Raw genomic sequence first — 56,158 nt, forward strand, 5'->3', positions numbered from 1 at the left:
AGCGGTTTTCGTTGGCATCGCTTAACGAAAAGGCCAAAAACTGGCCATCCGGCGAAAAGCTGTAGTCCTGCACCCGGGAACGCTCATCCTGGGCGATGAGCTCGTAGGTTTTCTTGGCCACATCCAGGAGGTAAACCTTGCCGTCCTTGTCAGCGAAGGCCAGGTGTGTGCCGGTGGGGGACCATTCGGGAGCGTAAAGCATGGCGGTCAAGCCCTTGGTGAGCTGTACCGGTTTTTCCGAGCCGTCCTGGGCCACCAGGTAAATGTTTTCCTCGCCATCGGCATCGGACACAAACGCCACGTACTTCCCGTCGGGAGACCAGCGCGCCCACTTGTCGTGGGCCCCCGAGCTTTGGGTGAGGTTGCGGGTGGGCCCTTTTTCCACGGGAACCGTAAAGATGTCGCCCCGCGCCACAAAAAGCGCCCGTTCGCCAGCGGGGCTCAAGGCGAAGTCCTCCACGTTCTTGTCGGCCCGATACCAGGAAGGACGGGCCGCCAGGCCATCATCAGGAACGGTGATGGGGATGGCGCGGTCTTCCTTGGTTTGCGTGTCGAAAAGCCGCAGCTCGCCACCGAACTCGTAAACGATGAAGCGCCGGTTGTCCGAGGAGGCCCAGCGCACATCCCAGGTTTTAGAGTGCGTGAGTTGCTCGGTGTTTTGGTTCCTGGGGTCAAAGCTGTAAAGGTTTAAGGTGCCATCCCGATCGGAAACGAAGTAAACCTTGTCCCCAATCCACATGGGGTCCCGCTCGGTGCGCTTGGTGGGGGAAACAGGGGTTAAAGCCAGAGAAGCCAGATCCACGATGTACAGATCCTGAGCCCAGCCCCCTTCGTAGCGCTTCCAGGTGCGGAAGTCGCGGAAGAGCGGCGAGTACACCATCTTCTTGGCGTCGGGAGAAAAATCCCCAGCGCCGGCGGTAGGCATCGGCAGCTTCTCCGGCAAACCTCCGGTGAGCTTCACCGTGTACAGCGCGGTTTCCGTGCGCCCCCCGTCGGCGTCCATGAAGCTTCTAAACAGCACCGCGCTGCCGTCGGGGGTCCAGCCGTAAACCTGGTTGTCGTAGCCGTGCCGGGGCGCTAAAGGTCCTTTGGCCGGGTAATAGGTGAGCTGTTTGGGTTCCCCGCCCTGGGAGGGGATCACGTACACCTGCTCGTCCCCGTCGTATTGCCCGGTAAAGGCAATCCACTTTCCATCGGGGGAAAACTTGGGGAAAAGCTCCTGACCGGGATGAGCGGTGAGGCGCACCGCCAGGCCGCCACCCGCTGGGGCCTTCCACAGGTCACCCGCATAGCAAAAGACCACCTCCCCGCCGTACACATCGGGGAAGCGCAAGAGCTTGGTTTGGGCCAGCAAAAGGTGCGGCAAAAGCCAAAGCGCAAAAAACAAAGCCCAACGACGCATGGTCACCTCCCGTGGCTTGTACGTTCCCGCCCCCCGGAGGTTGCGGGTGGCTGCCACTGCTAAAAGGTCGTGCCGATGGAAAACTGAAAATCGCTGCGCTTTTCGTCCGGGAACGGCTTGAGGTTGACCCCGTAAATGAACCGCAGCGGCGCCTGGAAGATGGGCAGGGTAATCCGCAGCTCCGCCCCCGCGGAGTAGCGCAAAAGCCCCAACTGCCAGCCCTGCTGCTCGTGCCAGGTGTTTCCCACGTCGGCAAACAAGATGAACTTTAACGGACCCCCAAGCTTGATTTGGTACTCCAGGTTGAGCTGCAGGTAGCGGTCGCCGCCCATGCGGGAGCCGTTGGGGGTAAGGAAGAAGTCACCGTTGTCTTTACGGGGTACTACCGAGTAGTAAGAAAAGCCCCGGAGCGACCGCTCGCCACCGAGAAAGTAGCGGTCGTAAAGGGGGATTTGCGAACCGTTGAAGGGCCGGATCCAGCCCGCCTCCACGTTGGCCGCCAAAATGTAGCGGCGGGTAAGGGGGTGGAAAATGGAAAAGCCAACCTCCGGCCGCACGTAGTTGAAGTCCCCACCCAGAACACCACCGGCGGTTCGAATCCTGGCAAAGTAGCTCAGGCCCTGGTTGGGGTCAAAGGGGTCGTCCCTAGAGTCATAGCCAAAGGCCGGGGTAATGGCCGAGGTCACACCGCTGGCTTCTTCGAAATAAAGGTTAGGAGCCGGCATGCCCGGATAAGGAGGTGGCAACGGACGCCGGTGGGGGGCACGGGGCTCACCACCAGCGGGAACCGTGCGCACCACCGCAAACTTGGCAAAGACGTCCTCAAAACCGTAGCTCAAGGAAAAGGTGCCAAAATCCCCCACGCTCACGCCCCAAACCGCCGACAGACCCTTGGCATCGCGGTTTTGCGTGAGCAAATCGTAGCTGGTTTTGTAAATGGAGCCACCGATGAACATCCGTTTGTCCAAGAAGTAAGGCTCGGAAAAGGAAAGGGAATAGGTATCGGCCCTGGTGCCGCTCTGCACCGCCACCCCCAGGGTCTCGCCGCGGCCCATGAAGTTTCGGGTGTTAAACATGAACTGCAGGAAAAAGCGGTCCAGTTCGGAATAGCCAGCACCAAACTGAATGTCGGTGCGCCCCACCTCCTGGCCCTTAATGGTGACGTTAACCAGGCGGTTTTCCTGGTCGAAATCAAAGGACACTGGATCTTCGGTGAGCTTGAAGTACCCCAGCTGGTTGACCTTGAACAGCGATCGCTTGAAGGCAGTCATGTTCATAAAATCGCCTTCAAAAAGCCGAAACTCCCGCCGCAGGACCTTATCCTGGGTTTTGGTGTTGCCGGAAAACTCCAGCCTTCCCAGCCGCCAGCGGTCCCCCTCAAACACCTGAATGACCACGTCGAGCTCGTCCTCACTGCCCTCCCGGGTGCGGAGGATTTGGCTGGTGTACGCGTAAATGTAGCCTTTGGACTGGTAAAGGGTGCGCACCGCTTCGTTGCCCGCTTCCACCTGGGAGTAGTTGTAAATGGAGCCCAGCTTCACCTCGTAAAGCTTGCGCAGCTTTTCCTCCTCAAAAACCGTGGCCCCCTCAATTTTCAGAGAAGCCATGCGGTACTGGCGGCCTTCCTGCACCGGAATGGTCACCACCGTGGTGAACTTCTTCTTGGCTTGCGTGGGAGCGTCGGGGTTTTTGGCCACCAATTCCACCCGTGGCTCGCCAATCACCACGTCCTTGTAGCCGTGGTTGAGGTAAAGCTTTTTGAGGTTTTCCGAATCCTCACCCCAGTTTTCCTGGTTCCAAATGATCTTCTTACCCCACGGGCGCAGGAAGCTGCGCTCCTTGATCTTCTTCATGGCCCGGCGCAAGCGGGCATCGGAAAACACCTGATTGCCCTCAAAGCGGATCTCGCTAATGCGGACCTTGGCCCCTTCGTCAATGACAAACGTCACCTTGACCTGGTTGGGACCCACGTTTTCCTGCACCGGCTCCACGCTGGCCGACAGGTAGCCTTCTTTGGCGTACTCGTCCAGGATCGTGCGGCGAATGCGGTTAATTTCCGACTGCCGCAGCGGCACGTTGCGACGGAGCGAAATGCCTGCGGTATCCAGCTTTTCCTTAAGCGTGGAGGTGGCAATTTTCTTGTTGCCCTTAAATTCGTACTCGGTGACTTTTGCCCTCTCTTTGACCGTTACCACCAGCCGCACATTGCCGTCGGGGAGGTCTTCCACCTCCACCTTCAGGTCCTCCAAAAGCCCGGATTCCCAAAAGCGGTGGAAGTTTTTGGCAATGGCCGCTTCGTCCAAGCTGTCGCCGACGCCCACGCCAAGGTAGTACTCCACGGTTTCGTCGGTGACGGTGGCGCCGCCTTCCACGCGGATTTCCTTAATCACCGGCCCCCCGGCCAATAGGCCCGAGGGCAACAAGACCAGCAAGAGAGCAAGCGCCCACCTCATGCTCTGCACAGTTCCTCCTTGGCTGCCTCAACCTTGACTTGCCCGTCCTCCACCCGAACCACCAGGGGGCCTTCGGGGAGCGGGCGGTGGGTCACCAGGTAATCGGAAACCGCATCCTCCACAAAGCGTTGGACGGCCCGGCGCAGCGGCCGCGCTCCCAAGGAAGGCTGCACCCCCACCTGCTCCACCAACCACTGGGCCACGTTGGCTTCCACCTGCAAGGAAATGCCCTGGCTTGCCAAGTGCTCCACCAAATCGGCAAGCAAGAGCGCCGCCACTTGCTCCAAATGCTCCCGGGTGAGCGGGTGGAACACCACCACGTCGTCCAGCCGGTTGAGAAACTCGGGCGGGAAAAAGCGCCGCAGCTCGCGGAGCACGGTTTCCTTAAGCTGCTCGTAGGAGGCTGCGTGAGCGCCGTTGCCAAAACCTACCGTGCCGGTGCTCACCAGCTCCCGGCTGCCCAAGTTGGAGGTCATGATGATGAGGGTGTTCTTGAAGTTCACCTGGTCGCCAAAGGCATCGGTGAGCACCCCGTCGTCTAAAACCTGCAGGAGCAAATGCACCACGTCCGGGTGCGCCTTTTCGATTTCATCAAAAAGCACCACCGAGTAGGGCTTTTGCCGGACGCGCTCGGTGAGCTGCCCCCCCTCTTCGTAGCCCACATAGCCAGGTGGGGAGCCAATGAGGCGGGAAACCGTGTGCTTTTCCATGTACTCGGACATGTCGAAGCGCACCAGGGCCTTTTCCGAATGAAACAAGAAGCGGGCCAGCTGTCTCGCCACTTCCGTTTTGCCCACCCCCGAAGGCCCGAGGAAAAAGAAGGAACCGATGGGCCGCTGGCCGCGGGTGACCCCCAAACGGGCCCGGCGGATGGCCCGGGCAATGGCCGCCAGCGCTTCCCCCTGGCCCACGATGCGCTCGGCCAAAATTTCCTCCATTTTTGCCAAGCGCTCGGCTTCCTCCTGGCGCAGCTCTGTGACCGGCACACCGCTCCAGGAAGCCACCACCTCCTCCACATCGGCCACGGTTACCGGAAAGGCCGGCACATCCTGGGGCATGGCCTGGGTCAGTCGCTTGATGGTGGCCCGCACCTCCGCTTCCCGTTCCCGGAGCGTGACCGCCTGCTCGAAGTTCTTGCTGGAAACCGCACGCTTGAGCTCCCGGGAAAGGCGGGCCGCTTCCGCCTGAAGCGCCCGCACCTGCTCGGAGGTGGCGGCCTGCCGCAGCTTCACCCGGGCTCCAGCTTCGTCCAGCACGTCAATGGCTTTGTCGGGGAAAAACCGGTCGGTGATGAACCTGCCGGAAAGCCGCACAGCGGCCTTCACCACCTCCGGCGGGTAAACCACGTGATGGTACCGCTCGTAGCGCTCCTTCACCCCCATCAGGATGGTTTCGGTGGTTTCCTCGTCAGGTGGTTGCACCACTACCGGTTGAAAGCGCCGCGACAGCGAACGGTCCTTTTCGATGTACTTGCGGTACTCCTTGAGGGTGGTGGCGCCAATGCAGGTGATTTCTCCGCGGGAGAGGGCGGGTTTGAGGATGTTGGCGGCATCCAGCGAGCCCTCCGCCGAGCCGGCACCAATGAGCACGTGCAGCTCATCAATGAAGATGATGATCTCCGGGTTTTCCTTAAGCTCCTTCAGGATGGCCTTGAGCCTTTCTTCGAACTGGCCCCGGTACTTGGTGCCCGCCACCACCAGCGTGAGGTCGAGGGCAAAGATGCGGCGATCGGAAAGCTGCACCGGCACGCGGCCCGAGACGATGCGCTGGGCCAGCCCCTCCACGATGGCGGTTTTCCCGACCCCCGGCTCGCCCAGCAGCACCGGGTTGTTCTTGGTGCGCCGGAGCAAGATTTGCACCACCCGGTCCACCTCTTGTTCGCGGCCCACCAGCGGATCGAAGCTGCCGGAAGCTGCGTACTCGGTGAGGTCGCGGGCAAACTCGGCCAGGGCTGTGAGCTCTTTCTTTCCGCGCCGGGCTTCCCGTTCCTGCGAAATTTCCGCCAGCTCCTCCCGGGCCGCAAACAGCGTGATGCCGTGGGCGTGCAGCATGCGCGCCGCAAGGCAGGTCTCCAGGCGCAGGATCCCCAGGAAGATGTGCTCGTTGCCCACCCCCAGTTGCCCCGCCACTTCCGCTTCGTGCGCGGCTAAAAGCAGAATGCGGCGGCTTTCCTCAGCCAGCGGCAGGTCCCCCGCCACCACCCCTTCCCGGCGGTCAGCTCCTCCCAGCTCGTGTTGCAGGGTGCGGGCATCCACGCCAAAGCGGTGCAGGAGCTGCTCCACCACCTCGTCGGCTTCCCGCAAAAGCCCCAACAGCAAATGCTCCGACTCAATGGCGGCAGCTCCCGCCCTGGCCGCTTCGTAGCGGGCAAAGAACAGCGTGCGACGGGCGCGGTCGGTAAAGTTCTCCAGCATGGGTCAGGCTTCCGGAAGGAGGTGCACCACCCGGTGGCACCCCCTCGCCAAAACCTCGTTATGGGTGACGATAACACTGGTGAGGCCGTCCCTCAAATGGAGCTCCTGCAAAAGCTCGAAAAACCTGCGGGCCGCCACGGCGTCCAGGTTACCGGTGGGTTCGTCGGCCAGCAAAAGCTCGGGACCGCAAGCCAGGGCCCGGGCTACCGCCCCCCGCTGCTGCTCCCCCCCGGAAAGCTCATCGGGGAAGTGCTTGCCCCGGGAGGCCAAACCCACTTCCGCCAAAAGCTCCCTGGCCCGCTTGAGGGCTTCTTCCCTCCCTACCCCTGCCAGAAGCAGGGGCATGGCCACGTTTTCCTCCAACGTGAAGTCGGAAAGCAGCAGGTGGAACTGAAAGACAAAGCCCAGCTTGCGGTTGCGCAGCTGCGCCCGCTGCTCTTCAGATAAAGCGCTGGCACGCTGGCCGAAGATCACGATCTCGCCGGCGTCGGGTTTGTCCAAAAGGCCCAGGAGGTACAAAAGCGTGCTCTTGCCCACCCCCGACGGGCCCACCACCGCCACCATTTCGCCCTTTTCCACGGTGAGCGAAAAGCCGCGCAGCACCTCCACCCGGCGCTCCCCTTCCCCGTAGCCCTTCCACAGCCCCTCGGCCACCAGGATCGGCTCACTCACGGCGCAACCCCTCCAGCACCGACCGGCGGGCCGCCGCCCGGGCCGGGAACTGCGAAGCAAAAAACGAGGCAAGGAAGGTCACCGCCAACACCACCCCCAAATGCTCCGGCCGCACGGCAAAAGGCACGTGGCTTACCGCAAAAACCCCCCGGGGAAGGGGGATGGCCTGGGTCCGGTGCAAGACCTCAGCCAAAAGGGCGCCCCCCAAGCTCCCCACCACCCCCGCACCCACGCCAATGGCCAGCCCCAGCCCCTGGAAGAGCCGGGCTACCCCTTGGGGAGAAAGCCCCATGGCTTGCAGGATGGCAGCATCAGCCCGCTTTTCCGCCGCCAGCATGGTGAGGTTGCACAGCAAGTTAAGGCTGGCCACCAAAACGATCAGCGAAACCCCCAGGCCAATGAGCAGCTTTTCCAGGGAAAGCGCCGCCAGAAGCGGACGGTTGAGCTCCCGGAAGGGGCGAAGCACCACCCCCGGAGGAACCGGCGCCAGCTGCTGGGAGGCCACCAGCGGGTCCTGGCCTGCCGGCACCGTCACCTGTACCTCCTCCCGGCCCCCCTGCGGGAAGAGCTGCCGCCCCAGATCCCGGGGCACCCGCACGGTGCCCCTTTCCGCCCGGGCCGGGCTGGCCACCACCCGGGCCACCCGCACCCGGAACTGCCGGGGCACAGGGCCCAGCGGGGTGAGCACCGGGGCCGGCGAAAGCAGGTCCACCTCCGCCCCCGGGCCAATGGCCCCCTTGGCGGCCAGCACCCGGTCCACCTCCACCTGGGAGAGCCCATCCACAACCTCCACCTGCACGGGAATGGCTTCCCCCAGCGCCAGAAGCCACCCCACGCCCCGCTCCAGCTTGCGAAAGGAAAAACCCGGGTGGCGGGCGGCAAGCTGGGAAAGCCAGTCCCCGGAGGGGAGCTTGTCACCAAAAACCGGCACCAGAAGCGCGTGGGGCCCGGATTTTCTCAGCTCCTCGCGGACCGTGCCCTGAAAGCCCTCCAAAAGCCCCAGGGTCAGCACCAGAGCCGCTGCCCCAAGAGCTAAGGAAACAAAAGAAATGGCGCTGACCACGGCCACATGGGTCCGTCGGGAAAGCCCCAGAAGGTAGCGGAACACCACAAAGGCAAGAGCGCGCACCGCCTAAAGGCTAACACGCTCCCGGAGCGCTGGGCTTCCTTTCGGCAAGAACCAGAAGCCCCCGCCACGCTTTCAGGCTTTCTCGTCTTTGGGTCGCAACAGCGGGAACAGGATCACATCGCGAATGGAGCGGGAGTTGGTGAACAGCATGACCAAGCGGTCAATGCCGATGCCTTCGCCGGCGGTGGGGGGCATGCCGTGCTCCAACGCCAACAGGTAGTCCTCGTCCACCACCCCGCCGCCCCTCTTCACCTGCTCCTCAAAGCGGGCCCGCTGGTCGTCGGGATCGTTGAGCTCGGAAAAGGCGTTGGCCACCTCCATGCCGCCCAGGTACAGCTCGAAGCGCTCGGTAAGCTCGGGATCATCGGGCTTGCGCTTGGCGAGAGGCGAGATGTCCGCCGGAAAATCAGTTATGAACGTGGGGTTTTGCAGCTGGTCTTCGGCCACCCGTTCGAAGATTTCCGCCAAAAGCTTTCCCGAGCTTAAGTTTTCCACCCCTTCCACCCCAAAACGCCGGGCGTGAGCTTCCAAACGCGCCCGGTCGTTGAGGTCCTCGGCGGCAATATTTGAAAAGGCCAGCACCGCCTGGCGCATGGATAGCCGCCGCCAGGGGCGGGAAAGGTCCAGGGTGCTTTCCCCCCAGGGGAGCTTGAGGGTCCCCAGCACCTCTTCCGCCACCTCCGTGAGCATTTGCTCGGTGAGCTCCATGAGGTCCTCGTAGCAGGCGTAAGCCCAGTAAAACTCCAGCATGGTGAACTCGGGGTTGTGCTGGGTGGAGATCCCCTCGTTGCGGAAGTTGCGGTTGATCTCGTAAACCCGCTCAAAGCCCCCCACCACCAGCCGCTTCAGGTAAAGCTCCGGGGCAATGCGCAGGTAAAGCTTCATGTCCAAAGCGTTGTGATGGGTGACGAAGGGACGGGCGGTGGCACCCCCGGGGATGGGGTGCATCATGGGCGTTTCCACCTCCAAAAACCCCCGCTCGTCCAGGAACTGCCGGATTTTCTTGATGATCCTGCTGCGGGTGAGGAACACCTGACGGGAATCGGGGTTGGTGTAAAGGTCCAGGTAGCGCTGGCGGGCCCGCAGCTCCACGTCGGTGATGCCGTGCCACTTTTCCGGCCAAGGGGCCAGGGCCTTGGCCAGCACCGTGACCTTCGCCACGCGGACCGTAAGCTCGCCCGTGCGGGTGCGGAAAAGCTCCCCCTCCACGCCCCAAAAATCCCCCAGGTCCAGCGTTTCCAAAAGCGCAAAGGTGCTTTCACCCACCACATCCTGGCGGAGGTAGGCTTGCAAGCGGCCGTCCCCGTCCGAAAGATCGAAAAACGCCGCCTTCCCGTGGCGCCGCACTGCCGTCACCCGGCCCCCTACCCGCACCCGCGGCTTTTGCTGCTCCAGCTGCTCCGAATCTAAATGGGAAAAGCGCGCGGCCACCTCGCTCACCCGCCCATCCACGGGGAACCTGGCGGGGAACGGGTCCACACCCCAACGGCGGAGCTGCTCCAGTTTGGCCCGCCGGTTTGCTCGCAGGATCTCGATGGGTTCCACCGCACCCTCCTCTTCGCGTAAGCCGCGAAGCGGGCCATTTTAGCAGGGTTAAACCTCTGCCAAGTTGGAGTATGCTTAGCGTCCTATGGAGTTCACACCTCGTGCTCTGGAAGAACGTGCAAGGGTCCTCAAAGAGCAGCTGCCTTCGCTGCCGGTGAGCCTCGCGGTGGTGGCCGGCTCAGGGATTGAGCTGGTACTGCCGGAAGCGCGCAAGCTCTTGGAGCTTGCCTACCATCAGGTTTTCCCCTTCCCGGTGCACGGCTTGATTGGCCACACCCCCACCCTTTCCTTTTGGGAGGTGCAGGGTCGTGGAGTGCTGATGTTCCACGGCCGCTTTCACCTGTACCAGGGGTATTCCGCCGCGGAAGTGGCGGCCATCCCCCGCTTGGCCGGCTTGCTGGGCGTTTCCACCTACATCCTCACCAACGCCGCCGGGGCTCTGGTCCCGACGTTGGAACCGGGTTCTCTGGTGGTCTTGGCCGACCACCTCAACCTGCAGGGGGCCAACCCCCTGGTGGGGGAGTGGGGGCGGTGGCGGGAGCCGGTTTTCCCGGACATGACCCACGCTTACGATCCCGATTTGCGGAAGCTGGCGCTGGAGCTGGCCCGGCAAGCAGGCTTTGCCGTGCAGGAAGGGGTTTACGCCGGGGTTTTGGGTCCGTCCTACGAAACCCCTGCAGAGGTCCGCATGCTGGCGCAATTGGGCGGCACCGTGGTGGGGATGTCCACGGTACAGGAGGTGATTGCCGCCCGACACATGGGCCTTCGGGTTTTGGGCCTTTCGCTGGTGACCAACTACGCCGCCGGCATTGCCACCCGGCCGCTTTCCCATGAAGAGGTGCTGGAGGCGGGGGCGAAAGCTCAAGGGAAGCTGGTGAAGCTCCTCAGCGAGCTCACTACCAAGCTTGTAGCGGCATGAAGGTCACCTCCTTTGCCCTGGGGCCCTTTGCCGCCAACTGCCTGGTGCTGGAAGCCGAGGGCTGCCAGGATGTTTTTCTGGTTGACCCCGGCTTTGACGTGGAACAGGTGATCCTCTGGCTTAAAAGGCGAAACAAAAAGCCCTGCGCCGTGTTGCTCACCCACGCCCATCTGGATCACGCCTGGGGGTGCGGCGCGGTGAAGGAAAGCTTTCCCGAAGTTCCGGTGTGGCTGCACGAAAAAGACCTCCCGCTTTTGGAAAACCTTGCCACCCAGGCGCACATGTTTGGCTTTCCCACTCCTCCTGCGGTGACCGGCGAACCCGTCCTCAAGGACGGCCTGGAGCTTTCCCTTGCCGGGGAAAGGTTTTTGGTGCGCCACTGCCCCGGCCACTCCCCCGGTCACGTGGTTTTCTTGGGTGAGGACAACGGCCAACCCTGGGCGGTGGTGGGGGATGTGATCTTTGCCGGCTCGGTAGGGCGCACCGACCTCTGGGGGGGCTCCTGGGACGAGCTGGAGGCCTCCATTCGCCAGGTGATTTACCGGCTCCCGGGGGACACCGTGCTCTACCCCGGCCACGGCCCCACCACCACCGTGGGCGAGGAACGCCTTTCCAACCCCTTCGTTTCGGACACTTAAGCCCGGGAGCAGAGCCTTTCCACGGTTTCCAAAAGCACCCGAGCGGTGTAAGGCTTTTGCAAGAAGACCACGGAATCGCGGCTCACCAGCCCCGGCGGTAGCGCTTCCGGAGTATGGCCCGAGGAAAACACCACCGCCAAATCCGGTTTCTTTTCAAGGAGGTGCTGGGCCAACTGAATGCCGTTAACCCCGGGGAGGAGCACGTCCACCACCGCCACATGAATTTCGGAGGGCTGAAAGGAACGAAGCGCTTCTTCCGCCGATTTGGCGCACACCACCCGGTAGCCTTCCAGCTCCAGCACCTGCCGCAAGCCCTCGAGAATGGCAGGCTCATCGTCCACCAAAAGAACGCCGCAACCTGCCGGACGCGAAGCTTTCAAGGTGGATGGTGCCGCGCTGGGCTTGGTGGTTTGTGGCGGCGGGATACGGGGCAAGGTCAGGGTCACCTTGGTCCCCACCCCCAGCCTGGAGTCAATCGCCACCGTACCCCCGTGGGCTTCCACCGTGCGGTACACCGTGGTAAGGCCTAAGCCCGTGCCCTGGCCTCGGGGTTTGGTGGTGAAAAAGGGATCGAAAACCCGGGGCAAGTGGACGGGGTCAATTCCGGTCCCCTGGTCTTCCACTTCCAGCACCACCTCTCCGTTCCTGGGATAGGCCCGAATGGCCACCGAACCCCCTTCGGGCATGGCGTCCCGGGCGTTGGTGAGGAGGTTCAGCAGCGCCTGCTGCAGCAAAGCCTCCTCACCCAACACAAACAGCTCCCCTTCCACCTGAAGGTCAAAGTGGAACTGCGGCCCGAAGGTGTGGTGCGCAAGCTCTACCGTGTCCTGAACAAGCTCCGCCACCGCAATTGGTTCGGGCTTCGTCACGGAAGGCCGGGCAAAGGACAAGATGCGCCGCACCACCTCGCCGCCCCGCTGGGCGAGGCTCACCAAATGCTCCACCTTCTCGTGCGCTTCTGGCGGGACCAAGCGTCGAAGGACTTCCGCTTCCGCCACGATGCCCGCCAAGACGTTGTTGAAATCGTGAGCGATGCCGCCGGCCAAAACCCCCAGCGCGGCTAGCTTTTCGTGGGCCGCCAGTCGGCTTTCCAGTTCCTTTTGCTGGCGAAGCAAATGCAATCGTTCCAATTCGCGTCCCAGACGTACCGCGTAAATCTCCAGGATCTGTCGCTCAAGAACTGAAAGCTGCCGGGGTTTGCTATCCAAAACCGCCAAAATCCCCAGGGCCTGCCCGGCGCTGCCCACCAGCGGCATCCCAAAGTAGCACTCGGGAACCACTTGAATCCACCCGGGCGTTCCGAATTGGGCAGCAAAACCCGACGCTAGCTCCAAAGGCCTCTTCTCACGAATGGCCACCTCACAGGGTGTTCCTGCCAAGGGGATAAGTTCCTTTTGTACTGCCCCGTGGGCCCCCAGGAGGGAAAGCTGACCGTCGATTTCCTCGGCCACAAAAACCACCGGCACATGGAGCAGCGCCGCCACCGATTCAGCGGCGGCTTGAAACACGTTTTCCCCCGGAAGCGCCACCACTGCCCTGTAGGCCGCTTCCACCACCTGTCGAGCCGCTTCTTGCTCGGAGTTATCCACAATGGTCCCCAGTACCGCGGGGCCCGAGGGCAGCACCACCCTGGCGCCAAACACCTCCACTGGAAAGCGAGTACCGTTGGCCTTCATGGCCGAAAAAGTATAACGGACAAACTGCACCTCGCCGGTAAAGCGCTTGCGCAGGTTTTCGGCCACCCGCTCGCGATCCTCGGGCGCCACCAAATCGGCAACCAGCTTTTGCTGAATTACCTCGTCCTGGGAATAGCCAAACATCTCTGCCATTCGCGGGTTGCAGTACAAAAACCTGTCCCCCTGAATGAGGTAAACGCCCACCAAACTATGGTCGACCAAGGTTCGGTACAGTTGCTCCGAGGCGGCCAACTGCCGTTCCGCCTCTTCCCGCTCCTTCTCGGCTTGCCGCTCACGCTTGAGGGCCACGCCGGTCATCAACCAAACTGCGGCAGACGTTAACAGCAACAAGCTTCCAATCAAAGTTATCAGGCTGAGCTTCCGGGCATATAAAATTCGGCTCAGAAATGGCGTTTCCACGCGAAAGGAGAGCCCCCCGACCACCTCCCCCGGCACAAACTGCGGATGGCACTGCCGGCATCCCTCCTGGGCCTTCACCACTGAAAGACCCGAGAGACCCTGGCCAAAGCCACCCGGCCACCAGAGCCAAAAGCCCTCGTCAACCCCGGGTAAAGGACGCATCTCCTTCACTGGGGGCGTCGCTTCCTTCACCAATGTGGCGGCATCAAGACTCGGAACCGGCATCAGGTGGGCAGCCTTGGGCTCCTGCGGCACCTCTTGGCCCTGCTGGTAAATCAACTCCAGCGTGCGTTGCCAGTGGTTTACCGCAACGGCCGCCGAATGCTCTACGCTGCGGCGCAAGTTGAGCTCAAGGTAGTTTGAGCCCTGGAGGTACCCCACCACCCCCGCCACCAGCAGCAACAGCTGCAGGGTGAGGGCTAGCCGCACCAGGGGCTTTGCCACCTGTCGGCGAGGGTCGGACATGATTTTATTGTACGCCTAGAACCCGAAACAACTTCCTTACGTTTCATAGGTTGGCGGAGGAAGCTATGCGGCGCTTTCTTGTTTCTCTGATAATGATCTCAGCAGCCCCGCTCCATGCGGCCGAGCGGACCCTGCATTTTTCCCAGCCGGTCGGTGACCTGGAGGCGGTAACCGTTGAAGTAGGCGCCGGCGACGTCACCGTGACCGGCTGCGACTGCAACGAAATCACCGCCCAAGTGACCGTCACCGGCAAGCGCTGGCAGCTGGAGGATCTGGACCTCGAGGCCCAAACCACTGGCAAAACCTTGAAGCTTTCGCTTTCGCCGCGCAAGTACTCGGGCAAGAAAGCCGGCGAAGATTGGACGCTTAAGCTTCCCCGTCAGCTAAACCTGTCCGTAGAAGCCGGGGTGGGCGATGTGCGGATCCGCGGCATGAACGGCGAGCTGGAGGTGCAGTTAGGGGTTGGGGATGTAGTGATCACCGAGCTGGTCTCCAACCTAGTGGCGGAAACCGGCGTGGGGGACGTGGAGGTCCGCGGGTCGTGGACCGCAGTAGGCCGCATGCGGCTTAACACCGGCGTGGGCTCCGTCACGGCGCACACCCCCCAAGGCAAACTCAGCGGCCACGGTATCGTTTCCGAATCCCTGGAGGACAAAGGCCACGGTAAAGCCAGCATCTCCATCGCCACCGGCGTGGGCGACATCACGCTGATCTTGAAGGAAGACCTCTAAGACCGCTTCCAAGAAGATGGCGTATCGAACTATCCAGGCCTCAACTTCTTTGCAAAAGATTTCTACGTTTGCAGCACGCCCCAGCGGTAGGGGGTGAGGGAGCCCTGGTGGGCGCAGGCCTCCAGGCACGCGGCCACCACCTCCCGGGTTTGCCGGGGGTCCAGGATGCCGTCCACCCATAAGCGGGCGGCCGCGTAACGGGGGTCTAAGGTGGCTTCGTAGCGGGCGCGAATATCCGAAAGCAAGCGCTCCTTTTCCTCCTCGCTTACTTCGCGCTTGCCCACCTGCAGTTGCAGCAGGGTCTGGGCCGCTTGATCGCCGCCCATCACCGCAATGCGCGCCGAAGGCCAGGCAAAGATAAACCGCGGGCCGTAGGCCTTGCCGCACATGGCGTAGTTGCCGGCGCCAAAGGAGTTGCCCACTATGATGGTGATTTTCGGCACGGTGCTGTTGGCCACCACGTGCACCATCTTGGCGCCGTCCTTGATGATGCCTTCCCGCTCCGCTCGCGTTCCCACCATGAAGCCGGTGACGTCCTGCAAAAACAAGAGAGGAATGCCCTTTTGGTTCATGAGCTCCACAAAGCGCGCGCCTTTGTCGGCAGCATCGGCGTAAATCACGCCGCCAATCTGCATTTCCTGCTCGGAAGGGTCAAGCCCCCGGCGCCGTGTCACCACCTGCCGCTGATTGGCCACGATCCCCACCGCCCAACCACCGATGCGCCCTTCCCCACACACCAGCGTGCGCCCGGAGGTGGCTTTGTACTCCTCAAACTCCGAGTCGTCCAGGAGGTGAGCCAAAAGCGCGTAGCTGTCGTAAGGCTTGGCGCGATCGGGTGGGATGATCCCGAGAATCCCCGCCGGGTCCACAGCCGGCGGCTTGGGCTCCTGGCGGTCAAAGGGGGCCAGGGGGGGCTTGGCCAGCTTGCTGATGCGGTGGCGAATGGCCTGAATGCAGCTGGCATCATCAGGGAAGCGGTCGTCCACCACCATGGAAATGTCGGTTTGCACTTGGGCACCGCCCAATGACTCAATATCCACGCTTTCGCCAATAGCCGCTTTCACCAGGGCAGGGCCGGCCAAAAAGATAGAACCGGTGCCTTCCACGATAAGTGCTTCGTCGGACATGATGGGCAGATAAGCACCCCCGGCCACGCAAGGCCCCATGATGGCGGCAATCTGGTAAATACCCGCGGCGGAAAGACGGGCGTTGTTGTAAAAAACCCGGCCGAAGTGCTCTTTATCCGGGAAAATCTCTTCCTGCAAAGGCAAAAACACCCCGGCGGAGTCCACCAGGTAAATCACCGGCAGGCGGTTTTCCAGGGCAATTTCCTGCGCCCGGAGGATCTTCTTGCAGGTGATGGGAAACCAAGCACCAGCTTTGACGGTGGCGTCGTTGGCCACGATCACGCAGAGCCTGCCGGAAACCCGGCCAATGCCGGTCACCACCCCGGCGCCGGGTGCTCCGCCCCACTCCTGGTACATCCCCCAGCCAGCCCAGGACCCCAGCTCCAGAAACTCGCAGCCCGGGTCCAGAAGCGCCTCCACCCGCTCCCGGGCCAGCATCTTGCCCTGCTCCTTTTGGCGGGCCGCCGCCTTGGGCCCGCCCCCTTCCCGCAGCTTGGCCGCTTGCGCCGAAAGCTCCGCAAGTACCTGCTCCCAATGCTTGCGAAACTCAGGTTTGCTGGCAGAAGCACTGACCTTGAGCTTCACCCTCGCCTCCCGCGCTCATGGTAACGCGCTTTCTTTGGGCCAGACAGCCTTCCATCGCAGCTTTGAACATTAGCCCAGGCGGTTGGAGCGCTTCCTGCGAGCGAGGAAAAGACGGGAGACCCAAACGTTGTTTTTCCTGTTCCTCAGATACCGCCCATTCCCCGAAGGACCGTCACCCACGGTGGCCGCCGGGCCTCATCGGGATTTGTTCTTAGCAACGCTTTCTACCGCGAGCGGCGGCTCGCTACCTGCAGGGCAGGCCGGGCGTTGGTACACTGCGCCAGATGCTGGCGGATAGCGTGCTCCTGGAAATGGGCGTTCTTCTGGCGCTGGCAGCGTTTCTGGGCGTGGTGGCGCAGCGCCTGCGGCAACACCCGGTCCTGGGTTATCTGCTGGCTGGAATGCTCTTAGGGCCCTCCGGCCTGCACACCGTTCGGCAGCCGGAAGTGGTGGCCATTGCCAGCGAAACCGGCACAGCGCTGCTTTTGTTCGTGCTCGGTTTGGAGTTTTCCTGGTCCAGGCTTCGTTCCTTCGGGGGACGGGTGTTGCGCCTTGGACTGGGGCAAATCCTCTTAACCTTCGCCGTTGTTTGGCTTGCAGTGTGGGCTGTAACCCAGCGTCCGGGATTGGCCTTGGTGTGGGCGGGAGCCATTGCCCTGTCCTCCACGGCAACGGTTGGCAAAATCCTGGAACAGGAAAGGCGGCTGGATTCCCCCATTGGCCGTGCCACCATAGGCACCTTACTGCTCCAGGATGTGGCTGTCATTCCTCTACTGCTGGCGATTTCCGCTTTGGGAAGCTCGCCCACCTCCCAAATCAGCCCGTCAGTGCTGGGCGTTTTGGGGCGCGCCGCGCTTTTTGCCATCACCACCTGGGCTTTGGGTAAGCACCTGCTGCCCTGGGGCCTCCACTGGCTTTCCGGTCGAGAGCGGCGGGAGCTCCAAGTAATTTTTGGTTTTGCTTTTTTGGGCCTGGCGTCCTGGGCTGCCCACGCCCTCGGCCTCTCCCCCGCTTTGGCCGCTTTTCTCCTTGGGGCGTTCCTGGGAGAAAGCGAGTACGCAGTGCAGCTTCGGGCTGATGTGGCGGGGGTCAAGGAGGTGTTCCTCTGCGTGTTTTTCGCCAGCGCCGGGATGTACGTGGACGTTACCTGGCTAGCAACCCACCTGCCTCTGGTGGCTTCCGTGGCGGTGCTGGCGGTTGGCACCAAGGTCCTGACCACCTGGGCGGCAGCGCGTCTGGCCGGGTGGCACCCGCACCTGGCGTTCCCCATTGCCATCAGCCTGGCCCAGCTGGGGGAGTTCTCCTTTGTGCTGGTACGGCAAGGCATAGCCTCGGGGGTCATGGATGCCTCCTCCGCCCAGGTGCTGGTCATTCTCACGGTTTTCACGTTGGCGCTGACACCCCTGGCCCTCCGGCTGGCCTGCAAAAGGGTAGATTTCCGGTCCGGTGAAAAAACCCCGAAGGTTTCGAAGAAGGGCCACGTGGTGGTGGTGGGCTTCGGGCCCGCAGGGCAAACCGTGGCAGCTCATGCCCAAAACGCTGGCCTGGAGGTCACGGTGGTAGACCTGAGCCCAAAACTGGCCAGGGAAGCCCGGGCCACCGGCGCTGCAACGTTGGTGGGCGACGCTACTCACTGGGAAATTTTGGAAAAGGCAGGCGTACCCGAAGCCGCGGCCGTGGTGGTGACCATCCCCGATGACCGGGATGCCCTGCGGGTGGCTCAGCTCGCCGCCCGCGCCATGAAAAACGCACCCATTCTCGTGCGTGCCAGACACCAGGCTACCGTTCCCAGCCTGGAAAAACTGGGGGTTGTGCCGGTGGGTGAAGAATCCCTGGTCGGGGAGGTGCTGGCGGCAAAGCTCCTGGATGCCCTGGGAACCGAGGTCCCCCAGGGCCTGCCCACGCCGCGCCCCACCTAACCTCAAGCCGTTCCCGGCCCAATTTCCCCGGTTTGACCGGCTTTCGTCGCGCAGAACTGCGGACCAGCCATGGAGTAACGTGCCGCGGTCCGATTAGGGGCTTCGCGATGCTCCCATTCATGACCCCAGGCTGGAGGGGTTGCAAAATTTGGAAATTTCTGTCAAGATTTCTCCGTTGGTGGAGACGGGGGGTGCATGCGGATTACCACCAGTGAGGAGTACGGGTTGCGGTTGGCCTTGCAGCTGGCCACCTGCTACCCCCAGGCGCTGACGCTGGGGGAGCTGGCCGAGCGGGAGGGCATTCCGCAGCCGTTGGTGGCCAAGGTGCTGGCCAAGCTGCGTCGGGCCGGGGTAGTTCGCGCCCAGCGTGGCCGGCGGGGAGGCTACGAGCTCACGTTAGAACCCGCGCACGTGATGCTGGACCGGGTGCTGGGGGCTCTGGGAGAGCCGCTCTTTCACCCGGAGTTTTGCCAGGATCACGGCGGGGAGCTGACCGCATGCGTCCATACCCAGGAGTGCTCGGTGAGGCCGCTTTTCTTTCACCTGGACCGCATGTTCCGGGAGTTTTTCGCCCGCACCAGCCTCGCCGATTTGTTAGCCGAAGAACGGGCCCTCCACCGCAAGTTTGCCGAAAGGGCAAGGCCAAGCTTGCCGGTGTGGGGTAGAACACAGCAAGGAGAACGAGCATGACCAAAAAAGTTCCGGTATTTGCCGTTGAGGACCTCCACGTTTGGGTTGGGGAAAAGGAAGTGGTGAGGGGTGTGTCCCTGGAGGTCTTTCCCGGGGAAGTGCACGCCATCATGGGCCCCAACGGCTCAGGGAAAACCACCCTGGTGCAGGCGGTGATGGGGCACCCCGCGTACACCGTGGAGGGCAAGATCTTCCTCAACGGCGAAGACGTCAGCGCCCTGGAGCCCGATGAAAAGGCCCGCAAGGGCATGTTTTTGGCGTTCCAGTACCCGGTGGCGGTTCCCGGCGTGACAGTGGCTTCCTTCCTGCGGGCAGCAGTGGCTGCCCGTCGCGGCCAGGACGTGCCGGTGAAGGAGTTCCGCAAGGAGCTGCTTTCCCGCATGGAACAGCTGGAAATGGACCCCGCCTTTGCCGGCCGCTACCTCAACGACGGCTTTTCCGGCGGCGAGAAGAAGCGCCTGGAAATCCTGCAGCTCTTGATGCTGCAACCGGTGTTTGCCATGCTGGACGAAACCGACTCCGGCCTGGACATTGACGCCCTCAAGGTGGTGGCCTCCGGCATTAACGCCGCCGCTACCCCCGAGCGCGGCTTGCTTTTGGTCACTCACTACCAGCGGCTTCTGAACTACGTGCAGCCCCACGTGGTGCACGTGTTCATGAACGGCAAGCTCGTGAAAACCGGGGGGCCGGAGCTGGCGCTGCAGCTGGAGGAAAAGGGCTACGACTGGCTGGAAGCCCAGGTGGGAGGTGGAGCATGAGCACCGCGGTTCATTTAGACATCAACAAGGACTACGCCGAGCGGTACGGGTTCTCCGACCCGGTGGAGTACTTTGCCCGGGCGCCCAAGGGCATCAACCACGAAGTGGTGGAGATGATCTCGCGCCTCAAGGGCGAACCGGAATGGATGCGGCAGCTCCGCCACAAAGCCCTGGACATCTTTTTCGAAAAACCCATGCCTTCCTGGGGCAACCAGGAGCTTTTAGGCCGCATTGACTTTGACGAAATCACCTACTACGCCCGGGCCACCGAGCGGCCGGAAAAGTCCTGGGACGATGTTCCCGAAAACATCAAGCGCACCTTTGACCGCTTGGGCATCCCCGAAGCGGAACGCAAGTTCCTGGCAGGGGTTTCTGCCCAGTACGAGTCGGAAGTGGTTTACCACTCGGTGAAGAAGGAGCTGGAGGAGCAGGGGGTTATCTTTCTGGACATGGACTCCGGCCTGCGGGAGCACGAGGACATCGTCCGCCAGTACTTTGGCACCGTGATCCCCCCCAACGACAACAAGTTTGCCGCCCTCAACACCGCCGTTTGGTCGGGAGGTTCGTTCATCTACGTGCCCCCGGGTGTGGAGGTGGCCATCCCGCTGCAAGCCTACTTCCGCATCAACGCCGAGCGCATGGGGCAGTTCGAGCGCACGCTGATCATTGCCGATGAGGGCGCCAAGGTGCACTACATCGAAGGGTGCACGGCACCGGTGTACTCCTCCAGCTCCCTGCATTCGGCGGTGGTGGAGCTCATTGCCAAAAAGGGTGCCCACATCCGTTACACCACCATCCAAAACTGGTCCCACAACGTGTACAACCTGGTGACCAAGCGGGCCATGGCCTTTGAAGATGCGGTGGTGGAGTGGGTGGACGGCAACCTGGGCTCGCTTTTGACCATGAAGTACCCCTGCGTGGTGCTGCGGGGGGAGCGGGCGCACGGGGAAATCCTCTCCATTGCCTTTGCCGGACCTGGCCAGCACCAGGACGCCGGGGCCAAGGTCATCCACCTGGCGCCCAACACCACCTCCAAGATCACCTCCAAGTCCATTTCCAAGGACGGCGGTCGCGCTTCCTACCGGGGCCTGGTGAAGATCCGCAAGGGAGCGCACGGCTGCAAGACCACCGTGGAGTGCGACGCCTTGCTCATTGGCGAAAAGGCCCGTACCGACACCTACCCCACCATGGAAATTGCCGAAGACGACGTGCGGGTGGAGCACGAAGCGCGGGTTTCCAAGCTTGGGGACGAGCAGCTCTTCTACTTGCGTTCCCGAGGCTTGAACGAAGAACAGGCCCGGCTCATGATCGTCAACGGCTTCATCGAGCCCTTCGTGAAGGAGCTGCCCATGGAGTACGCGGTGGAGCTCAACCGGCTTATCGCTTTAGAAATGGAGGGTTCCGTTGGCTAGCACCGCCTTACCTCTGACCACGCCCTTTGCCAGCCTCGCCGATCCGGGGCCCCTGAGCCGGGCGCTGGGCGAGCCTACCTGGCTTGCGGACTTCCGCCGGCAAGCTGCGGAAGCGGCGAGAAACGCGCCCCTCCCCAACCGTGCCCGGCACCTGTGGCGGTTTTCCAACCCCGAGCGGTTCCTGCCCAACCAGGACCCCATGATGCTTGGCCCCACTCCCGCACCACCCCCCTGGCGGTTGGACGAGGAGCTTTCGGCAGCGGTGCTGCTTTCCGGTGCCACGGCCCAGGTTGTGCACCTTTCCCAGGAGGCCCAGCGCGCCGGCGTGGTGGTGGCGCCCCTGGCGCAAGCGCCGGTGCAGGAGTTCCTGGGCAAGGCCGTGCCTTTCCAGCATGGTTTTCTGGAAGCCTTAAACGCCGCCGCCTTCCGCCCGGCGGTGGCGGTGCTGGTGCCGCCAGGGGTGAGGCTTGAAAAGGCCATCCGGCTGCGGTTAGTGGCCGATGGGCTTTCCCTCCCCCGCATTTTGGTGGTCCTGGGTGAAGGGGCCAGCGCCGAAATCGTGGAAGGCCACGTGGGTGGCAGCGAAGGCTCGCAGGTTCTAGGCGTGAGCGAGGCGTTCGTGGGGCCTGGAGGGGAGCTCCGCTACGACGTGGTGCAGCGCTGGGAGCTGCCGGTCACCGGCCACCTCACCAGCCGCATCGTTTTGGCAGAAGGAGCCAGAGCGCAGGTGGCCCTGGCGTCGTTTGGTGGTACCCTCACCAAGGTGGACACCGGAGTGATCCTGCAGGGCAAGGGGGCAGAGGTGGAAACCTACGGGGTGGCGCTGGGTGCCGGCAACCAGCACTTCGACCACCACACCGAGCACATCCACGCCGCTTCCCAAACCCACTCCAACCTGGACTTTAAGGTGGCGCTGGCCGGGCAAGCCCGCTCGGTGTACACCGGCCTCATCCGCATTGAAGAGCACGCCGCCACCTGCGAGGCGTACCAGGAAAACCGCAACCTGCTGCTTTCCGAGGAAGCCCGGGCCGAGTCCATCCCCGAGCTGGAAATCCTCAACGAGGACGTGCGCTGTACCCACGGGGCCACGGTGGCACCGCTGGACGAAGAGCAGGTGTTTTACCTGAAGAGCCGTGGTCTCCCCCACCATCAGGCTTTGCGCCTCATCGTTTACGGCTTTTTGGACCAGACCCTTTCGCGGTTGCCGGAAAAAACCCGGGAGCGGATCGAGGCGTTGGTGGCCGGCCGTCTCCACGGGGAGGTGCTATGAACGCCACCGCTACTCAGCCCGTCATCCGCCCGGTGCGGCTGGCGGAGCGCTTCCCGATCCTGCAGCGCACGGTGCGGGGCCGGCGGCTCGTGTACCTGGACAACGCCGCCACCACGCAAAAACCCCAGGAGGTGCTGGAGGCCCTTACCCGCTTTTACACCCACACCAACGCCAACGTCCATCGTGGCGTTCACACCCTGGCCGAGGAGGCTACCGCTGCCTACGAGCACTGCCGGGAGCGGGTGGCGCAGTTTCTGCGCGCTCCCGACCCGCGGGGGGTGGTGATCCTCCGCAACGCCACCGAGGCCATTAACCTGGTGGCCCGCTCCTGGGGGCGCAAGCTGCAGGCCGGTGACGAAATCATCACCTCGGAAATGGAGCACCACTCCAACCTGGTGCCCTGGATCATGCTGGCTCGCGAGCGCGGCCTCAGCTTAAAGCACATCCCCATCACCGACCAGGGCGAGCTGGACTTAGCCGCCTACCGCAAGCTCCTGTCCCGGCGCACCCGGGTGGTGGCGGTCACCGGCATGTCCAACGTGCTGGGCACCATCGTGCCGGTGGCGGAAATCGCCGAAGAAGCCCACAAGGTCGGCGCGGTGGTGGTGGTGGACGGCGCCCAGCTGGTGCCCCATGAGCCGGTGCGCTTTGATGAGCTGGGCTGCGATTTCCTTGCCTTTTCCGCCCACAAGATGTACGGGCCCACCGGTGTGGGTTTTTTGGTGGCCAAACCTGAGCTCTTAGAAGCCATGGAGCCCATCTTTGGCGGGGGGGAAATGATCCGCGAGGTCCACTTGGACCGCGCCAGCTGGAACGACATCCCCCACAAGTTTGAAGCCGGCACCCCAAACATTGCCGATGCCGCTGCCTTCCCCGCCGCTTTGAGCCTCGTGGAGGAGCTCACCCCCCAAGCCATCCGCGCCCACGAGCGCGACCTCACCGCCTACGCTTGGGAGAAGCTGCAGAGCCTGGGGGGCCTCACCCTCCACGGCCCGGCCGATCCCCAACGCCGGGGAGCACTCATTTCCTTTGTGGATGAGCACATCCACCCTCACGATTTGGCCACGGTGTTGGACACCTACGGGGTGGCCATCCGCGCCGGCCATCACTGCGCCCAGCCCCTCATGCGCCGGCTGGGCGTCGTAGCAACGGCCCGCGCCTCTTTTGCCGTATACAACTCTCGGGAAGACGTGGATGCCTTGATCTTTGGCTTGCTGGCTGCACGCAAGTACTTTGGGCTTGCTTAGGAGGTGGCACACCCATGAGTTCTCGCCCGGAAGTGCAACTGGACGAGCTGTACCGGGAAGTGGTCATGGATCACTACCGCCGTCCTCGGGGGCGACAGCCGCTGGGCCAGGTGGACGTTGCCGCCAAGGGCTTCAACCCGGTGTGCGGTGACGAGGTGGAAGTGTTTTTGCAGCTTTCCGGGGAAACCATTGCCCAAGCGCAAGTGAAAAGCCGCGGCTGTGCCATTTGCACCGCTTCCGCTTCCATGATGGCGGAAATCCTTCCCGGAAAGGCCATCACCCAAGCCGAAGCGGACGCCGAGGAGTTCCGCCAGGTCATGCACGGCAAGCCCTTCCCCCAGGATCGGGAGCTGGGGGACCTAGAAGCCCTGGAAGGGGTCAAGCACTTCCCGGTACGGGTGAAGTGCGCGCTTTTGCCGTGGATGACCCTCAAGGACGCCATTGCCGCCTTCCGTCGCGGCGAAAGCAAAGCCGAAACCACAACGGAGTAAAGCCATGGAACTCACGCCCGAAACAATCAAAAAAGCCCTGCAGCCGGTGGTGGACCCGGAAATTGGCATTTCCGTGGTGGACCTGGGGCTCATCCGCGATATTCAAATCACCCCCGAAGGGGTGGTCACCGTGCGCATGACCCTCACCTCCCCCTTTTGTCCCGAAGGCCCGGCCATTGTCCAGGAGGTGGAGCAAACCGTGCGCTTTTTGCCTGGTGTGAAAGAAGCAGCCGTGGAGCTGGTGTGGAACCCCCCCTGGGACCCCCGCACCGAAGCCTCCGACGAAGTCAAAGCCATGCTCGGGATTTGGGATTAAAGATCGGTCCTGTCCGGTGTTCGCTGCACAGAAAAAAGTGCGACCCGCGCTCCTGCGCGTTTTTTTCTGTTAGCCGCCGCAGGAGCGGCGGCCCCACAAAGAGAAAAAATGTGGGACCCGCGCTCCTGCGCGGGTCGTTTCTCCCATTAGCCGGCGCAGGAGCGCCGGCCCCACATTTCTTCCGGCGGGTCCACAAGGGAGGAAGCTTGCGAAAGCGCGACGTTAAAGCTTATCTGGGGGGAGGAGGACCTCGCGGTCTGGGGGGGAATCGGGGGTGATTACCGGGCCGGAGCGGGCGTCTTCGCGGATGATGAGGTCCAAAAAGAGCTCCCGCACCCCGGCTTTGCCCCGTTTCTTGTAAACCCGCGCCACGTCTTTGGGGGAAAGGTCAATGCCGGTCATGTGCTTGAGGTAGGAGGTGAAGATGCGCGGTCGCAACAGCATGATGGCCACCAGCACCACCGCCAGGGTTGCCGCAATCGCCAAAAGCTCAGTGGAAAAACGGTCAAGCTCCATCATCCTCGTCCTCCCGTTCCCCCGTTGAAGCGGGTTCCCCAAAGTAGTCCGGAGGCACCAGGACCTCCCGTCCACGGGAGCCTTGCGCCGGACCCACCAGCCCATCCTGTTCCATGGCGTCCAAAAGCCGCGCCGCCCGAGCGTAGCCCAGCCGGAGCTTGCGCTGGATGTAGGAAGCCGAAGCCTTGCGGGAGCGCACCACCAGGCGGGCGGCCTGCTCGTACATCGGGTCAGAAACCCCATCCTCCGCAAGCTCATTGACTTCGTCCTCGGCCAGCACCGAGGGGTCAAAGGCTGGCTTACCCAACCGGCTGTAGTGCTTGATGACCCGGAGTATTTCCTCCTCCCGCACCAAAGGACCGTGGAGGCGCACCGGCCGCGCCGAGCCCGGGGGCAGGTACAGCATGTCACCCTGGCCCAGGAGCCTTTCCGCCCCATCGGCGTCCAGGATGGTACGGGAATCCACCCGCGCCCGCACTTTGTACGCAATGCGGCAGGGGAAGTTGGCCTTGATGATGCCGGTGACCACATCCACGCTGGGCCTCTGGGTGGCAACAATGAGATGGATCCCCACCGCCCGGGCCATTTGCGCAAGCTGGGCAATGGAGTCCTCCACCTCCCGGGGGCAGGTCATCATGAGGTCAGCAAGCTCATCAATGACGATCACCACGTAAGGCAGCGGCGTGAGCTTTTCGCCCCGCTCCTGCTCTAAGGCTTCCCGCTCCTCCTTGCGGGCCAGGAGGTTGTTGAACTGCTCCAGGTTGCGCACCCGGCAGTGGGCCAAAAGCTGGTAGCGCTGGCGCATGGTGCGCACCGCCCAGGCCAGCACCTTCGCGGCAGTGCGGGGATCGGAAACGATGGGGGTCAGAAGGTGGGGGAGCTTTTCGTACATGCCCAGCTCCACCATCTTGGGGTCAATCATCACGAAACGCACGGTTTCCGGCGTGGCCTTGAAGAGGATGGACATGATCATGGCGTTGATGCCCACGCTCTTTCCCGAACCGGTAAAACCACCGATGAGCAAGTGGGGCATGCGCGCCAGATCGGCCACCACCGGCACCCCGCGGATGTCTTTGCCCAGAGCCAAGGTGAGGGGCGAGGGGGCGTTGATGAAGCGGGAGGATTCCAGGATCTCCCGCAAAACGATGGTTTGCCGCTCAGGGTTGGGGACCTCCACACCCACCGTGGCTTTGCCGGGAATGCGCTCCAGGCGCACCGCTTCCACCCCCAGCTTCAGCGCCAGGTCTTCCTCCAGGCGAACCACCTGGGCGTACTTCACCCCCGGCGCCGGCTGAAACTCGAAGGTGGTGATTACCGGACCGGGGGTGACCCCGTCCACCCGGCCCTCCACCTTGAACTCCAGGAACTTCTCCTCCAGCATCCGGCGCATGGCCTCCAGCTGAGCGGGGTTGGGCGGGTTGTGGGGTGGTGGCGGATCCAGGAGGTTAAGGTCGGGTAACGCTGCCGGTGGTGTTTCCACGATGAAATCAAACGCCTGCTGCTTCACCGGCTCGGGTTCTTCCACCACCACCTCGGGCAAAACCGGAGCCGGCGTCACCACCTCCGGCCCTGCGGGGCGCTTCGGAGCCGGTGGCCGCTCCGCTGGCGGCGGCCAGGAGGCCAGCCGGTGAAAGCGGAAACCTCCGGCTTCCAGGGGTTGCCACACAAAGGGGGGTTCCACCACCGGTTGGCGGGCCCTGTGTTGGCGCAGGAGCTTTTTTTCCAGCTTGCGGCGCTGCCGGGCCTGCCGCAGCCGCTGCCAGCGGGCCCGGGAGTCGGAAAGCTTGCGGTGCCAGGAATCCCGCACCGTGCGCGCCACCGCAAGCGGGGCCCGGCGCAGGCCGAAGATCACCCCTCCCAAAGCACCAAAAAAGCACACCACGAACGCTCCCACCTGGCCCAAACTGGCTTCAAGACCACGAAACACCAGGACGCCCAGCTCGCCCCCAAGCTTGAGCTCCCCACCGCGGTAGGGGACAGGACCCCAGAGCCCGGCCAAAAGCCCCCCGCCCAAAACCACCGTGGCCAAAAGACACACGAATGCCCCTCTGGCGCCTTCTACGGTTTCGCCGGAAAGCCAGCGCCAACCCACCCGCCCCAGGGCCCACACAAAAACCAGGGAAAAAAGCCCGAAAAGCCCCACGAGCACCCCGCCCACCCAGGCCCCAACCCGCCCCACCCAGTTGTGGATTTGGTCGGAGCCCGCAGAAAGCCAGGAGGGGTCCAGGGGGTGAAAGCTCACCAGCGCTAAAAACAGCAACAGGGCCAGCACCACCAAGAGGAAACCGGCCACGTACCGGGGCATTTCCGAAGGGGAAAGCCTCACGCCCACCATCCCAAAAAGTAACCAGCAACCACCAGAAGACAAAGCGGCAGCAGGTACCAGGCAAAGACCGCCAAGCGCCCGCTGCGAACCAGCTTGCGCACCGCCGTCAACGCGAAAAGCCCGGTCACCGCCGCCGCCAAACCGCCGGCCAAAGCCGGAGCCAGCCACTGGGAGCCGGAGGCCATAAGCGCATCCTTCTCCCGCATCACCTCCACCAAGGTTGCTCCCGCCACCGCCGGCAACGAAAGCAAAAACGAAAAATCGGCAGCCCAGGGTCGCGTCACCCCCACCGCCAGGCCCACGCTAATGGTGGTTCCCGAGCGGGACAAACCCGGGAAAACCGCCACCCCCTGCGCCAGCCCCACCGCCACCGCCTGCTCCCAGGTGGGAAGCCTCTCCCCTTGGGTTTTGCTCTTGGATGACAGCAAAAGCAGGATGGCCGTAAGGGCAAAGCCGCCGGCTACCCACAGCGGCTTTTCAAAAGCGGCTTCCGCCCGCGCCCGCAGGGGAAAAGCCACGGCGGCGGTGGCAGCGGTGCCCAAAAGCAGCAAGCCGGCAAGCCTCACCGCGTAGCCTTGCCGAAAGGCCTCGCGGATGCGCCCCCACTCCAAAACCAGGATCGAGACCATGGTGCCCACGTGCAGCACCACGTCGAAGAAAAGCCCCGGCTGGGAAAAGCCGGGGATCAGCATTTGCGCCAGCGCCAAATGACCGGAAGAGGAAACCGGCAAAAACTCGGTCAGTCCCTGCAAAACTCCCAGAAGGATCGCTGTGATCAGGCTCATTTCAGATCTCCACGGTGAGGGCCACCACCCGCGGTTTTTTCCCCAGGCGCTTGCGCAGCTCGGAACGTAGCCATGCCTGCATTTTAGCCCGCACGTTCTCGGGGTCTTTGGCCAAAGGAGAGCTTTCCTGGCGCAAAAAGCCCCCCAGCTCGGCAGCCAAGTGGGCGCGGTTGATGCCGGGAAGCCGCAAGCCAAAGCACTCGATGTGCGGGTTGGGCAGAGGGACCTTGGGGTCGCTGGGAATGGCGGCCACCGCCACCACCACCCCGCCTTTGGCCGCCGCCCTGCGCTCCCAAACCACGGCGGAGTCCAGGGTTTCCTGGTCGGCGTCCACCAAGAGGCGACCCACCGGCCGCAGCTCGCCGGTCTCCTCCAAAACGCCGGCCCCGTAGCGGAAGACCCGGCCGTTTTCCACCACCAGCGAGCGCGCCCCGTGCGCCCGGGCCAGCCGCTGAAGCTCAGAAAGCTGCCGCAGCCGGCCGTGGATGGGCACCACCCAGCGGGGGCGCAGCAGCTCCAATACGGTGGCAAGCTCGGGGGCTGGTGCGTGTCCCGAGGCATGGGTGGGGGCCTCGTGGGCGGTCACTACCCTGGCCCCCCGTCGCACGCAGTGGTCAAAGATGTGATCCAGGCGCTTTTCGTTGCCGGGAATGACCCGCGCGGCGTGGATCACCACGTCCCCCGGCGCCAACTTGAACACCGGCAACTCGTCCATAGCCAGGCGGGGAAACACCGAGGTGGGCTCCCCCTGGGAGCCGGTGACCACCAGCACCAGCTTTTCCCGGGGGAGTCTCGCCAGTTCCCGCGGCGAGCGGACCACCCCCGGGGGCAGCGCAAAAGTACCCTGGCCTAGCTGCACGCTGAGCATTTCCTCGATGCCGCGGCCAAGGGGGATCACCACCTTCCCGGCTGCTTTCGCGGCCTGTACCAGCTGGAAGAACCTCCCCGCATGGGAGGCAAAGCTCACCGCCACCACCGCTCCCGGCGCTTCCGCCACAAGTGCGGCCAGCGTGGCGGCCACCACTTCTTCGCTGGGGGGAGGCTCTGCCACCAGGGCGTTGGTGGCATCCAGGAACAACACGTCCACGCCTTCCTTCCCCCACCGCGCCAGCACCTCCCGGTCCGTGGTTTCCCCCAGGGCCGAGGGGGCAAGGCGAAAATCGGTGGCCACCATCACCGTGCCCCAGGCGGTTTGCAATCGCAAAAGCACGCTGCCGGGAATGGAGTGGGACACGGGGAGGGCATCCACCCGCAGGCCGTCCAGGTGGAGGGGTGCGCCCCCCAGCTTCAGGCCTTCCCGCGGTTCCTCCAGGAGCCGGCGGATCCACGGCCAGGTGCCGGGGGAAGCGGCCAGCGGAGTTTCAGGAAAAACTCCGGCAAAGAAAGGCAAGCCCTTGAGGTGATCGTCGTGGGCGTGGGTGAGCAGCGCGAGGGCGGGGTTTTGACCGGCAAGGGCCGCAAAATCCGGGACCTCGTAGCTGACCCCGTACTCCTCCAGCGTTCCCAGCGCAACGCCAGTATCTAAAACCACCCGAAGCCCGGAAGGCACATCCAGAACCAGGCAGTTGGCGCCGAACTCCCCCAACCCTCCCACCGGCCAAAAGGTCAGGCTCACCCCTGTCCCTCCCACGTGTTGGCTAAGGAAAGCCACTGCTCCAGCGTCAAATCCTGCGGACGCAAATCCCCGGAAACCCCCGCCCGCTCAAAGCAGCCGGCAAGGTCCCCAGCCACTCCACCCAAAGCGTTGGAGAGCTTCTTGCGCCGGTGGGAAAAGGCCCTGCGGGCAAGCTTGATGGCTTTCTCCACCGCTTCCTGCGGGGCTTTTCTGTGGCTTTTGAGCTTCACCACCGCCGACGTCACCTTTGGCGGCGGGGAAAAGCAGCGCGGGGACACGGTGAACAAAAGCTCCCCATCGGCCAAAAGCTGAACTTCCACCGACAAAGCCCCGCGCTCCCGATGCCCGGGAGGGGCCAGCATGCGCAGCGCCACCTCCTTTTGCACCATCACCACCAGCGTGGGAAACGTCTCGCCGGCCCACAAGAACCGGCGGATGATGGGCGTCGCCACGCTGTACGGCAGGTTGGCAGCCACGTTCCAGGGTCCTTCCTCAGCTAGCGCCGCAAGGTCTAGCTGCAGCGCGTCCCCCAGGGTCACCTCCAACCCCTCGGGATCCCCCAGGCGCTCCCGCAGGCTGGTGGCAAAGGCCGGATCCAGCTCCACCGTGTGCACCTTGGGAAAACGCGCCAAAAGCCTGGTGGTGAGCGCTCCCTTGCCGGGCCCTACCTCCAGCACCCGGGGCGGCTCCTCCGGCACGGCCGCAGCAATGGCTTCGGCAACCCGCCCATCGCGGAGAAAGTGCTGGCCCAGCCTCTGCCGTCGTCCTCTGCCCATACCCCTTCCTTGCTACAATAGCGCACCCGGGACACGGGGAGTGCAAGGAGGCTTTATGGCTGGCAACGCTATTCAGGTGACCGACCAAGATTTTGATGAAAAAATCCTCAACGGTGGCAAACCCGCCATGGTGGACTTTTGGGCCGTTTGGTGCGGCCCCTGCCGGATCATTGCCCCCCACGTGGAGGCCCTCGCCCAGGAGTACGCCGGGAAGGCCATCGTCGCCAAGCTGGATGTGGACCAGAACCGGCAAACCGCCATCCGCTTTGGCATCCAGTCCATCCCCACGCTGTTGTTCTTCAAAGATGGCAAGCTGGTGGACCGCGTGGTGGGAGCGGTGGACAAAAAGGTGCTGCAGAGCAAGCTGGAGGCGCTGCTCGCGTGAGCAAAGGCCAGCTTTCCCCCCAGCGTAAAACGCTGCGGGGGCCCAGAGGACAGGTGGGGTACGAAGTTTGGGGGGCGGGAAAACCGCCCCTTTTGCTGGTGGCCGGCTTGGGCTCCCGCACCACCCTTTGGGGCGAGCTCCCGCGCCTTTTGAGCGAGCACTTCACGGTGCTGGCCTACGACCACCGGGGCGTGGGCCGTTCCCCGGGGGGAGCCCCGTTTACCCTGGCGGGTTCTGCCGAAGACGGGGCAGCGGTGGTGGCCGCCGAAGGCATGGATAGCGCCGCGGTGGTTGGCGTTTCCATGGGTGGCTTGGTAGCTTGCCACCTGGCCTTCCGCTACCCCTCCCGGGTGCATCGTTTGGTGGTGGCTTCCTCCGCCGCCCGTCTCACCCCTCACGGTGAGCGGGTGCTTGCCTTTTTTGCCAGCATCTTCAAGCTTCCCCCGGAGGAGGCGGGCCAAGCGCTCATGGCCTTTGCCTTTTCCCCGCAGTTTACTGACCGCTTTCCAGGGTTTGTGGACACCGCCGCCCGCCTTTACAGCTTGCCGCCTGAAGACCTCCCCGGGGCCCTCGCCCAGCTTGCCCACCTCCGCCAGGGGTGGGACCTGCGCCCCATCCTCGGCCACATTCGCTGCCCTGCCCTGGTCATTGCCGGCGAGCTGGACCCCCTGGTGTCGGCGGCGTACACCAAGGAAATTGCCGACGCCCTCCCCAACGCCCGCTTCCGCCTGGTCCCGGGGGCGGCCCACTCGGTGCTGGCGGAAGGGGGCAGCGAGCTTTTGCAGGAAATCATTCGCTTTTGTCTGGGACAAAGCTAGCCCAGAAGCCCACGCGGGTTTACACTGCAGCACCGTGCGGCGGCGACTGACCTACGGCGTTTCGTTCCTGCTGGCGGTGCTGGCCACCGGAACCCTGGGGTACCACTTCATCGAAGGCGCCTCCCTCTGGGATGCCTTTTACATGACGGTCATCACCATCACCACCGTGGGCTACCGTGAGGTTTTCCCGCTTTCCCTGGCAGGCCAGGTCTTTACGGTGTTGCTGCTGGTGGCGGGGCTGGGGCTCATCTTCGTGGTGGCCACGGAAATTGGCCGCTCGATGCTGGAAGGGGAAATTCGCCGGGTCTTGGGGAGGATGCGCCGGTCGCGAATCCTTGACCGCGTGCGGGACCACGAAGTGGTTTGCGGGTACGGGCGCATGGGCCGGGCGGTGGTGGAAGCGCTCCGCCAGGCGGGGCGCCCCTTCGTGGTGGTGGAGAAAAACCTGGAAAAGGTGGCGTCTCTGGATGAAATGGGGGTGGCGGTGGTGCGCGGTGACGCCACCCAGGAAGAGGTGCTGGTGGCGGCCGGGGTACCCCGGGCCCGCGGCCTGGTGGCCTGCTTGGCCGACGACGCCCACAACGTTTACACCGTCCTCACCGCCCGCTCCCTGAACCCTGGCCTCTTCATCGTTGCCCGGGCCTCCGAAGACGGCGCCGAACAGCGGCTTTTGCGGGCCGGCGCCAACCGGGTGGTCAACCCCTACCGGCTGGGAGGCTTGCGGCTCGCCCACGTGCTCACCAAGCCCGCGGTGGTGGATTTCCTGGAGCTTTCCCTGGGCCCGCGAGGGCAGGGCCTGGAGCTGGAAGAGGCAGCCATCGAGGAAGAAAGCCCGCTGGTGGGCAAAAGCCTGCAGGAGCTCGACCTGCGCCGAAAGTTCCACATTGGCGTGGTGGCGGTGCAGCGGGGGCAAGAGTTTGTCCCCAACCCCGAAGCTTCCTTCCGCTTGACCGCCGGAGACGTCCTGGTGGTCATTGGCGCCAAGGAAAGCCTCGAAGCCTTTGAAAAAACGCTGCTGGGGGCAAACCCCAAGGGAGGAAACTCATGAGGCTGGCTCGCCTGTTGGTGGCCGGACAAGCCCGGTGGGGCATGGTGGAGGACGACCGTATCAAGCTGCTGTCAGCCGCCCCCTGGCAGGACCCAAAGCCCCTGGGGGGCAGCATCCCGTTGGAGGGCGCACAGCTCCTTCCCCCGGCGGAACCGTCCAAGATCGTGTGCGTGGGCCTGAACTACCGCGCCCACGCCCAGGAAATGGGCAAGGAACTCCCCTCGGAACCCTTGCTCTTCCTGAAAAGCCCCCAGGCGCTTTTGGCCCCCGGCGGCACCGTGGTTCTTCCCCCCGACTCCCAACAGGTGGAGCATGAAGGGGAGCTGGCTTTGGTCATCGGCAAACCTGCCAAAAACGTCAAAGCCGAGGAAGCGTTGGGCTACGTGCTCGGCTACACCTGCCTGGACGACGTCACCGCCCGCGACATCCAGCGGCGGGAAAAGGTTTACGCCCGGGCCAAAGGCTACGACACCTTTTGCCCGGTCGGTCCTTGGCTGGAAACCGACATTGCCGATCCCCAAAACCTCACCCTCACCTTGAAGGTCAACGGGGAAGGCCGCCAGCAGGGCAGCACCTCCGACATGATCTTTTCGGTGGCGGAAGTGGTGGCCTTTATTTCCCGAATCATGACCCTCATGCCCGGCGATCTTATTTCCACTGGCACCCCGCCCGGGGTTGGCCCCTTGCGCCCCGGCGACCGCGTGGAGCTCACCATCCCCGAAATCGGCACCTTGCACCATGGGGTGGCCAGGCCGGAAGATCAGGGCTAAAAGGCAGACTTTTCTGCCGCGCCATGTGCGGCGCCTCGCGGGCTAAAAAAGCCATACACACCACAAATGGGGCACCCACGCCCTGTCCCTTCGTCAAAAGAAAACTGTGGGACCTGCGCTCCGTCGCGGGTCGCTTTTCTGTTAGCCGGCGCAGGAGCGCCGGCCCCACATTTCTCGCGGCGGCCCCGCATTTTTCACGGCGGCCCCACATTTTTCGCGGCGGCCGTACACTTTGCGCGGTTGTGGAGAACAAAACAAAAGCGCCGGGGGGACCCGGCGCTTTGAGGCAAACACAGGGAGACGCTACTGCTGCAAATCAAAGCGGTCGAGATGCATCACTTTCGACCAGGCGGCTGCAAAATCGCGGACGAATTTCTCCTGGTTGTCGTCGCAGGCGTAAACCTCGGCGTAGCCCCGCAGCTGGGAATGGGCGGCAAACACCAGATCTGCCCGGGTTACGGTCCAGATAGCCGCCCCGGTCTTGCGGCCCCGGGCCTGGAAGAACCTTCCATCGCCGTGGAGGTCCTGCCATTCGTAGCGCATGTCCAGGAGGTTCACAAAATAGTCGTTGGTCAGGGCCCCCACCCGCTGGGTCAGCACTCCCAGCGAGGAGTTCCCGAAAACCGCGCCCAGCACCCGCAAACCACCCACCAGCGCCGTCATTTCCGGAGCGGTGAGGGACAGGAGCTGCGCCTTGTCCAGCAGGGCTTCCTCCAGAGGAATGACGCTGTCCTCCTTTTGGAAGTTGCGGAAGCCATCGGCCTCGGGTTCCATGACCGCGTAAAAGTCCACCTCGGTTTGCTCTTGGGAAGCATCGGCCCGCCCGGGGAAGAAGGGAACCTCCACGGCAAAGCCGGCCTGGCGCGCCGCCTCTTCCACCGCTGCCGTGCCCCCAAGGACGATGAGATCGGCCAGGGAAACCTTCTTGCCGCTGGCAGCCTCAAACTCCCCTTTGATCTTCTCCAACGCCGCCAAAACCTTGGCCAAGGTTTCCGGCTCGTTCACCGGCCAGTTCTTTTGCGGCAACAGGCGAATGCGGGCGCCGTTGGCCCCGCCCCGCTTGTCGGAGATGCGGAAGGTGCTGGCGGCCGACCAGGCCACGTACACCAAATCCCGGGGTGTCACACCCGAAGCCAGGATCTTCTGCTTCAAGGTTTGGATGTCGGCTTTCCCCAGCGGTGCGCCCTCCACCGGCGGCAGCGGGTCCTGCCACACGAAGTCTTCCTTGGGGACTTCCGGACCCAAATAACGGCTCTTGGGGCCCATATCCCGGTGGGTGAGCTTGAACCAGGCCTTGGCAAAGGCTTCTTCCAGCTCCTTGGGGTTTTGCCAGAAGCGCCGGGCAATGGGCTCGTAAATGGGATCGAAGCGCAGGGCCAAATCGGTGGTGAGCATGAAGGGCGGGTTTTTCTTGCCGGGGACGTGGGCATCGGGGACCATGTGTTCTTCCCGCACGTTCTTGGGATGCCACTGCCAAGCGCCGGCCGGGCTTTTCACCAGCTCCCACTCGTAGGAAAAGAGGATTTCCAAAAAGGTGTTGTCCCACTTGGTGGGCGTTGGGGTCCAGGCTCCCTCGAGCCCGGAGGTGTAGGTGTGCTCGCTGTGGCCCTTGCCGGCGGTGTTTTTCCAGCCCAAACCCACCTGCTCCAGCGGTGCCGCTTCGGGTTCAGGACCCACATGAGACGCCGGCACCGCACCGTGGGCTTTTCCAAAGGTGTGGCCACCCACGATGAGCGCCACCGTTTCTTCGTCGTTCATCCCCATGCGGGCAAAGCTCTCGCGGATTTCCTTGCCCGCCGCCACCGGATCGGGTTTGCCCTCCGGACCTTCGGGGTTCACGTAGATAAGCCCCATTTGCACGGCAGCGTAGGGCTTGGCCAGCTCCCGATGGCCGCTGTGGCGCTGATCGCCCAGCCACTCGGTTTCCGGACCCCAGTCAATGTCCTCCGGCGGCTCCCACACGTCTTCGCGGCCCCCACCAAAACCCAGGGTCTTAAAGCCCATGGTTTCCAGGGCCACATTGCCGGCCAGGATCATGAGGTCCGCCCAGGAAATCTTGTTGCCGTACTTTTTCTTGATGGGCCAAAGGAGGCGCCGGGCCTTGTCCAGGTTGGCGTTGTCCGGCCAGCTGCCCAACGGCATAAAGCGCTGGGCACCGGTGGAGCCGCCGCCGCGACCGTCAAAAATGCGGTAGGTGCCGGCGGAATGCCACGCCATGCGGATCATGAGGCCCCCGTAGTGGCCCCAGTCCGCCGGCCACCACTCCTGGGATTGGGTCATGAGCTCTGCTAAGTCCTTTTTCAACGCCCAGTAGTCCAGCTCGGAAAAGGCCTTCCGATAGTTGAAGTCCCGCCCCAGGGGGTTGGACTTTTCCGAATGCTGATGGAGGATGCCCAGGTTGAGCTGCTGCGGCCACCACTGCCGGATCCCCAAATGCCCGAGAACCGTATGCCGCAACGCCCCCCGCTGCACCGGTTTTTGCTGCCCTTGCTTCTCACTCATACGCTTCCTCTCCTTTCTTTGCCACACGCCCGTGGCTCTACCCCCGTGAACCAAAAACGGAAAACTCTTATTCCTTTTCCGCCTACGGGGTGGGGTGTTTGGGGACGAGGCCCCACACTGACGAACACTACACCGGGAACACGCGTTCTCATTTTCTTCAGTTTACCCCCATGGGCCCGGGCGAACACCTTGTTGGACCCAGTTCCTCTGGACGAAGACGCGCTCCGTAACCCCGGAAGCGAAAGCTTCAAGGAGAGACCGTCTGAAGCCTCAAACAAAAAACCCGCGGTGGGTGCCGCGGGCTTGGGGTTTTAAAGCGAACGTGGAGCGTTTAGGGCTTGCGGTCGCCAAAGCGGCGGGCAGCTTCCGCCTTGGAAGCCGGAAGAGCCGGTGCCGCTTGCGCCTTGGCCCGGAAATCCGGGGGCGAAGCCAGCGGGGTCAGAGCCACCTCCAGCTCGGCCTCCACCCCCATGGTGTCCATGTTCAAAAGCCGCACCAGCGCCTTGTCGGCGCCCCAGGTTTCCTGGGGACGCGGGAGGGTCACCTGGGCGGCATTGCCGGAAAGGTTCACCTCCTCTTGCGCCCAGGCAAAGGTGGTGCCTTCCGCTGCGTAAAGCACCTCCACCCGGAAGCGGCCGGTGGCCGGCTTTAAGGGAACCACGAGGTTTTCCGGGCTTACGCTCACGCCCTCATCGGCCACACCGGTGGCCGGCTTGGTGACCATGACCGCCGCCGGCGCCACCCGCATGAACGGCTCGCCCTTGCCCCTGACACCCGCAGCCTTGACCTGAAGCTCCACCGGCGCCATGCCCCTCACTTCGGGAGCCACAAAGGCAGCGGTGAAAATGCCATCGCCGGCCCGCTCATCGGGGGCCTGGCCGTCGTCCTTAAGCACCAACCTTGCGCCGCTGGAAAGCGTGGCCACCACCTGCGCCCCAGCCACCGGCGCCTCATCCACCACCTGCGCCGAAACCACCACCTCTTCCCCACTGCGCACGGCTAAGGGCCGCACCTGCAGGACCAGCTCCACCGGGCTTTCCGGCTCCGCCACCGCCACCTGCACCGCGGGCTTGGACAACCCCTGCAAACGGAGGCGATGCTCTCCCGGAGTTAAGGCGTCAAGGCCAAAGCGAACACCCTCGCCGGGTAGGTCCATGGTTTCCAATTCGGGTTCCACGAACTCCTTGCGGGGCAGGGCCTTTTCCTTGGCCCAAGCACGGCTGGGGCGATCGCCCAAAACCACGGCTAAAGCTCCCCGCGGGTGGGTCAGCGGCAACACCACCTCGGCTTCACCGTTCACCACCGGAGCGGAAACCACAAAGAGTTTGGAGTGATGCGCAGGGCCAGCCACACCCTTACCAGGATAGGCGGCGGGCTCGATCAAGCCCCATTCCGCAGCCCAAAGGCTGCCCGTTACCAGCAAGCTAGCCAGCAGAACAAAGGTTAATTTCTTCATGGCCCCCTCCTTAGAAATCCGTGCTCAACGCCGTGCCAATGGCCCGGAAATCGTTGCGGCGGTTGTGGTGGTGGTTGGCTTCCGTTCGGAACCACTGGACACCCACCGCCTCAGCCGAGTACTCCGCCACCATGCCGTCGTCTTCACCGGGAAGCCCGGCAATCCCGGAAAGCGTGGCCAACCCAATGTCCTGGTAATGGAACGTCCACCAGTAGTCGTTCCACAAACCCCAGCCGGAAATCCAGTACACGGTCTTAGGTAACGCCGGCCGCCCTTCGGTTCCCTTCAGGTAGTACTGGTTGTAGTAAGCCATCCAGTCGGTGCGACAGTTGTACGTGGAGTTGGTGTTTTGCCCCACCAAATCCACGATCCAACCGGTCAGCCACGAACCCGCCAAGGTCCCGGCTAAATCTGCCGCTTCGCTGCCCTTTTGAGGCGCGGCAATGGAGTTGATCCAGCGGGTCCTTTGAATGATGGTGGGGTAACGCCAGTCGTAAGTGGGGTTGGAAAAGATCCAACGGATGACGATGCCGCCGAAGGAATGGGTGTCAATGACCAGGTCGGTAATGCCCTGCTGGGTGATGAAGTCGTAAAGCTGCTGGGCCACCTGCCCCGCCGCCACCCACATGTACTGGGTACCGTCGTAGTGGCAAATGACGTAAGGCACGGTGTAGTTCTTGGTAACCGCCTTAATCATGTCCGTGCCCCAGTAGTCCCACGCCACGCTGGGGTTCGCCAAATCCGCCGACCCCTTGCCGTGCACCAAGGCCACCCCAGTTTTGGCCCAAGCCGCTCCGCTCAGGCCAAAGACCAGGAGGCAAGCCAACAAAAATCCTCCCCCTCGACGCATGCTCTCCTCCTTTCCGGCGTATCGCTTACGCCTGGAAACTCTCAAAATCCCAAACTTGGCGCCGCAACCCATAAGCTGCTTCCTATGTACCCAGCCGCGCGAGGTGGCGTCAAGGGGCTTGTCTTGATGTCAAAATTTTTTCAGTTGGAAACGGCAAAAGGGCAATTCTTGGCGAAAAATTGAAAGAAGAGTGGCCGTCGTTACGAATTTCACAAGAGGTGGGAAAATTTTTGGAGGCGACGGGCGGATTCGAACCGCCGAATGAGGGCTTTGCAGGCCCCTGCCTTACCACTTGGCTACGTCGCCGGCCAGGCGAAGGATACCCCGCGTCGCCGCAGGGTGTCAACGACCTTTTCTGGGTTGGGTGCAGGCCCTGCCATCGCCAACTTGGCTCCCAGATCCGGGCTGTTTCAGCCCTGGGTTGCCTCCTTCTCGGCAGGCCTCGCCAGGGGCCAAAACCCATCCCCGCGGGCGCCCACTCCCCGAGGCCGGCAAAAACCGCAGCAAAAAACCATTTGCAAGTCCTACCGTGAATGCCTACCTAACCCTGGCCGCCGGCGGCCGATGCCGAGCCTGCCTGCCGGAGCTTGGCCAGCAAACTGCGCAGCACACCCTCATCGGCTTTCAGCTGCTCTTTAAACTCCGCAGTGTCCGCGTGGTAGACCTCAGCCCTGAGGTCCCGAAGGGCGGCCTCCAGAATGCCCTCCAGGGTACGGCGTTCCTCTTCCGAAAGCTCCAGGAACATGATCCACCTCCCCTACCTGTCAATGTACGCTCGAAAGGCGGCAAGGCAAGGGTTGGCTTGCGGAAAAGGCGAGCGCCCGGGCAAAAAGGATCGGGGGGCCTTTTGGCCCCCCGGCAATGGAGCGGGAAACGGGATTCGAACCCGCGACTTCGACCTTGGCAAGGTCGCACTCTACCACTGAGTTATTCCCGCTCGCCGCTCGCGCCCGCGAGCGAAAGAAAATGTAGCAACCTCCCGGCCGGTGGTCAAGGGCTGGGAGCTGGCGGCAGCAGGTTCTGCTGGGCAGCCTGTAACTTCCTCCGCGCATCAAACATAGAAAGGAGCAAACGCGGCAAAGGGGGTCGTGATAGACTCCACCGCGAACGAAAGGGAGGAAGTCATGAGAGCTTTGAAAGTACTGGCGTTGGTTGTGGTTGTTGGGCTTGCGGCGGCGGCCCCGCTTTTCGCTGGCGGTGCGTGCTGTGGCAAGGATCAGGCGGTCAGCAAGCAGGTGGAGAACCTTCCCAACGGTGTGAAGATCACCTTAACCTCGTCCGATCCCAAGGTGGTCGCCCAGCTCCAAAGCAAGAGCGAGGCTTGCGACAAAGAGGGTTGCAAGAACTGCCCCATGCACGCTGAGGGCGTCACCCGCACCGTGGAGAAGATCGCGAACGGAGTGGTGATTACCGCCACTTCTGCCGATGCCCAGCTGGTGGCAGCCCTGCAGAAGCACGCGTCCGGCATGACGGCTGGCTGCAACAAGAGCGCCGCCAAAGCTTCCTGCTGCTCCAAGGGTGAAGCCAAGGGCTCCGGGTGCAGCAAGGGGGCGACTGGCCACACTCACCCCACCACCTAGGCCCATTTTTTGCCGCTAGGGGAAGCCCGGCGTTGAGCCGGGCTTTTGTTTTCCGTATAGAATACGAGGCGATGGAACCTAAACCGCGCAGCCCTCAGGATTCCGTGGAGTTTCCGCTGGTTGTCCCTTCCAAAGAAGGAAAACCTGGCTTTTTTTCCTACATCCGCTCCCGGCTCATTACCGGCGTTTTGGTGGCTTTTCCCCTGGTGGTGACGCTGTTCTTTGGGCGGTTTTTGTTTAACCTGCTCGACCGCTGGTTTTACCCGTGGAGCATGCGTTTTCTGGGCCGCCCGGTACCCGGTCTTGGGGCCGCTATTGCCCTTCTCCTCATGTTTTTCTTGGGGGTGGCCGCCCACAACGTGCTGGGACGACGCCTTTTGCGCCTTGGGGAAGCGGTTTTAACGCGCATTCCCGTGCTCCGCCCCGTTTACCTGGGGGCCCGGGAGGTTTCCCGTGCTTTTTCCCGGGATCGCACGCAGGGCTTTCGTCGGGTGGTCCTGATTCCCTTTCCCTGCGAGGGTGCATGGTGTGTAGCGTTTCAAACCGGGGAATTTGAAGCCAAAGGCCCCAGCGGCCCGGTTCCTATGGTGGCGGTTTTTATGCCCACCACTCCCAACCCCACCACTGGCTTTTTCCTGGCCTATCCCAAATCGGCGGTGAGAACCACCGATCTTTCCGTGGAAGAAGCCGTGAAAATCGTGATTTCCGGAGGGCTTGCTGCCGGGGATTTGGCCCGCATTTTCAAGGAGAGCTAACCCATGGAAACCGCGCTGTCCCAGCGTGCAAAAAAACTGCAGGCCCTTTTAGCCGAAGCCTACCCGGAGGCCCGGTGTGAGCTTGACCATCGCAACGCCTACGAGCTCCTGGTAGCCACCATCCTTTCCGCCCAATGCACCGACGCCCGGGTCAACCAGGTCACGCCGGCTTTTTTTGCCCGCTTCCCCGACGCCCATGCCCTCGCCCAAGCCGGCCAAGAAGAGGTGGAAGAGCTCATCAAAAGCACCGGCTTTTATCGCAACAAGGCCAAAGCGCTGCTGGGGATGGCCAAGGCTCTGGTGGAAAGGCACGGCGGCGAGGTCCCCAGGGACATGGAGGCCATGGTGAAGCTCCCGGGGGTGGGCCGAAAAACCGCCAACGTGGTGCTGGGCACCGCCTACGGCCTCGCCACCGGCATCGTGGTGGACACCCACGTAGCCCGGGTTTCCCAGCGTCTGGGCTTGACCACCGCCCAGGATCCCGAAAAAATCGAGCAAGATCTCATGGCGCTTTTCCCCAAAAACCAGTGGGTTGCGTTGAGCCACCGTTTGATCCTCCACGGTCGCTACGTGTGCAAGGCCCGCAAGCCCGCCTGCTCTTCCTGTAGGCTCGCGGAAATTTGTCCACGGGTGGGGGTGTGACCATGCACCGGCGTTTCCCCTGGGGTGGCTGGATCGAGGTGATTTCCGGCTGCATGTTTTCCGGAAAGTCCGAAGAGCTCATCCGCCGCCTGCGCCGGGCCATCATCGCCCGGCAGCGGGTGCAGGTCTTTAAACCGGCGCTGGACGACCGCTACTCCGCCACCCAGGTGGTTTCCCACTCCCGCTGGCGGCTGGAAGCCGAGAGGGTGAGCAGGGCCGAGGAGATCCTGCAGCGCCTCGACCCCCGCACCGAGGTGGTGGGCATTGACGAAGCGCAGTTTTTCGACGAAGCCCTGGTGCGGGTTTGCAACCATTTGGCCAACCTGGGCAAGCGGGTGATCGTGGCCGGGCTCGATATGGACTTCCGCGGCAAACCTTTTGGTCCCATGCCGGAGCTTTTGGCCATTGCCGAGGAAGTGGAAAAGATGCACGCCATTTGCGCCCGCTGCGGGGCTCCCGCTTCCTACACCCAGAGACTCACGGCGGAACAGGAGCAGGTGCTGGTGGGCGCTGCTGACACCTACGAGGCCCGCTGCCGCCACTGCTTTGAGCCCGGGGGTGTGGTGGAAACTCCGGCGCTCTTTCCCGAAGAGGATGAGACAACAACCGGCCCCTGAGCGCTAAACTAACGTTGTGACGGCCGTGGTTTTTGAAGAGCTGGCGCGGGCCCTGGCGACTGCGTGCCACGAGGTTTACGGTCCCCGCTTGGTGTCGCTGGCCATCTTTGGCTCGGTGGCCCGGGGCACCGCCCGGCCTGATTCTGATCTGGACTTTCTCATCGTGGCCGAAGAGCTTCCCCCGGGTCGGGGGGCAAGGGTGCGGGAGTTTGGAGAGGTGGAACGACGTCTGGCCCCGGCCTTGGGTGAAGCCAAAAGAAAAGGCGTGGACACATTCTTGGCCCCCGTTTTCAAAACCCCCGAAGAGGCCCGCAGGGGCTCGGTGCTTTTTTGGGACATGACGGAAGAGGGCAAGATCCTTTTCGACCGCGACGGGTTTCTGGCGACCCTCTTGGCCGAGGTCAAAGGCCGCCTAGAAAAGCTGGGGGCCCGCAGGATCGTGCGCGACAACACCAGCTTCTGGGATTTGAAACCCGATTTTCGGCCGGGGGAGGTTTTTGAGCTGTGACCAACCTCACCCTGGCCCAAAGCTACCTGGTGAAGGCGCAAAAGCGGCTCAAGGCGCTGGCGGTACTGCTTTCGGAAGAAGCCTACTCCGATGTGGTGCGGGAAGCCCAGGAAATCGTCGAACTGGCCTTAAAGGGCATGCTGCGAGCCATCGCTGTGGACCCACCGCGGTGGCACGATGTGGGCGGGATTCTCAAGGAAGTGACCCATCGCTTTGCCCCTGAAGTGCAAGAGGCTGTGCCTGAGCTAGCCGCCATCTCCCAGCGCCTGCGGCGGGAGCGGGAGTTTGCCTTTTACGGGGATGACGACTTTATCCCTACCAGCGAGTACAGCCGGGAAGACGCCCAAAAGGCGCTGGAAGACGCACAACTCGTGGTGGCGTGGGCGGCCCGGGTGATCCCTCCACCGGAAGCTCGTTAACAACAAAGCCGGCAGGTGCCGGCTTTGGGTTTTAACTTTTGGTGAAGCTTTACTCGTCGCCGTCGTCGCCAATGGCTTCCACCGGACAGGAAGCTTTGGCTTCTTGGCACTGGGCCTCTTCCTCCGGCGTTTCCGGCTGCTTGTACACGTAGGAATAGCCCTCGTCCTCGTTGGCTTTGAAGTTATTGGGCGCCGTGGTGCGACACACGTCGCAGTCAATGCAGGAGGTATCCACGTACCACTTGCCCGGGACGTTCAAAGGCACCTTGTTGGTTTTGTCGGCCATTGCTCACCCCTTTCTTGAGGCCGCCTCAGGCAGCCCACCGCCCGTGAATATTAGCACGAGGCACAAGCCGATTATTCCCGCTCAGGGATGCGGGGGCGCCAAGGGACGTACCCGCGCAGGCACCAGCCCCAAAGCCGTAGCCGCAGAAGCGGAGCAGTTGCCGTTAAACACGCAATCCCACGGGAACTCCTTGGTGTACGTTTGCTCCAGATACACAGCGTCGTTGGTGGCGTTATCCACCCGGGACACGTAAGCCAAAAGCGCCGGCGTGGGCTCTGCCGCGGTGGAACGCCACGCCTTGACAGTAATTTCCAGGGTGCCGAAGGTAAGGTCGTTTTCCAAGCGGAACAGCCCGCTTTTTACGGCCTGATCGAACTGTTCGTGGGCCAGGGGGCTAAGCACCACCCCCAGGTCCTTGAGCTTGGTGCCATCCGCACCGTAAAGGGTGAGCTCCACTTCCAACGAGGTAAGCCGGTCGGAAATGTTGACTAGGCCAATGTTGGTACGAAAAGAAGCATCTTCGCGAATCCCGGAAAACACCACCTTGTTAAGGCCCTGTTGCTGCTTGTGGGGGTCAATGTAGTAGTACCAGGGGATGCCGGGAATGGATTGCCCAAAGGTGGAAACCGTCCCGTCCTCCGCGGTTTTCTTGTTGTAGGTGCGGCTCCACACCAGGATCTTCCGCGGCTCCCCTCCCGGGGGTGTGGTTTGCTTGAAGCTGCCAGCCTTAAAGGCCCAAATTAAAAGCGCCCCCATGCTGTTGGCGCCCCAGTTGCCCTCGATGATGTTTTCCAAAACCACGCTGCGCCCCGGCTGAATGTCCTTGAGCTTGGGATCCACCTTGGTGAAGCCGTCTTCGCTGCGGCCCCCCAGGTGGTAGGCGAAGTTGTCGAACCAGTACGTGTTGTTGATGTTGCCGGTGGGCAAGAAAACGATCATCACGTCCACCGGGACCTCATCCACGTTCATGATCTCCACATCGGTACGCCACGTGGCGTTTTGCAAGCCAGGGGCAGCGGCTGCCGCCGGCACAATCACGAAATCCGCCGCCCGGAAACTGGCCCACGCCCACGGGGATACCAGCCACAACGCGATGCCAAAAAGGAGCTTCCTCATGCTTTGCCTCCAGGGAGAGTGTACACGCCTTCTGCTGCCGCCGGGAGCCGCACCTGCGCCGAAAGCCCGCCTTGCGGCCGGTTTTGCAGGATGAGCTGCCCACCATGGGCCACCACAATGCGGTCGGCAATGGCCAAACCCAGGCCGGTTCCGCCCTTGCGGTTGGAGTAAAAGGCCTCCTTCACCCGCGGGAGCTCTTCCGGTGGGATCCCCTTCCCGCTGTCCTCCACCGCCAGGACCCAATGCGATCCATCTCGGAAGGCCCGCAGCGTTATTTGCTTGACAGCAGCCTCATGTAAGGCCTGCAAAGCGTTAAGCCCTAAATTCAACAAAACCTGGGTCATTTGCCCGCGGTCCACCAGCAACGTACCGGCGGAAGCTTCCACCGTCAGACTGGCTCCAGCCCGCTCGCACTCGGGACCCAAAAGCGCAGCCACATCCCGCAGGAACGCCTCCACTTCCACCGGCTCTTTTTGCGGTGGTGAAGGACGAGCGTACTGCAGAAAATCAGTCACCAGCTTGCGGAGGCGAGAAACCTCCTTTTTGGCCAGGGCCACGGCTTCCGCCGCCGAGGGGTCGGCGCCGGTTTCCTCGGCCACCAGATCCAAGTGGATGGAAAGGGCGTTTAAGGGGTTGCGGATCTCGTGAGCCAAGTTGGCCGCCAGCACCCCAAGGGCGGCCAGCTCCCGATCCCGCAGGCGGCGGGCCTCCAGTTCGGCGTTGCGCTTGATGAGATGGCCAATGAAGACGAAGGCCAGCACCATCATGGTGAGCGTGGCGCCGCCGGCCAGCGCCGTACGCACCACCAGTTGTCGCCGCAACAGGGCAATGCGTTGCTCCAGGGCCGATTTGGGAATGGAAACCACCACCGTGGCCAGCTCCTCCACCGGCACACGGATCTGGTAGGACGTTTGGCTTTCCATGACGTGCTCGCCCTGGGGTAACGGCACGAACTCGCTCCCGGGCTCAGGGAAACCGCCGGGAACCCCTTCGCTGCGGGTGGTGGTGCGCCACACCAGCCTTCCCCGCTCGTCGTAAACCTCCACCGACTCGATGACCTCCTTCCGCGCCAGGGAAAGCGAAAGCCGCTGCAGCGCTTCCTTTTTCTTCTCCACCACCTGGTACAGCGGACCCTCACCCCGAAACTGCTTGGCCAGCTCCTCGGCTTGGGCGCGCCCGGTGAGCAGCACGTCCTCCAGGTACGAGCGGGAAAGCTGGGAGATGGTGAGCTGGGCAAAAAGCCCAAACGCCACCACAAAAAGCAGGGCGAAAACCGCCGCCACAAACAGGTACTGCCGGCTCCAACCTAAGTCCTGTCGTCCCACACCGCGATTGTACGCGCCCATGCCGAGGTTGCTACCATAGCCAGGGGAAGGTGCTCGATGGTCCGTGGTAAGCGTTTATGGATAAGCCTTCTTTTCCTTTTGCTGGGCTTAGGGCCCGGCTGCAGCAAAAAAGCACCATCGCCCTCACCTCCCAGCACCGAGCCGGTCCACGGAGGGCAGGTCACCATAGCTGTGGCTCAGGATATTTCCAGCTTTAATGAGTACACCGGCTTTGCCGAAAGCACCGAGCTTGCCATCTTGGACCTGCTTTTCCCCTCCTTGCTCATTGAACAGCCCGACTACGAGCAGCACCCCCCTTCCTTTGCCCCCAACCTGGCGGTTTCCTGGGCCTTTTCCGAGGACAACCGCACGCTCACCTTCCACCTCCGCCCCAACGCCCGGTGGTCAGATGGCACACCGGTGACCGCCGAAGACGTGGCGTTTACCTTCCGGGTGCAAAAGGACTCACGGCTTCCCTGGTCCGGCCAGGAAATCAAAGACTTCATCGAAGCGGTGGAGGTGGTTTCCCCCACCGAGGTTCGCTTCCGCTTTTCCCGTACCTACCCCTACCAGCTCATGGACGCCAACGACGGGCACATCCTCCCCGCCCACGCCTGGGGGAAGATCCCCATCGAAGAGTGGACGCACACCGACTTTTCCCGGCACCTGGTCACCTCGGGCCCCTTCCGGGTGGCCTCCCACGTTCCCCAGCAGAGCCTCACCCTGGCCCGGGATCCCGCCTACTGGGACCCTCCAAAGCCGTACTTGGACCGCGTGGTGTTCAAGATCATCCCCGACACCGGGCAGCAGCTTTCGCAGCTCCTGGCTGGCCTCGTGGATGTGGTGTTGATGGTCCCCCCCCGGGAGGCGGCAGAGCTTAAACGCCACCCCAAGGTGGAGGTGGTGGAGGTGCCCTCCCGGGTTTGGGGGTACATCGGCTGGAACAACCGACGGCCGCCGCTTTCCGACCGAAGGGTGCGGCGGGCTTTGACCCTGGCCATCAACCGCCAGGCCATCGTGGACACCGTGTACTGGGGCTTTGCCCGCCTGGCCAAGGGCCCCATTCCCTCCACCATGTGGGCGGCCAACCGCAACCTGGAGCCGCTTCCCTACGATCCGGCCCAGGCGGCAGCGCTGCTGGACGCGGCCGGGGTGCGGGATACCAACGGCGATGGCTTCCGGGATTGGCAGGGCAAAGCTTTCACCGTGGAGCTCCTTTACCCCTCGGTGAACCCTCTGCGGGCGCAAGCGGCGGTGATGATCCAAGCGGACCTCGCCAAAGTGGGGGTCAAGGTGCAACCCACACCCATGGAGTTCACCGCCATGATGGCCCGACAGGAGGCGGGCAACTTCGACGCGGTGCTGAGCGCCTGGGAAGAAGCCACCAAGGTGGATATGGCCTCCCTCTGGGTGACCCCATCCGCCACCGCCGGCAGCAACAACTTCGTTGGCTACTCCAACCCCGAGGTGGACCTTTTGGTGGCCCAAGCCCGGGAGGAAAACGACCTGGATAAGGCCAAAGTCTTCTGGGACCGAGCCCAGGAGCTCATCGTCGAGGACCAGCCGGTAACCTTCCTTTACGAGGGGGTTCAGCTGGTGGGGATTTTCCGCCGCATTAAAGGTGCCAACATCAACCCCGCCTCGGTGTTTTTCAACTTGCCGGAGTGGTACTGCGAGCCATGACCGCCCGCCTCATCCGCCGGCTGGCCGCAAGCATCTTCGTGGTTTGGCTGGTGGCCAGCGGGACCTTTTTCCTGGTGGCGTTCACCCCCGGCGATCTGGCCTCCAAGATGGCCGATCCCCGGATTTCCCCGGCAGCGCGCCAGCGTTTGCGCGAGCACTTTGGCCTCGACCGCCCCATCTGGCAGCGGTACTCAAGCTGGCTGGCCCACGCCGTTTCCGGGGATTTGGGGGACTCTTTCTTGTTCCGCCGTCCGGTGCGGGAGGTACTGGCGCAAGCTCTACCCAACACCGCGCTTTTGGCCTCCTGGGGGCTTTTTCTGGAGCTGGCCTTAGGACTTGCCCTGGGCCTGGTGCAGGCTTACAAACCCCACAGCTTTTGGGACCGCCTGCTCTCTGGCCTCTCCTTAGCCGCGTACGCCATGCCTGCCTTCCTGGTGGCTGCGGTGCTTTTGTGGCTTTTGGCCTACACCTTTCCGGTTTTTCCACCCTCGCACATGGCCGAGCCGCAAGCGCCAGGGCTTTCCTTTTGGGGACACCTTGCCGAAACCGCCCGCCACCTGGCTTTGCCCGCTCTTACCGTGGGTTTGACCGGTTGCGGCGCGGTTGCCCGCTACCTCCGGGGCTCCCTTTTGGACGAAAAGCGCCAAGCCTACATGCTGGCCGCCCTGGCCCGGGGTTGCAGCAAGCGCCGGGCGCTGCTGCTCCACGCCTTGCCCAACGCCCTTTTGCCGATGATCACGGTTCTTGGGCTTTCCCTGCCCTTTTTGGTGTCGGGCTCACTGGTTGTGGAGGTGATTTTTTCCTGGCCCGGCATGGGCCAGGTCTTTTACGCGGCGGTCACCGCCCGGGATGTGCCGCTCATTCAAGCAGGGACAGTCCTGGTCACCGCTGCGGTGGTGGCCGGAAATTGGCTGGCAGACGTGGCCTACTCTTGGGCTGACCAGAGGATGAGGGGATGAGCAAAGCCCCCCGCCGGCTGCGGTTTGGGTTGACCGTCGTGGCCTTGGAGCTCGCGGTGGTGGTGCTGGGCCCGCTTTGGCTTCCCGATCCCAACGCCATCGTGGACCCCCGGGGGGCCGGGCTTCTGCCGCCCTTGTCCAGGGTGCTGGTGGTGAGCTTGCAGGATGGCACAAGCCTTGCCGGCAGTGAGATTGCCCGGACGCCAGACGGCCTCCTTTTACGCCGCGGCAGCAGCTGGGAAAAGGTGCCCGAAAATCTCGTGGTTTCGGTGAAACCCCGGTGGTACCTGTTGGGCAGCGACGCCCTGGGCCGGGATGTGGCGGCCAGGCTGGTGAAGGCGGGACAAATTTCCCTTTCCGTAGGCGTCCTGTCCCTGGCGTTGGCGGTGACCCTGGGAACCCTGGTGGGGATGGCTGCGGGTCTTGGGCCTCGCTTTTTGGACCGTGTGCTCATGGCCTTCGTGGATGCAGCCTTGGCTCTCCCTCTTTTGTTTGTGCTGTTGGCGGCCAGCGCTTTTCTCCGCCCCTCCCTGGGGACCGTGGTGCTCATGCTGGGCTTTTTCTCGTGGATGGGGGTGGCCCGCTTGGTGCGGGGGCAAGCCTTGCTCTGCCGGGAGCAGCCCTGGTTTTTGGCCGCCAAAGGGCTTGGGCTTAAGCCCCTGCGGTTGGCTTTTGTCCATGTGTTCCCCCACGTTTTAACCCCTCTCACCACCGACGCCACCTTGCGTCTGGGCGACTTGATCCTGCTGGAGGCGGCCCTGAGCTTCTTGGGGTTTGGCGTACCCCCGCCGATCCCATCCTGGGGTAGCATGGCCGCTGAGGGGTTTGAGGTTTGGCGTTTGGCTTTTTGGTTGCCGGTTTTCCCGGGGTTTGCGGTGGCGCTTTCGGTGCTCGCTTTTGCCACCATTGCCGACGGCCTCGGGGAGTTGGCCCGCGGGGAAAGGCTTGAGGGGAGCCCAGCATGAACCAAACCCTGCCGTTGCCGGTTTTGGTGGTGGAAGACGACGTTGAGCTTCGCCGGTCGCTGGAAGAGCTTTTGCAAGCCGAAAGCATCCCCACCCTGGGGGCGGGGACAGCCGCCGAAGCGGCGGCGCTTTTGGCCCAAAAGGAAGCGGGGCTCATCCTTTTGGACTTGGGCCTCCCCGACATGGACGGGCTGGAGCTTTTGGCCCGGCTCAAGGCCAGCGAGGAGGCACCGGTGGTGGTTCTCACCGGCCGCAGCGACATCGCCACGGTGGTGGAAGCCATGAAGCGCGGCGCCGAGAACTTCCTGGTCAAGCCTATGGAAGCGGCGCAGGTGATTGCCGTGGTCAAGAAAGAGCTGGCCCGTCACGTCTGGCACCGGCAAATGGAAAGCCAAATGGCCAGGGAAAAGGCGCGAGGTGTGCGGTTCCCGGTGGGGGAATCCAAAGCCATGCGCGAGGTGCGGCAGCTGGTCCAGAAGGTGGCAGAAACCGACGCTTCCGTGGTGCTTTTGGGGGAATCGGGCACCGGCAAAGGCATGATTGCCCGCCTCATCCACAGCCTTTCCCGCCGGCGGGAAGCCCCCTTTTTGGATGTGAACTGCGCGGCTTTGGCGCCGCAGCTTTTGGAGTCGGAGCTCTTCGGTCACGAACGCGGGGCCTTTACCGACGCCCGGGAACGCAAGCTCGGGCTATTGGAGGCGGCCCACGGCGGCACGGTGTTTCTGGACGAAATTGCCGACATGGACCCCCACGTCCAGTCCAAGCTCCTCAAGGCCATTGAGGACCGCCGCTTCCGGCGCCTGGGAGGGGTGCGGGAAATTCAAGTGGACGTGTGCATCATTGCCGCCACCCACCGCGACCTGCGGGAGGAAGCGGAAAGCGGCCGCTTCCGCAAGGACCTCTACTACCGTTTGAACGTGTTCCAAATCGTGCTGCCGCCGCTGCGGGAGCGGAAGGAGGATATCCTCCCCATTGCCACCGCCTTCATCACCGAGCTCAACCCCATTCTCGGAAAGCACATCCAGGGCATCCACCCGGATGCCGTGCGCATCCTGGAGGCCTACCCCTGGCCCGGCAACATCCGCGAGCTGCGAAACGTGGTGGAGCGCGCCATGATCCTCGCCCATGGCGACGAGATCCGGCCCGAACACCTGCCCCGGGAAATTCGCCTGCACAAGGGGCTGGATGCCGGTCTTTTGTCCCTGGAGGAGCTGGAAGCCGCGCACATTCGCCGGGTCATTCAAGCGGTGGGCGGCAACCTCAAGAAAGCCGCGGAAGTACTGGGCATTTCCCGCTCCACCCTGTACGACAAGATCGAGCGCTACGGAATCTCCGTGCCCCGCGACTGACGCGCCTGACCGTGCTATCCTCAAAACGTGCGGCGTCGTGCGGCCCGGCGTTCCTTTGTGGATTACTTCCTGGCAGCGGTGGGGCTGGCGTTGCTGGTGTTTGTGTTGGGGATCCTGCTCACCCCCGGCTCGTGCAAGGTGGAGGTGAACCCCGACGCCGATAAGGGGTGGGTGCAGCCGACACCGGTCCCCGGGCGCTCGTAACCCAACCCGCACGTTCGGCAAACAAGAAGCGGAGGAGTTTTATGGGTAACGCTGTGAAGACCGTACTGCTGTTGGGAGTCCTTACGGGGCTTTTGCTCGCCATTGGGGATGCCCTGGGCGGGCGCCAGGGCTTGATTTTGGCTTTGGGTATTGCCGGCCTCATGAACTTCGTGGGCTACTTCTTTTCCGACAAGATCGCTTTGGCCATGCACCATGCCCAGCCGGTGGATGAAAGGGAAGCCCCCGAGCTTTACGCGGTGGTGGCGGAGCTCGCCCAGCGGGCCGGCATCCCCATGCCGCGACTTTACGTCATCCCCGAGCTGCAACCCAACGCCTTTGCCACCGGCCGCTCTCCCAAACACGCGGCGGTAGCGGTCACCGAGGGCCTCCTGCGCACCATGAACCGGGCGGAACTGGCGGGGGTCCTGGCCCACGAGCTGGCCCACGTGAAAAACCGCGACATCCTCACGGCTTCCATTGCCGCCACCCTGGCCGGGGCCATTACGGTTCTGGCGCGGATGGTGGGCTACGCCCTCATGTTTGGCGGGCGTGACCGCGAGGACAACGGCGGAGCGCTCGGCGGCATCTTCCTCCTCATCGTGGCTCCCATTGCTGCGCTTTTGATTCAGCTGGCCATCTCCCGCTCCCGGGAGTACGCCGCCGATGAAAAGGCTGCCCGCCTCACTGGCAACCCAATGGGGCTCGCTTCCGCACTGCGCAAGCTGGCGGCTTTAACCGAGCGGGTTCCCATGGAAACCGCCCAGCCGGCCACGGCCAGCTTGATGATTGCCAACCCCCTTTCCGGTGGCGGGCTCATGCGCCTGTTCTCCACCCACCCACCCATTGAGGAGCGCATTGCCCGTCTGGAAGCCATGGTGGGAAGGCTCTAAAAAGCACAAGACAAAAGGCCCCGAGGCGTCAGCCAGCCAGGCGGTCGGCCTCCACGTCCCACCGTTGGCCGAGGATTTCGGTGAGCGCCCGCACCACCTGCGGGTCAAACTGGCTCCCCGAGCAACGCCAGAGCTCGGCCACCGCTTCTTCCCGGGTGCGGGCCGGTCGCCACGGCTTGGGGTGGGTCATGGCATCGTAGGCCCGCACCGCAGCAATGATGCGGGCTGCCAGCGGAATGGCTTCCCCCGAAAGCCCCAACCGCCCGGGGTAGTCACCGGTGGTCTTGCCATCCCACCGTTCGTTCACCGCCTCCACCACCGCCATAACGTCACCTAGGAGCTCCACCCGCCGGAGGGAAGCCACCCCTTGGGCCAACTGCTTTCGCAAGAAGTCCCTCCCTTCCGGTTCCAGCTCCACCGGCTGGTTGAGCACCGCTTCCCCCACCGCCACCTTCCCCACATCGTGGAGGAGAGCGGCCCGGCGCAGCACCTTGAGCTCATCGTACGAAAGACCCAGCGATTCCCCCACCTTCACCGAAAGCTCAGCCACCCGCTGGGCGTGGCCCCGGCTCCCCCGCTCCTTGGCTTCCAAAGCCTGGGCCAAAAGCAAAACGATTTGCTCCAGAGCCTCTTCCAGGGCCAGCGACTGCTGGCGAACCTGTCGCAGTAAGGAGCGGTTGGCTGCGGCTTGCGAACCCAAAAGCCAGGCCATGGCCGTAAAAACCAGCACGTAGCCGTAGGCGGTGCCCAACTCCACCGTCACCCGCTGCACCTGGGAACGGTCGAACCCCACCACCAACAACAGGTGCAAAGCGGCAATGAGCCCGTTGGTCACCAGGGCAGCCCCGGTACCCCCACGAAACGCCGCCACCGCCAGGGCCGGCAGGAAGAGCAGGGCAAACCAGTGGGGCTTGGCGTGGGCCATGCTGGTAAGCAAGCCCACCACCAGAGCCGCACCCATCGCCCCAAAGAGCACCGGTGCCCAAACCCGCGGGCGCTGCCAGGTGCGAAAGTGCGCCTGCTCCTCCAGGGCCAAGACCGCTTGCGGGCGAACCAGCACGATGCCGGCCAGACCTAAGGTGCAGGCTGCCGTGAGGTCCGAAAACCACCACGAAACGAACGCCAAGGGCAAGCGGATGGGCAAGCCTTCCAGACTGGGAGGCGGGAGGAGCGCAAGGAGGAGGGTTCCCACAGAAGCGCTGGCCAGCGTCCCCAAAACCACGCCCTGGCCCACCACCCTCACCAGTTTGTGCTGGCTTTGCCCCTCCGCTTGCTTGAGGGCCGCCACCATCACCAGGTAGAAGAGCACTTCCGGCAAACCAAAAAGACCCGTGCGCACCGGGCCCACAGCGGCGCCCCAGGGGAAGAGGAAGTTCCCCATCCAAACCGCCAGCGCCCCCCATGGTCCCACCCACGCGGCCCCCACGGCGGTCACTGCAGCCGCCGGGAAGAAGAAGCTTACCCCCGGCATGAACTCGAAAAGCCCCGCCAGGCGGTTGAGCAGAGCCCAGGTCAAGCCCACGGCCACAAAGGGCAAACCCCGCTTGACCCAGCCACCCAAGGTCTCACCCCAATTCACTGCTATCAGCCTAGCACGGCTTGTAAACTCTGGAGGACCCGCTCCGGGTCCACACCGGCAAGAAAGACCAGCTTGTTTCTCGAGGTCAACCCGGCCTTCAAAACCACGCTGGAAGAAGGGATCCCCAACAGCTCGGCCAAAAACTCCTGCAGCTGACGGTTGGCTTCCCCGCGTTCGGCAGCAGCGGTGAGGGAAACCTTCAAGCTATCCCCAAGCACCCCCACCACCGACAGCTTCTTCCCCTTGGGGATCACCTTCACCCGCAAAAGACAACCGGTACCTTGCGGCTGCAGCAAGCCGGGGGGCAGGTTGACCGGGGTTGATGCTTGTGGGTGCCCAGGCGCTTTACCCACGGGCCAAGATCACCCCGCGCTGAGAGGAACGGATGAACTCCAGGAGCAAGGCGACATCCGGCTGGTCGCCCAGCTCCGCGGCAATTTTCGCCACCGCTTCGCTGGTGGTGAGCTTGGGGTTGTGGAGGATGCGCCAGGCTTTTTTGAGCGCTTCCCGCCGCTCCGGCGCAAAGCCCTTCCGTTCCAGGCCAATGGTGTTGGGGCCAAAGCAGCGGGCGGGGCGCGACCCCACCGTGCGCATGAACGGCAAGCAGTCCTTGGTGGCCACGGTGAAGCCGCCTAAAAACGCATAGGGACCCACGCGGCAAAACTGGTGCACCGCGGAGAACGCCCCGATGGTGGCGTAATCCCCCACCTCCACGTGCCCGGCCAGGGTGCCACCGTTGGCAAAAATCACGTGGTTGCCCACCTGACAGTCGTGGGCCACATGAGCTCCGGCCATAAACAAGCCGTATCCACCAATGCGGGTAACGCCGCCGCCCTTGGTGGTGCCGCGATGCACCGTCACAAACTCCCGAAACCAGTTTCCCGGACCAATTTCCAGGCGGGTGGGTTCGCCCCTGTAGGACAGGTCCTGAGGTGGGGCGCCAATGGAGCAATGGGAGGTAAAGCGGTTGCCTTCGGCAATCACCGTGGGCCCTTCCAGCCGGCAAAAGGGCCCCACCACGCAGCCGGATCCCAACCGCACCTCGCCGTCAATCACCACGTAAGGGCCGATTTCCACGTCATCGGCCAGCTCCGCCCGGGGATCCACCATGGCCGTGGGATGGATGCGCGCCATCGCCCTCACCCCCGATCCACCATGGCCGAGGAAAGCTGCGCCTCCGCCACCACCTCGCCATCCACTTTCGCCACGCCTTCCAACACCGCAAAGCGGCTGCGCTTTTTCAACACCCGCACCTCAAAAATCACCTGATCCCCGGGCACCACCGGCCGCCGGAAGCGGCAACGATCAATGCCCGTGAAGTAAATGAGCTTTTGCTGGCGGTCGGGGATGTCCCGGAGCATGAGGACACCGCCCGCCTGGGCCATGGCTTCCACCAGCAAAACCCCAGGAAACACCGGCGCCCCGGGGAAGTGCCCCTGGAAGAACGGCTCGTTGTAGGTCACGTTTTTCAAGGCAACGATGGAGTCCTCGTTAATTGCCAGCACGCGATCCACCAACAGGAAGGGGTAGCGGTGCGGCAGAATGTCCATGATGGCCCTAATGTCCAGCATCCTTCGCCTCCAACCGCGCAAGCCTTGCCTCCAGCTCAGAAAGGCGCTCCAGCAGCTTTTCCAGCCGGTAAAGCCTGGCTTGCGCCGCCAGCCACTCTCGATGGGGACGCGCCGGCATCCCGGAAACCATCGCCCCGGCGGGGATGTCCTCCATGGCCCCAGCCTTGGCGGTGATGATGGCGCCATCGCCCACGGTGACGTGCCCGGTGACGCCGGCTTGCCCAGCCAGGATCACCCCTCGCCCCAGCTTGCTGGAGCCGGCAATACCGGTTTGCGCCACCAACAGGCAGCCCTCACCGATCACCACGTTGTGGCCAATTTGCACCAGGTTGTCCACCTTGGTACCGCGACCAATGCGGGTTTCCCCCAGGGTGGCGCGATCCACGCACACGTTGGCACCCAGCTCTACATCGTCCTCAATGACCACCCGCCCCACCTGCGGGACCTTGCGGTGAACCCCACCCACGGTGGCAAAGCCAAAGCCGTCGGAGCCGATCACCACGCCAGCGTGGAGGATGCAGCGGGCGCCGATCTCGCAGTGGTGCTCCACCACCACCCCCGGGTGCAGCACGGTTTCCGCCCCAATGCGGGAGTAATCGCCAATCACGCAGTTGGCTCCAATCACCGCCCGGTCGCCCACGGTGACGTGCTCGCCAATCACCGCCCCAGGGCCCACCGCCACCTCCGCGCCCAGCTGGGCACTGGCCGCCACCACCGCGGTGGGGTGCACTCCGGCGTGCGGCCGCAGCGGCGGGTAGAAAAGCTCCAGGATTTCCGCCAGAGCCGCGTAAGGCTCAGGGTGCACCAGCAAGGTACGGCCGGGAAAGGGCGAAGGGTCGCGCACCAAAAGCGCTCCCGCCTGGGAGCGCTGGGCTGCCGCCAGGTACTTGCGGTTGTGATAAAAGGAAAGGTGCTCCGGGCCTGCTTCCTCCAGGGTTTTCACCCCGGCAATGTCCACGTCAGGGTCGCCGCGGACCTCCCCGCCTACCTTTGCCGCCAGATCGCCGAGCCTCACGAACCGGAAGTCCCCCGGGCCCGCTACTTAGCCAGCTTGGTGTTGAAACGCCGCAGCACCTCGTCGGTGATGTCCACGGTATCGTCGGCGTACACCAACCCCGCTTGGAACTTGTTGAAGATCAAAAGGAACTTCTTTTCCTTGCCGATTTCGTTAATGATCGGCATGATTTGCCTTTCCAGGTTTTGCAGCTCTTTGGCCTTGGCCTCTTCCAGCTCCTGCTGGGCGTCATCCTGAAAGCGCTGGAGCTCCACCTGCTTGTCTTCGATTTGCTTGCGCAGCTCGGCAATCTTGGCCTCGGACAAGGTCACCGCTTGGGTTTCCAGCTGCCGCCGCAACCCGGCCAGTTCTTCGTTGAGCTTGCGCCCCTGGGCGACTTTGTCCTCCTGCAGCTTGCGCAACCGGCCCATGGCCTCGCGGCCGGCCGCCGACTCCTCCACCACCCGTTGCACGTCAATCACCGCCACCGGTGGCGTCGCTTGCTGCGCCCAAGCCGTGCTTGCCACCAGAAACGCCACAGGGAACAACGCTTTGACGTTCATGCCGCCACCTCCTAAGTTTCTTCCCGC

At 63.3% G+C, this 56,158-nt stretch carries 52 protein-coding genes, 2 tRNA genes and 1 pseudogene (1 of these 55 running past the window's edge); 27 read left to right on the plus strand and 28 right to left on the minus strand.

The genetic code is table 11. From position 1 onward, the window contains the following. The 6 genes and pseudogenes from EG19_RS08240 to lysS all read right to left on the minus strand — a co-directional run. Positions 1 to 1,402 carry the beginning of a S41 family peptidase gene (locus EG19_RS08240; protein WP_038049463.1) on the minus strand. 1,898 nt of this gene lie to the left of the window's left edge, so the window shows 1,402 of its 3,300 coding nt (coding positions 1-1,402); its start codon is at positions 1,400 to 1,402; the stop codon falls past the left edge of the window. Positions 1,403 to 1,461: 59 nt separating this feature from the next. Further along, a complete protein-coding gene (bamA, locus tag EG19_RS08245; protein WP_152543991.1) occupies positions 1,462 to 3,855 on the minus strand; it encodes an outer membrane protein assembly factor BamA in 2,394 nt (797 codons plus the stop codon). Beyond that, positions 3,852 to 6,269: an ATP-dependent Clp protease ATP-binding subunit gene (locus EG19_RS08250; protein ID WP_038049467.1), complete on the minus strand. Its 2,418-nt coding sequence runs from the start codon at positions 6,267 to 6,269 to the stop codon at positions 3,852 to 3,854. Before EG19_RS08250 ends, bamA begins: the two co-directional genes overlap by 4 nt. 141 nt (positions 6,270 to 6,410) lie before the next feature. Beyond that, positions 6,411 to 6,941, minus strand: a pseudogene (locus EG19_RS08255) (ABC transporter ATP-binding protein); the annotation flags it as partial. Then, positions 6,934 to 8,070 carry an ABC transporter permease gene (locus EG19_RS08260; protein ID WP_038049471.1) on the minus strand — a complete coding sequence of 379 codons (1,137 nt, stop codon included), beginning with the start codon at positions 8,068 to 8,070 and terminating at the stop codon, positions 6,934 to 6,936. The gene EG19_RS08260 and the pseudogene EG19_RS08255, both read right to left, overlap by 8 nt. A 72-nt stretch (positions 8,071 to 8,142) precedes the next feature. Next, positions 8,143 to 9,615, minus strand: a complete 1,473-nt coding sequence (gene lysS / locus EG19_RS08265; RefSeq protein WP_038049472.1) for a lysine--tRNA ligase — start codon at positions 9,613 to 9,615, stop codon at positions 8,143 to 8,145. A gap of 85 nt (positions 9,616 to 9,700) precedes the next feature. Between lysS and EG19_RS08270 the strand changes: the two genes are divergently transcribed. Together EG19_RS08270 and EG19_RS08275 are read left to right on the plus strand one after the other, a co-directional pair. Beyond that, entirely contained in the window at positions 9,701 to 10,534 is an 834-nt protein-coding gene (locus EG19_RS08270; protein ID WP_038049475.1) for a purine-nucleoside phosphorylase, read from the plus strand. Then, entirely contained in the window at positions 10,531 to 11,172 is a 642-nt protein-coding gene (locus EG19_RS08275) for an MBL fold metallo-hydrolase (protein WP_038049478.1), read from the plus strand. The genes EG19_RS08270 and EG19_RS08275 overlap by 4 nt, the downstream gene beginning before the upstream one ends. Here the strand turns inward: EG19_RS08275 and EG19_RS12735 are convergent. Next, the gene (locus EG19_RS12735) at positions 11,169 to 13,733 is read right to left on the minus strand and encodes an ATP-binding protein (protein WP_053335110.1); all 2,565 of its coding nucleotides are present in this window, start codon (positions 13,731 to 13,733) and stop codon (positions 11,169 to 11,171) included. The two genes, EG19_RS08275 and EG19_RS12735, sit on opposite strands and share 4 nt — an antisense overlap. A 65-nt stretch (positions 13,734 to 13,798) precedes the next feature. Here EG19_RS12735 and EG19_RS08285 point away from each other — a divergent pair, with 65 nt between their 5' ends. After that, on the plus strand, positions 13,799 to 14,464 hold the full coding sequence (locus EG19_RS08285; protein WP_038049481.1) for a toast rack family protein: 666 nt from the start codon (positions 13,799 to 13,801) through the stop codon (positions 14,462 to 14,464). Between the two features lie 62 nt (positions 14,465 to 14,526). Here EG19_RS08285 and EG19_RS08290 read toward each other — a convergent pair whose 3' ends face one another. Beyond that, entirely contained in the window at positions 14,527 to 16,176 is a 1,650-nt protein-coding gene (locus tag EG19_RS08290) for an acyl-CoA carboxylase subunit beta (protein WP_038049483.1), read from the minus strand. Between the two features lie 284 nt (positions 16,177 to 16,460). Between EG19_RS08290 and EG19_RS08295 the strand changes: the two genes are divergently transcribed. From EG19_RS08295 to EG19_RS08330, 8 genes are all read left to right on the plus strand, one after another. After that, the gene (locus EG19_RS08295) at positions 16,461 to 18,095 is read left to right on the plus strand and encodes a cation:proton antiporter domain-containing protein (protein ID WP_038049484.1); all 1,635 of its coding nucleotides are present in this window, start codon (positions 16,461 to 16,463) and stop codon (positions 18,093 to 18,095) included. 195 nt (positions 18,096 to 18,290) lie between these two features. Beyond that, positions 18,291 to 18,785, plus strand: coding sequence for an RrF2 family transcriptional regulator (locus EG19_RS08300; RefSeq protein WP_038049486.1), 495 nt, complete (start codon positions 18,291 to 18,293; stop codon positions 18,783 to 18,785). After that, on the plus strand, positions 18,782 to 19,543 hold the full coding sequence (sufC, locus tag EG19_RS08305) for a Fe-S cluster assembly ATPase SufC (protein ID WP_038049489.1): 762 nt from the start codon (positions 18,782 to 18,784) through the stop codon (positions 19,541 to 19,543). Before EG19_RS08300 ends, sufC begins: the two co-directional genes overlap by 4 nt. Beyond that, complete coding sequence (gene sufB / locus EG19_RS08310) at positions 19,540 to 20,955, plus strand: Fe-S cluster assembly protein SufB (RefSeq protein WP_038049491.1); 1,416 nt, start codon at positions 19,540 to 19,542, stop codon at positions 20,953 to 20,955. Before sufC ends, sufB begins: the two co-directional genes overlap by 4 nt. Then, entirely contained in the window at positions 20,948 to 22,225 is a 1,278-nt protein-coding gene (gene sufD, locus EG19_RS08315; RefSeq protein WP_053335111.1) for a Fe-S cluster assembly protein SufD, read from the plus strand. Before sufB ends, sufD begins: the two co-directional genes overlap by 8 nt. Then, positions 22,222 to 23,472 (plus strand): SufS family cysteine desulfurase, encoded by a 1,251-nt coding sequence (locus tag EG19_RS08320; protein WP_053335112.1) that lies wholly within the window; start codon positions 22,222 to 22,224, stop codon positions 23,470 to 23,472. Before sufD ends, EG19_RS08320 begins: the two co-directional genes overlap by 4 nt. A gap of 14 nt (positions 23,473 to 23,486) precedes the next feature. Next, on the plus strand, positions 23,487 to 23,963 hold the full coding sequence (gene sufU / locus EG19_RS08325; RefSeq protein ID WP_053335113.1) for a Fe-S cluster assembly sulfur transfer protein SufU: 477 nt from the start codon (positions 23,487 to 23,489) through the stop codon (positions 23,961 to 23,963). Positions 23,964 to 23,967: 4 nt separating this feature from the next. Continuing rightward, on the plus strand, positions 23,968 to 24,279 hold the full coding sequence (locus EG19_RS08330; RefSeq protein WP_038049493.1) for a metal-sulfur cluster assembly factor: 312 nt from the start codon (positions 23,968 to 23,970) through the stop codon (positions 24,277 to 24,279). Between the two features lie 222 nt (positions 24,280 to 24,501). Here the strand turns inward: EG19_RS08330 and EG19_RS08335 are convergent, their stop codons facing one another. Genes EG19_RS08335 through rsmA form a run of 5 tightly spaced genes read right to left on the minus strand, consistent with a single transcriptional unit; the run spans position 24,502 to position 30,297 of the window. Next, positions 24,502 to 24,798 carry a hypothetical protein gene (locus EG19_RS08335; RefSeq protein ID WP_038049495.1) on the minus strand — a complete coding sequence of 99 codons (297 nt, stop codon included), beginning with the start codon at positions 24,796 to 24,798 and terminating at the stop codon, positions 24,502 to 24,504. Continuing rightward, positions 24,785 to 27,121, minus strand: a complete 2,337-nt coding sequence (locus EG19_RS08340; RefSeq protein ID WP_161685518.1) for an FtsK/SpoIIIE family DNA translocase — start codon at positions 27,119 to 27,121, stop codon at positions 24,785 to 24,787. The genes EG19_RS08335 and EG19_RS08340 overlap by 14 nt, the downstream gene beginning before the upstream one ends. Next, positions 27,118 to 27,906: an undecaprenyl-diphosphate phosphatase gene (locus EG19_RS08345; protein WP_038049497.1), complete on the minus strand. Its 789-nt coding sequence runs from the start codon at positions 27,904 to 27,906 to the stop codon at positions 27,118 to 27,120. The genes EG19_RS08340 and EG19_RS08345 overlap by 4 nt, the downstream gene beginning before the upstream one ends. Before the next feature lies 1 nt (position 27,907). Further along, the gene (locus tag EG19_RS08350) at positions 27,908 to 29,521 is read right to left on the minus strand and encodes an MBL fold metallo-hydrolase RNA specificity domain-containing protein (RefSeq protein WP_038049498.1); all 1,614 of its coding nucleotides are present in this window, start codon (positions 29,519 to 29,521) and stop codon (positions 27,908 to 27,910) included. Beyond that, positions 29,518 to 30,297 carry a 16S rRNA (adenine(1518)-N(6)/adenine(1519)-N(6))-dimethyltransferase RsmA gene (gene rsmA / locus EG19_RS08355; RefSeq protein ID WP_038049501.1) on the minus strand — a complete coding sequence of 260 codons (780 nt, stop codon included), beginning with the start codon at positions 30,295 to 30,297 and terminating at the stop codon, positions 29,518 to 29,520. The genes EG19_RS08350 and rsmA overlap by 4 nt, the downstream gene beginning before the upstream one ends. 55 nt (positions 30,298 to 30,352) lie before the next feature. Here rsmA and trxA point away from each other — a divergent pair, with 55 nt between their 5' ends. Genes trxA through EG19_RS08375 form a run of 4 tightly spaced genes read left to right on the plus strand, consistent with a single transcriptional unit; the run spans position 30,353 to position 33,318 of the window. After that, on the plus strand, positions 30,353 to 30,682 hold the full coding sequence (gene trxA / locus EG19_RS08360) for a thioredoxin (RefSeq protein ID WP_038049504.1): 330 nt from the start codon (positions 30,353 to 30,355) through the stop codon (positions 30,680 to 30,682). Then, positions 30,679 to 31,500: an alpha/beta fold hydrolase gene (locus EG19_RS08365; protein ID WP_038049507.1), complete on the plus strand. Its 822-nt coding sequence runs from the start codon at positions 30,679 to 30,681 to the stop codon at positions 31,498 to 31,500. Before trxA ends, EG19_RS08365 begins: the two co-directional genes overlap by 4 nt. 34 nt (positions 31,501 to 31,534) lie before the next feature. Then, entirely contained in the window at positions 31,535 to 32,548 is a 1,014-nt protein-coding gene (locus EG19_RS08370; protein WP_053335115.1) for a potassium channel family protein, read from the plus strand. After that, positions 32,545 to 33,318: a fumarylacetoacetate hydrolase family protein gene (locus tag EG19_RS08375; RefSeq protein WP_038049509.1), complete on the plus strand. Its 774-nt coding sequence runs from the start codon at positions 32,545 to 32,547 to the stop codon at positions 33,316 to 33,318. The genes EG19_RS08370 and EG19_RS08375 overlap by 4 nt, the downstream gene beginning before the upstream one ends. A gap of 303 nt (positions 33,319 to 33,621) precedes the next feature. Here the strand turns inward: EG19_RS08375 and katG are convergent, their stop codons facing one another. The 6 genes from katG to EG19_RS08405 form a co-directional block, all read right to left on the minus strand. Next, positions 33,622 to 35,820, minus strand: a complete 2,199-nt coding sequence (gene katG, locus EG19_RS08380; protein WP_038049511.1) for a catalase/peroxidase HPI — start codon at positions 35,818 to 35,820, stop codon at positions 33,622 to 33,624. A 331-nt stretch (positions 35,821 to 36,151) separates the two neighbouring features. Further along, entirely contained in the window at positions 36,152 to 37,276 is a 1,125-nt protein-coding gene (locus tag EG19_RS14295; protein ID WP_038049512.1) for a choice-of-anchor X domain-containing protein, read from the minus strand. A gap of 10 nt (positions 37,277 to 37,286) precedes the next feature. Then, positions 37,287 to 38,126, minus strand: a complete 840-nt coding sequence (locus tag EG19_RS08390) for a hypothetical protein (RefSeq protein ID WP_152543994.1) — start codon at positions 38,124 to 38,126, stop codon at positions 37,287 to 37,289. A 231-nt stretch (positions 38,127 to 38,357) separates the two neighbouring features. Continuing rightward, positions 38,358 to 38,432, minus strand: a tRNA-Cys gene (locus EG19_RS08395). A gap of 235 nt (positions 38,433 to 38,667) precedes the next feature. Further along, positions 38,668 to 38,871, minus strand: coding sequence for a hypothetical protein (locus EG19_RS08400; protein ID WP_038049514.1), 204 nt, complete (start codon positions 38,869 to 38,871; stop codon positions 38,668 to 38,670). Positions 38,872 to 38,988: 117 nt separating this feature from the next. Further along, positions 38,989 to 39,063 (minus strand) — tRNA-Gly (locus tag EG19_RS08405). Positions 39,064 to 39,250: 187 nt separating this feature from the next. Here EG19_RS08405 and EG19_RS08410 point away from each other — a divergent pair. The 6 genes from EG19_RS08410 to EG19_RS08435 all read left to right on the plus strand — a co-directional run bounded on the left by EG19_RS08410 (position 39,251) and on the right by EG19_RS08435 (position 42,647). Next, entirely contained in the window at positions 39,251 to 39,706 is a 456-nt protein-coding gene (locus EG19_RS08410) for a hypothetical protein (RefSeq protein ID WP_038049516.1), read from the plus strand. 71 nt (positions 39,707 to 39,777) lie between these two features. Next, the gene (locus tag EG19_RS08415) at positions 39,778 to 40,461 is read left to right on the plus strand and encodes a DUF502 domain-containing protein (protein WP_152543995.1); all 684 of its coding nucleotides are present in this window, start codon (positions 39,778 to 39,780) and stop codon (positions 40,459 to 40,461) included. A 3-nt stretch (positions 40,462 to 40,464) separates the two neighbouring features. Continuing rightward, positions 40,465 to 41,103 (plus strand): endonuclease III, encoded by a 639-nt coding sequence (gene nth / locus EG19_RS08420; RefSeq protein WP_038049520.1) that lies wholly within the window; start codon positions 40,465 to 40,467, stop codon positions 41,101 to 41,103. A gap of 2 nt (positions 41,104 to 41,105) precedes the next feature. After that, a complete protein-coding gene (locus tag EG19_RS08425) occupies positions 41,106 to 41,720 on the plus strand; it encodes a thymidine kinase (RefSeq protein ID WP_053335128.1) in 615 nt (204 codons plus the stop codon). A gap of 16 nt (positions 41,721 to 41,736) precedes the next feature. Beyond that, positions 41,737 to 42,228 (plus strand): nucleotidyltransferase family protein, encoded by a 492-nt coding sequence (locus tag EG19_RS08430; RefSeq protein ID WP_053335118.1) that lies wholly within the window; start codon positions 41,737 to 41,739, stop codon positions 42,226 to 42,228. Beyond that, positions 42,225 to 42,647, plus strand: a complete 423-nt coding sequence (locus EG19_RS08435; protein WP_038049523.1) for a HEPN domain-containing protein — start codon at positions 42,225 to 42,227, stop codon at positions 42,645 to 42,647. The genes EG19_RS08430 and EG19_RS08435 overlap by 4 nt, the downstream gene beginning before the upstream one ends. Positions 42,648 to 42,696: 49 nt before the next feature. On the opposite strand, the gene EG19_RS08440 is transcribed toward EG19_RS08435, so the two are convergent. The 3 genes from EG19_RS08440 to EG19_RS12740 form a co-directional block, all read right to left on the minus strand. After that, positions 42,697 to 42,933, minus strand: coding sequence for a ferredoxin (locus EG19_RS08440; protein WP_038049525.1), 237 nt, complete (start codon positions 42,931 to 42,933; stop codon positions 42,697 to 42,699). Positions 42,934 to 43,014: 81 nt separating this feature from the next. Next, a complete protein-coding gene (locus EG19_RS08445; protein WP_038049527.1) occupies positions 43,015 to 44,049 on the minus strand; it encodes a hypothetical protein in 1,035 nt (344 codons plus the stop codon). Further along, entirely contained in the window at positions 44,046 to 45,374 is a 1,329-nt protein-coding gene (locus EG19_RS12740; protein WP_161685520.1) for a sensor histidine kinase, read from the minus strand. The genes EG19_RS08445 and EG19_RS12740 overlap by 4 nt, the downstream gene beginning before the upstream one ends. 192 nt (positions 45,375 to 45,566) lie before the next feature. Between EG19_RS12740 and EG19_RS08455 the strand changes: the two genes are divergently transcribed. From EG19_RS08455 to EG19_RS08475, 6 genes are read left to right on the plus strand one after another with little or no spacing between them, the layout of a single operon-like run. After that, entirely contained in the window at positions 45,567 to 47,057 is a 1,491-nt protein-coding gene (locus tag EG19_RS08455; protein WP_161685523.1) for an ABC transporter substrate-binding protein, read from the plus strand. Then, complete coding sequence (locus tag EG19_RS08460) at positions 47,039 to 48,016, plus strand: ABC transporter permease (RefSeq protein ID WP_161685526.1); 978 nt, start codon at positions 47,039 to 47,041, stop codon at positions 48,014 to 48,016. Before EG19_RS08455 ends, EG19_RS08460 begins: the two co-directional genes overlap by 19 nt. Continuing rightward, a complete protein-coding gene (locus EG19_RS08465; protein WP_053335120.1) occupies positions 48,013 to 48,981 on the plus strand; it encodes an ABC transporter permease in 969 nt (322 codons plus the stop codon). The genes EG19_RS08460 and EG19_RS08465 overlap by 4 nt, the downstream gene beginning before the upstream one ends. Further along, positions 48,978 to 50,330 (plus strand): sigma-54-dependent transcriptional regulator, encoded by a 1,353-nt coding sequence (locus EG19_RS08470; RefSeq protein WP_038049535.1) that lies wholly within the window; start codon positions 48,978 to 48,980, stop codon positions 50,328 to 50,330. Before EG19_RS08465 ends, EG19_RS08470 begins: the two co-directional genes overlap by 4 nt. A gap of 27 nt (positions 50,331 to 50,357) precedes the next feature. Continuing rightward, positions 50,358 to 50,534 carry a hypothetical protein gene (locus EG19_RS13705; protein ID WP_161685529.1) on the plus strand — a complete coding sequence of 59 codons (177 nt, stop codon included), beginning with the start codon at positions 50,358 to 50,360 and terminating at the stop codon, positions 50,532 to 50,534. A gap of 41 nt (positions 50,535 to 50,575) precedes the next feature. Further along, positions 50,576 to 51,424: a zinc metalloprotease HtpX gene (locus EG19_RS08475; RefSeq protein WP_038049537.1), complete on the plus strand. Its 849-nt coding sequence runs from the start codon at positions 50,576 to 50,578 to the stop codon at positions 51,422 to 51,424. A gap of 28 nt (positions 51,425 to 51,452) precedes the next feature. On the opposite strand, the gene EG19_RS12745 is transcribed toward EG19_RS08475, so the two are convergent. The 6 genes from EG19_RS12745 to EG19_RS08505 are packed head-to-tail and all read right to left on the minus strand — an operon-like array spanning position 51,453 to position 56,131. After that, a complete protein-coding gene (locus tag EG19_RS12745) occupies positions 51,453 to 53,003 on the minus strand; it encodes an HD domain-containing phosphohydrolase (protein ID WP_152543996.1) in 1,551 nt (516 codons plus the stop codon). Between the two features lie 5 nt (positions 53,004 to 53,008). Then, entirely contained in the window at positions 53,009 to 53,356 is a 348-nt protein-coding gene (locus EG19_RS08485) for a DUF167 domain-containing protein (protein WP_053335122.1), read from the minus strand. Further along, a complete protein-coding gene (lpxA, locus tag EG19_RS08490) occupies positions 53,349 to 54,137 on the minus strand; it encodes an acyl-ACP--UDP-N-acetylglucosamine O-acyltransferase (RefSeq protein ID WP_038049539.1) in 789 nt (262 codons plus the stop codon). Before lpxA ends, EG19_RS08485 begins: the two co-directional genes overlap by 8 nt. A gap of 5 nt (positions 54,138 to 54,142) precedes the next feature. Next, on the minus strand, positions 54,143 to 54,574 hold the full coding sequence (fabZ, locus tag EG19_RS08495) for a 3-hydroxyacyl-ACP dehydratase FabZ (RefSeq protein WP_038049541.1): 432 nt from the start codon (positions 54,572 to 54,574) through the stop codon (positions 54,143 to 54,145). Further along, entirely contained in the window at positions 54,561 to 55,589 is a 1,029-nt protein-coding gene (gene lpxD, locus EG19_RS08500; protein WP_038049543.1) for a UDP-3-O-(3-hydroxymyristoyl)glucosamine N-acyltransferase, read from the minus strand. The genes fabZ and lpxD overlap by 14 nt, the downstream gene beginning before the upstream one ends. Before the next feature lie 23 nt (positions 55,590 to 55,612). After that, a complete protein-coding gene (locus EG19_RS08505) occupies positions 55,613 to 56,131 on the minus strand; it encodes an OmpH family outer membrane protein (RefSeq protein ID WP_038049546.1) in 519 nt (172 codons plus the stop codon). Positions 56,132 to 56,158 lie beyond the last annotated feature (27 nt).

Origin of the sequence: Thermoanaerobaculum aquaticum (assembly GCF_000687145.1) — a bacterium.
In the GTDB taxonomy this organism is placed as follows: Bacteria; Acidobacteriota; Thermoanaerobaculia; order Thermoanaerobaculales; family Thermoanaerobaculaceae; genus Thermoanaerobaculum; species Thermoanaerobaculum aquaticum.

Excerpts from the sequence above, each read along its gene's own strand:
- bamA (WP_152543991.1), bottom strand. The coding sequence starts at position 3,855 with ATGAGGTGGGCGCTTGCTCTCTTGCTGGTCTTGTTGCCCTCGGGCCTA.
- EG19_RS08250 (WP_038049467.1), bottom strand. The coding sequence starts at position 6,269 with ATGCTGGAGAACTTTACCGACCGCGCCCGTCGCACGCTGTTCTTTGCC.
- EG19_RS08270 (WP_038049475.1), top strand. The coding sequence starts at position 9,701 with ATGGAGTTCACACCTCGTGCTCTGGAAGAACGTGCAAGGGTCCTCAAA.
- EG19_RS08275 (WP_038049478.1), top strand. The coding sequence starts at position 10,531 with ATGAAGGTCACCTCCTTTGCCCTGGGGCCCTTTGCCGCCAACTGCCTG.
- EG19_RS12735 (WP_053335110.1), bottom strand. The coding sequence starts at position 13,733 with ATGTCCGACCCTCGCCGACAGGTGGCAAAGCCCCTGGTGCGGCTAGCC.
- EG19_RS08285 (WP_038049481.1), top strand. The coding sequence starts at position 13,799 with ATGCGGCGCTTTCTTGTTTCTCTGATAATGATCTCAGCAGCCCCGCTC.
- EG19_RS08295 (WP_038049484.1), top strand. The coding sequence starts at position 16,461 with ATGCTGGCGGATAGCGTGCTCCTGGAAATGGGCGTTCTTCTGGCGCTG.
- EG19_RS08300 (WP_038049486.1), top strand. The coding sequence starts at position 18,291 with ATGCGGATTACCACCAGTGAGGAGTACGGGTTGCGGTTGGCCTTGCAG.
- sufC (WP_038049489.1), top strand. The coding sequence starts at position 18,782 with ATGACCAAAAAAGTTCCGGTATTTGCCGTTGAGGACCTCCACGTTTGG.
- sufB (WP_038049491.1), top strand. The coding sequence starts at position 19,540 with ATGAGCACCGCGGTTCATTTAGACATCAACAAGGACTACGCCGAGCGG.
- EG19_RS08320 (WP_053335112.1), top strand. The coding sequence starts at position 22,222 with ATGAACGCCACCGCTACTCAGCCCGTCATCCGCCCGGTGCGGCTGGCG.
- sufU (WP_053335113.1), top strand. The coding sequence starts at position 23,487 with ATGAGTTCTCGCCCGGAAGTGCAACTGGACGAGCTGTACCGGGAAGTG.
- EG19_RS08330 (WP_038049493.1), top strand. The coding sequence starts at position 23,968 with ATGGAACTCACGCCCGAAACAATCAAAAAAGCCCTGCAGCCGGTGGTG.
- EG19_RS08335 (WP_038049495.1), bottom strand. The coding sequence starts at position 24,798 with ATGATGGAGCTTGACCGTTTTTCCACTGAGCTTTTGGCGATTGCGGCA.
- EG19_RS08345 (WP_038049497.1), bottom strand. The coding sequence starts at position 27,906 with ATGAGCCTGATCACAGCGATCCTTCTGGGAGTTTTGCAGGGACTGACC.
- rsmA (WP_038049501.1), bottom strand. The coding sequence starts at position 30,297 with ATGGGCAGAGGACGACGGCAGAGGCTGGGCCAGCACTTTCTCCGCGAT.
- trxA (WP_038049504.1), top strand. The coding sequence starts at position 30,353 with ATGGCTGGCAACGCTATTCAGGTGACCGACCAAGATTTTGATGAAAAA.
- EG19_RS08375 (WP_038049509.1), top strand. The coding sequence starts at position 32,545 with ATGAGGCTGGCTCGCCTGTTGGTGGCCGGACAAGCCCGGTGGGGCATG.
- katG (WP_038049511.1), bottom strand. The coding sequence starts at position 35,820 with ATGAGTGAGAAGCAAGGGCAGCAAAAACCGGTGCAGCGGGGGGCGTTG.
- EG19_RS14295 (WP_038049512.1), bottom strand. The coding sequence starts at position 37,276 with ATGAAGAAATTAACCTTTGTTCTGCTGGCTAGCTTGCTGGTAACGGGC.
- EG19_RS08390 (WP_152543994.1), bottom strand. The coding sequence starts at position 38,126 with ATGCGTCGAGGGGGAGGATTTTTGTTGGCTTGCCTCCTGGTCTTTGGC.
- EG19_RS08400 (WP_038049514.1), bottom strand. The coding sequence starts at position 38,871 with ATGTTCCTGGAGCTTTCGGAAGAGGAACGCCGTACCCTGGAGGGCATT.
- EG19_RS08410 (WP_038049516.1), top strand. The coding sequence starts at position 39,251 with ATGAGAGCTTTGAAAGTACTGGCGTTGGTTGTGGTTGTTGGGCTTGCG.
- EG19_RS08415 (WP_152543995.1), top strand. The coding sequence starts at position 39,778 with ATGGAACCTAAACCGCGCAGCCCTCAGGATTCCGTGGAGTTTCCGCTG.
- nth (WP_038049520.1), top strand. The coding sequence starts at position 40,465 with ATGGAAACCGCGCTGTCCCAGCGTGCAAAAAAACTGCAGGCCCTTTTA.
- EG19_RS08425 (WP_053335128.1), top strand. The coding sequence starts at position 41,106 with ATGCACCGGCGTTTCCCCTGGGGTGGCTGGATCGAGGTGATTTCCGGC.
- EG19_RS08440 (WP_038049525.1), bottom strand. The coding sequence starts at position 42,933 with ATGGCCGACAAAACCAACAAGGTGCCTTTGAACGTCCCGGGCAAGTGG.
- EG19_RS08445 (WP_038049527.1), bottom strand. The coding sequence starts at position 44,049 with ATGAGGAAGCTCCTTTTTGGCATCGCGTTGTGGCTGGTATCCCCGTGG.
- EG19_RS08465 (WP_053335120.1), top strand. The coding sequence starts at position 48,013 with ATGAGCAAAGCCCCCCGCCGGCTGCGGTTTGGGTTGACCGTCGTGGCC.
- EG19_RS08470 (WP_038049535.1), top strand. The coding sequence starts at position 48,978 with ATGAACCAAACCCTGCCGTTGCCGGTTTTGGTGGTGGAAGACGACGTT.
- EG19_RS08475 (WP_038049537.1), top strand. The coding sequence starts at position 50,576 with ATGGGTAACGCTGTGAAGACCGTACTGCTGTTGGGAGTCCTTACGGGG.
- lpxA (WP_038049539.1), bottom strand. The coding sequence starts at position 54,137 with ATGGCGCGCATCCATCCCACGGCCATGGTGGATCCCCGGGCGGAGCTG.
- fabZ (WP_038049541.1), bottom strand. The coding sequence starts at position 54,574 with ATGCTGGACATTAGGGCCATCATGGACATTCTGCCGCACCGCTACCCC.
- EG19_RS08505 (WP_038049546.1), bottom strand. The coding sequence starts at position 56,131 with ATGAACGTCAAAGCGTTGTTCCCTGTGGCGTTTCTGGTGGCAAGCACG.